We start from the raw sequence: 57,671 nt of genomic DNA on the forward strand, positions 1-57,671 counted from the left end.
TGCTGGCGTCGTATTGCTGGTTTTGCAGCTGGGCCATGCCCAGGTAGTTCCATACCACCGGCTCGGTGTTGGCCGGAACCTGCGGGGTGACCGCAAGTTCCAGGAAGCGCGCGGCACGTTTGAAGTCATCACTGCTGAAGAGTTTGAGCCCCAGCCATTTCAAAACATTGGGCGGCACCTGGCCGTCTGGCTTGGACTGCAGGTAGTTGTCGATCGCCTTGGCCAGACTGTCGGCGTTCTGTCGCGCGTATTCGCACAGGATGATGAGCTGGCTGGATTTTTCGAGGTAGCCTTTGCTGTCCAGTTCGATGGAGCGGCGTAGTGCGGGCACGGCCTTGTCGTAGATCTTCTGGTCAAAGTTGCCGCGCCCGACCCCGTAATAGGCCTGGGCACCTGCAGTAGTGGTGGGGAATTTTTTCAGCAGCGTCTCAAAGGCGGTGACGGTGGCCTTTGGATCCTTCTGCTCCATGGCGATGAACCCCAGCTGCAGCCACGAGAGCTCGCAGGCGTCTGACTTGGGGAAGTCCTTGGTCACGTGTTCAAAGTCAGCCTTGGCCTTGGGCAGATCACGCGCATCGCGGTTGGCCATGCCGCGGCGGGCAAAGGCCTTGGGAAGGTATTCGTGGGCAGGATACTCGTTGATGAAGCGGGTGAAGGTGCCCACCGCTTCCTGGTGCCGTCCGGCCTCTCCCTGAGCCCAGCCCATGTTAAAGAGTGTGCCCGGGCGCAGTTTCTCAGGCAGCTTGTCCAGATTGATCTCGTTGTAGCTCAGGGCCGCCTGCTGGTATTCAGCTTTGTTAAAGTAGAAGTCGGCACGGATAAGACGTGCGAGGGAGAGAAACTCATGGTTCGCCTGCTTCTGCGCGTAACGGGTGATGAAGGCCGTGGAAAATTCGCCGAGGTCCTTGTCATTCAGCAGGTAAAAGCAGTACAGCTTCCAGTAGCCCGCCTCAAAAGCTTCGTCGGTGTCTGCATGATACTGCTCGATCATCAGGTACACCTCCACGGCGCGGGCGTAGCTTTTGCGTGTGCGGTACGAGTGGCCCACCAGCAGCAGCATCTTGGCGCGGGAGGGGCCCGGAGGCAGAATTTCGGAGTTCTTGTTGTAGTATTCAATGACGCCGTCGTAGTCGCCCTTGGCATAGAGAGACTGGATGATGCCCACCAGCGAGATGCCGCGGTTCTGCTCGGTCGTCTCCGGCATGCGCAGCGCCTTTTCAAACATGGCGATGGATTCGTCCGGCTTCTTGAGCTCGGCATAGAGCACCGCAGCGCGGATGCTGGCCTCGGCGATGATGGCGCGGTCTCCACTGGTCTTGACGAGCTCGTCAAAAATGGGCAGAGCCTCGGTTTTCTTGTCCTGTCCCAGATAGAGGCTGCCAAGCGTGAGCAGTGCTGTCTCGCGGAAAGGGTTGTCGGTTTTCAACGCGATCACGCTGCTCAGCGCTGAGGCCTGCTTTTCCTTGTCTCCGGCCATGCCGTAGGCGCGGCTTTTGTGGTAGGCGGCGGCCAGCTTCACCTGCGCGCTTTTCGTTCTCGCCTCGCAGAAGGTGAAATACTTGGCCGAGTCGGCAAACTTGGAGTCGTTGAAGGCCATCGCCCCGAGGCGGTAGGCGGCAGATGGCGCACCATCACTCGAGGGGTAGCGGTTTACCACCTCTTCGTAGTAGCCGCCGGCCTGCTTGAGCTGGTTTTGCTTCATGTAGCACTCGCCTACACGGAAGAGGGCTTCTGGCACCAGCGTGGCAGTGGGAAACTGCTGCAGGTATTTGGCATACGACTGCGCTGCCATGCCCCACTCCTGGCGGTCATAGGCCAGCGAGGCAAATTCAAACATGTCATCCCCTGGCTCCTTGGCTTTGGCGGCAGGGGGCGCAGACTTGGGGTCATCCGTCACTGGCTGTGCCTTGGGGGGCGTCTTGCCCACGGGGATGGCCTTGGGCACACGGTCATCATCTTCCACCGGCAGTGCTCGAGGGGCCTGCTGGGCCATGGAGGAAAGAGTGGCCACGCAGAAAAACACTGGCAGCAGGCGGGGCGCATGACTGCGCGGGCTGGTTGGGAGCTTGGCGGCGGTCATCTCACTTGGTCGTGGCAGCAGGTTGGTCGGCGTCAGGTTTGCGCGTGGCGAAGGCAATGTTCCAGATGCCTGCCTTCTGGCAGGTGTCCAGTACGCGGATCACGTGCTGATAATCAACGATTTCGTCTCCGCGCAGGATCACGGCCTGGTCCTTGTAGAGAGCGACGATGTTCTTCAGCTTCACCAGCAGCTCGTCGGTGTTGAATTTCTGGCCGTTCACCAGGATCTCGCCGTCTTTTTTGATGTTGATGATGATCTCGCCGACATTGCGGGATTCCTTTTCTTTCCCTTCCTCGGCGGCGGGCACGCTCACATCCATGACCTGCTCCTCCTTGGCATACTGGAAGGTCACGGCAAAGAAGATCACGAGCAGGAACAGCACGTCCACCAGCGGGGCCAGCTGCATGGGAGTGGGCTCAATGGAATGCTGTTTTCTGAAATTCATGTCAGGAAGGTTGCGACGCGGGCAGGAGACGAAATCAAACCAATGAATGCCTCTTTACTGGCCGGCAGCGGCACGTGCTGCGCGCTTGTACTGCACCGCCAGCAAGGCCATCAGGTGGGTCGTCGCAGCCTCCATTTCGGAGATCAGCCGGTTCACCTTGCCACGGAAGATGGCGTAGAAGATCAGCGAGGGAATGCCGATGACGAGACCGGAGGCCGTGCAGAGCAGGGCCTCGGACACCCCCTGGGCCAGTCCCAGCTGGTTGGACCCACCGACACCCTTGCCGGAAATCTCGTGGAAGGTGGTGATCATGCCCAGCGTGGTGCCCAGCAGCCCCAGCATGGGGGCCACGGCGCCGACGTCTCCCAGGTAGGCGATGCGGGCCAGCAGCAGGCTGGACTGGCGGTTGCCCTCGGCCTCGGTCACCTCCTTCACCTCTTCAAAACTAGCGGTGGGATTACGCGTGGCAAAGTCCAGTGTCTTGGAGGTGATGCGGGCGATGCACTCGTTGCGGCGGTTGCACACAGCCAGCAGCCCCAGGTAGTCCTGTTTGCGGATCAGCGCATCGGCCGAGTTCATAAAGGCATCGCTCACCACCGTGCCCTGCCGAACCGTGAGGGCGAAGAGCACGATCATGAAAAACGCCACCATCGATAAGGTGATCAGCGGATAGGCCATGACGCCGGTGCGCTTCACAAAGCCTTTGAACGTCAATGCATCGCTATAAGGGTTCTCATCCACGGCGGGGGCCTGAGTCACGACGACACCGGGAGCAGCCGGTGCAGGCTGCTGGGCCTGGGCGTTGATGTTCATCACGAAGATGAGCGCCACCAGCACAGCCAGGGCGAGGAAGATTTTTCGGTGCATGAGGCGGCGACTGTAAACGTGTGCGCCAGCCTTGCAAGAGGCCGCTGGCTGGCTTTCCCGGGCCGTCAGGCCAGCAATTCCCGCACCACTTTGCACTCGTTTACGCCCGTCAGGCGGAAATCGAGGCCGGCGTAGCGGTACGTGAATTTTTCGTGATCAAAGCCCAGAAGACGCAGGATGGTGGCGTGCAGGTCGTGCACGTGCACCGGGTTTTCCGTGGCTTGGAAGCCAAATTCGTCCGTCGCACCGTGCGTGTAGCCGCCGCGCACTCCCCCGCCGGCCAGCCACATGGTAAAGCCGTAGTGGTTGTGGTCGCGGCCATGCTGCTTGCCGGCGTTCGCCCCGGGGGTGGGCAGTTCCACGGCGGGGGTGCGTCCAAATTCGCCCCCCCACATCATCAGGGTTTCGTCCCAGAGACCGCGCTGTTTCAGGTCGCTCATAAAGGCGGCCATGGCCCCGTCCGTCTGCTGGCCGAGCTTCCGGTGGTCGAGAATTTCGTCATGGTTGTCCCAGGGCTGGCCTGCGCCGGTCCAGAGCTGGATGAAGCGCACGCCGCGCTCCAGCAAACGTCTGGCGATGAGGCACTGGCGGCCAAAGTCGTGATCGCCGTACATCTTTCGGACAGATTCAGGCTCCTTCATGATGTCAAACGCGTCCGTGGCCTCCATCTGCATGCGGTACGCCAGCTCATAGCTTTGCACGCGGGCCTCCAGCAGCTGGTCACGGTCCTGGGCCACCAGATTACGCTGGTTCAGGGTCTGCAGCAGGTCCAGCTGGCGGCGTTGCTGCTTCAGGTCCAGGGAGCCGTTCTTGATGAACTCCACCAGCTTGTCCACCCGGGTGTCATCTGTGTTGATGTAGGCGCCCTGGTAGGCGCTGGGCAGGAAGGCGGACTGCCAGTTCTTCGTGCGGCGGGTGGGCATGCCGCCCGGGCACATGGAGATGTAGCCCGGCAGATTCTGGTTCTCACTGCCGAGCCCGTATGTCACCCAGGAGCCCAGGGTGGGGCGGTTCAGGCGGCCCTCGCCGCTGTTCATCAGCCCCAGGGAGGGCTCATGGTTTGGCACGTCGGCGTGCATGGAGCGGATGACGCACATGTCATCGGCAAAGGCTCCGGTCTTCTCAAAGATCTCGCTCACCTCTAGGCCGCACTGGCCGCGCTTGGTGAACTTGAAGGGGGACTTGAAGCCCGCCCCGGTCGGCCTCTCGGTTTTGAGCACGTTGGGCAGCGGTTTGCCGTCGTATTTGTCCAGCATCGGCTTCGGGTCAAAGGTGTCCACATGGGACGGCCCGCCGTTCATGAAAAAGTGCACTACCCTTTTCGCCTTTGGAGTGAAGTGCGGGCGCTTCAGCGCCATGGGGTCCATCGTGGCCGCTGCGGCCTGCTGGTCAAACAATGAGCTGGCGGCCACGGCACCAAAGCCCATGCCCACGCGCTGCAGCAGTTCACGGCGCGTCAGAAAGGCATGCTCCAGATTCGGGGCATGATGTGAAAAAGAGGGGTTCATTGGGGGTATGAAAGATACGTCCCGCAGAGGGGATGTTTTCGCAGGATCCTTTGCGCGAAGTTTATAGCACAGGAAAGCGCAAAAAAGGAGCAGAAGCTGCTGATGGAAGATCCGCTTATTCAGCGTATCAAAAATACCCCCCCAAATGTCTCTGAATCTACGCCATTTTGCTCTGGCCGCCTTTGTCGTCGGCCCGTTGTCCCTTTCCGCCGCTCCGGCATGGAAAGACGCTGAAGTCGTTTTAAAGGCCAAGTGCTACGAGTGCCACAACCCCAAGAAGAGCAAGGGAGAGGTGGATCTTCAGCAGTTTGCCGCTGATCCCCAGCTGGCCAAGCACTTTGATGTCTGGCTCAAGGTCAAGGACACCATCGAAAACGGCGACATGCCGCCGCCCAAGGCGCATCAGATGTCCGACCAGGAGAACAAGACCCTCCTCGGCTGGGTCAATGGCGAGCTCGATGCCCTGGCTGCCGCCCAGTCCGGCGATCCCGGCCCCGTGACCATGCGCAGGCTGACCAACGCCGAATACGACTACACCATCCGCGACCTCGCCGGGCACGACTACAGCCTGGCCAAGGAATTCCAGACCGACGGCGGTGGTGGCGAAGGTTTCAGCAATACCGGCGACGTTCTCTTCATGAGTCCGGCTGCACTGGACAAATACTTTGGCGCGGCACGCAAGGTGGCCGATTTCGCCACCATCATGCCGGGCACCGGCATCGTGTTCAATTCGCAGCGCATCGGCCTGCGTGGCCCGGAGCAGGTCAAAGCCCAGGCCCAGCAGGCCTTGTATGTATGGTATCAGCAGAAGGCGGCGCCGCATCTTCCCAAGGACTTTGATGACATGCGAGAGGCGGACTACATGATCGCCTGCTGGAAGCACAAGCACTTCAAGACCCCGCTCGAACAACTCGCCAAGGAAGGCGGGCTGCAGCTGCCCTTCCTGCAAAACTGGAACAATCTCGTCAACGCCACCGAGCCCAAATCACGTTTCCTTGATCTCACCCGCGTGGCCTGGCGCGAGCTTCCTGTGCCCGATGCCGCCAAGCCCGGCCAGGTGCCGCAGGCCGTGACGGACGGTGCCAAGGCCATCCAGGCCCAGCTCCTTTCCTGGAACAATCCCAAAAAGCCCGGCAGCGGTGTGCAGCGCCAGCAGCAGGATGCCGACGGCATCCGCGCCTACCAGATGAACATCGAGGTGAAGGGCAAGAAGCAGGCCTTCCTGTGCATCGGCGACGATGGCGACGGCAACAAAGGAGACATCGCCTTGATCACCAAGCTCGATGTCCGCACCACCAAGGGCCATCTGCAATACATGGACTGGCTCAACAAGCAGATGGGCGAAGACCAGAAAGCCCTCGCCGCCACGCCCCCTCCGGCCAATGCCGAAGCGCTGAAGCAGCGCATCGCCGAGCTGGAAAAAGTGAAAAGCGCCTTCGGCAAGCACCCGCAGGGCCGCCAGATCGAGCCCGGAGTGCTGGCCATCGCAGCGCCGCTGGCTTTCACCCTCCCGCTGCCTGAAAACGCCACCTGGCTGCATGCCGAGGCCCGCCTGGATCTGCAAAATCCCGACATTAACGACGGCACCATTCAGTGGGCGCTCACCTCGGACAAGCCCTACGACGTCACCAAGATCATGCCCGGTGTGCTCACCGTGTGGAAGACCCAGACCGATGCCGCGCGCAACACCATGCGAGATTTCGGCGTCATGAAGCAGGCCTTCCCGGACATGTATGAGCGCCGTCTGGAGGAAGTGGCTGGTAATCTCTATCGCTGGAAACCGGGCATCACGGTCTATTACTTCAGCGATGATCAGCTCGGCCAGCTCCTTGGGCCCAAAGACCGCGATCATCTCGCGGCCATGAAGAAGGACTTCGGCTACACCGCCAATCCCAAACTCAATCCGCAGCAGCAGAAAGAGTTCGACTCCGCCCTGCTCGGCCATCTGCGCTACTTTGCCGGTCGTGCCTGGCGTCGTCCCCTCACTGCTGAGGAAGGGCAAAAGCTGGATGCCCTCTACTTTGAAGGGCGCAAAAAAGAGCTCGATCGTGAATCGGCCGCACGCGAGGTCGTGGTGCGCGTGCTGGTTTCCCCTTTCTTCCTCTTCAAGGCGGAGACGCTGCCGCTGGCCAGCAATCCCACGGGCGATGTGAAGCTCAATGCCCACGAGCTGGCTTCGCGCCTCAGCTACTTCATCTGGGCCTCCCAGCCCGACTGGGAGCTGCGCAAGGCCGCTGATGACGGCAGCCTTCTCAAGCCCGAAGTCCTCGCTGCACAGACCAAGCGCATGCTGCGCGACCGCAAGGCCACGGCGCTGGCCAAGGAGTTCTCCGGTCAGTGGCTGAAGTTCAACGGCTTCGACGAAAAGAGCACCGTCGATGAAAAGAAGTATCCCGAATTCACCACCGAGATCCGTAACGACATGCAGCGGGAGACCATCGAGTTCTTCTCTCATCTCGTGCGCGATGACCGCAATGTGGGCGAGATCATCGGCGGCGACTACTCCTTCCTCAATGAGCGCCTCGCCAAATTCTACGGCGTGCCCGGCGTCACCGGCGGCGACTTCCGCGAGGTGAAGGTGGCTCAGCAGCATCGTGGCGGCCTGCTTGGCATGGGCGCCATCCTCACCAAGACCTCCCGCCCCAACCGCACCAGCCCCGTGGTGCGTGGAGACTACCTCTACCAGGTGGTGCTCGGCTTCAGTTCACCGCCACCGCCGCCGAACGTGCCCAAGCTGCCGGATAGCGCCGTGAAGCCCGCCTCTCTGCGCGAGGCCCTCATGGTCCACCGTACCGATGCCGCCTGCGCCGTCTGCCATGAGCGCATCGACCCCCTCGGCTTCGCTCTTGAAAGCTTCGACCCCATCGGTCGCTTCCGCACTGCCGATGAAACGGGTGGTAAGATCGACGACACCGGCGAGCTCAAAGACGGCACCAAGTTCCAGGGCCTGCCCGGCCTGCGCGACTACCTCAAAAAGAACGAGGCCAATTTCACCGCCCAGTTCTGCCGCAAGCTCCTCGGCTACGCCCTCGGCCGCCAGACCATGCCGAGCGACAAATCGCTGCTCGCCAAGATGCAGGCCACCCTCAAGCAGAACGGCGGCAAGTTCTCCGCCGCCGTCCTCGAAGTCGTCAACAGCCGCCAGTTCCTCAACCGCCGCAGTGAGGCCGTCGTCGCCTCCTCCAATCAATAAAAACACCTCGCCACTCGTCTTACTGTTATGAATCTCTCTCGTCGCAAATTCCTCCGTGGCTCTGGCATCGCCCTCGGCTTGCCGTGGCTTGAATCGATCAACTCCTTCGGAGCTGATGCGGTGAAAAACAACACTGCGCCGCGTCGCCTCGCCGTGTGCTTCACCGGCAATGGAGTCAATCCGCACCACTGGGGTGCCACGCAGGGCGCTGGCGGCATGGAGTTCATGAAGACCCTCTCGCCGCTGGAGCCGATCAAGAAGCACATCAGCGTGTTTAAGGGCCTTTGGAATCCCACCACCGTGGAAGGGGAAGGCGGACACTACCCCAAGATGAATGTGCTCTGCGGCCTTAAGGTGAAAAAGACCACCACGGATGTTGAAGTCGGCACCACCATGGACCAGCTCGTGGCCGCGCAGACGGGCAAGTTTACTCCTGTTCCTTGCGTTGTGCTGGGCACCGAGCGCCCCAGTTACAGCACCGACTCCGGTTTCACCTCCATCTACTCCGCCTACATCTCCTGGAGCACGCCGACGACCCCTGCGCCCAAGGAGATCTTCCCGCAGCAGGCCTTCGACCAGCTCTTTGATGACGGCAGCAAGCGCAAGCGCGACAAGAGCATCCTCGACCTCGTGATGCAGGACGCCGGCGCTTTGAAGCCCAAGCTCAGCCAGCGCGACAAGCAGAAGCTCGACGAATACCTCACCTCCGTGCGCGAGATCGAGCAGCGCGTCGAGCTCGCCGAAAAAATCAGCCAGGCCGAAACCCGCGGCGCAGGCTGGCAGCCCACTGTCAAGGTGCCCACCCTCGCACGTCCCGGCTCCGGCATCCCCACCAGCAGCGAGGACCACCTGCGCCTCATGTTCGACATCATGCTCCTGGCCTTCCAGATGGACCGCACCCGTGTGGCCACCTTCATGATGAACAACGACCTCTCCAACATGCGCTTCCCCAGCCTGGATGGCATCAGCGGCGGCATCCATGAGCTCTCCCACCACGCCAATGACGAGCACCGCCTGGACATGTACCAGCGCGTGAACCAACACCAGGTGAAGCTCTGGGGCGAGTTCCTCACCAAGATGCAGGCTACCAATGAAGGCGAGCGCACCCTGCTGGAAAACAGCATGGTCATGCTCACCAGCAGCCTCTTCGACGGCAATGCCCACGACTCCCGCCAGCTCCCGGTCGTCCTCGCCGGCAACGGCGGCGGCACCATTCAGGCGGGTCGCTTCCACGATCTCAGCGCCGACCCCAACCGCAAAATGTGCCGCCTCCACATCGCCCTCATGGACCGCATGGGCCTCCACGTCGGCCACTTCGGCGATGCTGAGAACGCGTTGGCGATTTGAGGAATCGAAAAGAGAAGGTGCCTGAAGCGCTAGAAAAGACGATCACTCCTTCGTGATCGTCTCGTCCAGATTCAGCAGTACACGCGCCACCAGCGTATGTGAGTCGATGTCTCCGAGCTTGGGCTCGTGGCGTTTCAGCATGCCGAGCAGTACGCTGGTTTCTTTCGCACTCGGCAGGCGGCCGGTGCAGAGGCGGAAGCCGTAGGCGATGCGGGCCGCATCATCGGCTCCACCTTCCTTCCACATGCGTGCGCCCAGGGCCTTCGCGGCCTCCATGCTCATGGTTTCATTCAGAGTCATGAGCGCCTGCAGCGGCGTGTTGCTTTTGGAGCGTCGGATGCAGGCGCTTTCGCCATTCGGCACATCAAAGGTGCTCAGGAAAGGATACGGCGTGCTGCGGCGTCGGAAGACATACACGCTGCGGCGGAACTGATTGGCGTCCTCATCCACCTTCCAGGGGAAGGGCGCGTAGCTGGCGGGCTTTTCAAACAGATACGCCGGCGCAGGCGGCATCACAGGGCGGCCACCCACGGCGGGATTCAGCAGCCCGCTCGCCGCTAGCTGAATGTCACGCACCACCTCGCCTTCCACGCGGAAGCGCGGGCCTCGGGCCAGCAGGCGGTTGTAGGGGTCGCGCTCCAGAAGCTGTGGCGTAACCTTGCTGCTCTGCTGATAGGTCGCACTGCTGGTGATCAGGCGCAGCAGATGCTTCGTGCTCCAGCCGTGCTCCATGAAATCCACCGCCAGCCAGTCCAGCAGCTCCGGGTGGCTCGGAGGCGAACCCTGCGTGCCCAGATCCTCGGCGGTCTCGATCAAGCCGGTGCCAAAGCAGGCCTGCCACACGCGGTTCACATAGGCGCGGGCCGCTGTGGGCGATTTCTTATCCACCAGCCACTTCGCAAAGGTCAGGCGCGAGCCATCCGCATTCTTCGGCAGCGGATTCAGCACCGCAGGCACGCCGGCGGTCACGCGATTGTCAGGCTTCAGGAAATCACCGCGCTTCAGCACGGAGGTCATGCGCGGCTCCGCACGGCGGTCCAGCACCAGCGTCGTGGTGCCCTCGGGGTGCTGCTTCCACAGCGCCTCGATCTCGTCATTCACCGGCTGCCAATCCGCCACCGTGGTGCGGAAGACGGAAAACTCCGACTTGGCTCCGTAGAGCGGATTCGCCGCTGCATTCGGCGCATCGGTCACGCTGATGCGGTAGCGCCCCAGGTTCATCGTCTGCAGGTCGTCGCTGTTCCAGCCGCCGTGCTTCATGCTCAGTGTCACCACCAGCTCGCTGTCAGGCTTCAGCTCCACCGGCTTCTCCAAAACAAACACCGCATTGCGCGGCACATTGCGCCGTCCCGGCCCTGCGTTGATTCCCCACGCCGTCTCTGCCTTGCCGTCAATCGCGTAGCCAATCGGCCCCGTCACGCGCTTGTCCTTCTCGCTTTCCTTGTCGCGCGCATACGGTGCCAGCGGTGTATTTTCCGCTTCACCAAAGTCGGCGGTGGCCTGGCTGAATTTCAACTTCGTCGGCTTCCCGTCGATCTTCATCTCAGCCACAAACTCCGTCAGCGCCGCCGTCCCTTTCTGAGAGCGCCCCGGCCCATACGCCGGCAGGTTCGGGTCATTCATCAGTTCCAGCCGGAAGGCGGCGATGGTTTTGACGGGAGCGTGGACACTCTTATCCGCAGCCTTGGTGTCTTCGCCCGAAGCCTTGGTGTCGTGGAATCCCTTCACCACAAATTTCACATCGCTCTTCGTCGGCGCATACCCCTGCGCCAGGATGCTGCCATCCGGCTGCCGCAGCGCCTTCTCCCCACCGGAGGGATCATCTTCAAAAGCCAGCGTGTGCCACTGCGGCTGCGCGGCCTTCACCGCATTCACCCACTTGTTCATCTGCTTCTTCCAGTCTGGGTGGTCATGCTTCAGCTTCGCCTCCAGCTCGCCGATCTGCGTCAGCAGCTGCGAGCGCTGCATCTGCTCGCTGCTGGTGTACACCACGCGCCAGGGCTCGTTGTCATTGTTCAGGAAGGCAAACATCCGGTAGTACTCCTCCTGCGAAATGGGGTCGTACTTGTGGTTGTGGCACTGCGTGCAGCCGATGGTCAGCCCCAGCACGCTTTTGCCGATGACGTCCATGCGGTCAAACATCGCCTCCATGCGGAACTGCTCCGGGTCCACGCCGCCCTCCTCGTTGATCATCGTGTTGCGCAGGAATCCGGTGGCCACGATCTGGTCTTGCGTGGCCTTGGGCAGCTCGTCACCTGCTAGCTGTTGGATGATGAACTGGTCGTACGGCAGGTCGCGATTGTAGGCGCTGATCACCCAGTCCCGGTAGAACCAGATGAAGCGCATCGGGTCCTTCTCATAGCCGTTGCTGTCTGCATAGTGCGCCGCGTCCAGCCAGTGTCGTGCCCAGCGCTCGCCATAGTGCGGGGAGTCCAGCAGGGTGGCGGTGGCGTTCTGGATGCTCGCGGCAGGATCCTTCGCATACGCCTTGGCAAAGGCATCCACCTCCTGCGGCGTGGGCGGCAGGCCGGTCAGGTCCAGGTGCAGGCGGCGCAGCAGCGTGGCAGGCTCAGCAGACGGGGACGGGGAGAGACCTTCTTTCTTGAGCCGCTCGCGGATGAAGGCGTCGATCGGATGCTCCGCATTCGTTGGCACCTTTGGTTTCACCGGTGGCTTGAAGGCCCAGTGATCGGTCTTCTGCTCCAGCTTCACACTCGCGCTGTCCGGCCACACTGCTCCGGCATCGATCCACTCCTTCAGTTTCGCGATCTCCGCCGCCCTCAGCGGCTCGCCCTTGCGCGGCATGCGCATCTTCGGGTTCGTGCCCAGCACCGCGTGCATCAGCCGGCTGTCGTCGGCTTTGCCTGGCAGGATCGCCTTGCCAAAATCCCCGCCTTTCAGCGCGCTTGGTTTGTGGTCCAGCCGAAAGGCTGCCTCCTGCTTGTGCCCGCCGTGGCATTGGTAGCAGTGCTCCGAAAAGATGGGCTGGATGTCCTGGACGAAATCCACCGCTGCCGTTGCGGGCGCGGCTAGCAGCAGAAAGAGAAGGGCGGGTTGGCTTTTCACGACGTGGAGAAATACGCGGTCCCACATGAGAAATCACCGCCTGCAGCATGGAGAATGCTGTCGGAATGAAAAGGGCCCAAGTGGCGCCGCTCTTTGCGTCGGCTCCCCTGCTTTACTTCTTCTCGGCAGCCGGGGTGTTTTTATCTGGCGCATTCACATCAGTCACCACTCGGCGGGGCCAGAAAATCAGCCCGAGAACGATCACGGCGATGAGATTTAGCACCACAGCCAGCACGATGCGTTTATCCAGCGGCTTCTTCGGAGCCGGCGCAGCGGCAGGTCCGGCAGTCGCAGCTGCCTTGGCGGGGGCTGCCGTTGTGGCAGGCTTGCCAGCACTAGGCTTGGGCTTGGCTGCAGGTGCTGCTGCGGGAGCCGGTGCGGGTTGAGCGACGGCGACGGGCACGGGAGCAGATGCTGGGGCAGGAGCAGGCGCTGCCGCCACCAGCGGCATGGTCTGCGCACCCGGCATCATCATGGGCGGCTGCTGCTGCATGTAGGCGTACCCGGCATGCATCGTCATCATCAGCATTTCCAGCGCCTGGCCTACGACCTGTGGTCGCTGCTGCGGCACCGGGTTCATCAGCCACGCCAGCCAGTCACGTAGCGGCTGGTCCAGGTCTGGCCGCAGGTGCATCAGTGCATGGGCAGCGTTAAAGGTCTGCAGCCCCATCATCACCTCGGCGGGCGTGTTGCCCTGAGCGGGTGCGCTGTTCGTGGCCAGGCAAAAAAGGCTCGCTGCGGCGGTGTAAAGATCGCTCTGCGTGGTGGGCTGGCCGCCGGCAAGCAGCTCGGGCGCGCGGAACCACAGCGTCTCCGCCGGGTGCACCTGCCGTGCCAGGGAGAGGCCCCAGTCCTGCAACTGCAGGAAAAGACCGCCTCCTGGATGATCGGCGATGATGATATTACTCGGCTTGGGGTCTCCATGCGGCATGCGCAGGTGCTCGCCCACCATCAGTGCATGCATCAGCTGCATTGCCAGCGCGCGCAGATCGGCGGGCGTGGGCCTGCGCTCGGCGGCAAAGCTGCGCGCATTCATCCCCGGCATGTACTCAGAAATGATGTTGAATGCACCCTCCGGCGTCGGCATGACCGTCAGCAACCCCGCGATCTGCTGGTGCCGCACTTGCATGAGCGCAGGGGCCAGCATCTGCAGCCGTGCACGGTCCACCGGGTTCTCCGTCTCGGCATCTGGCAGCAGGGCTTTGATCAGTACCTTGCGGCCTGTCGCCGCTTCCACTCCTCGGTAAACCGTGGCCGAGGGCCCGGAGGCAATCATCTTTTCGGGCTGAAAATGGTCGGGGTGCATTTTTGTAATGATTCTTTGCAGCAGCATGGGCGCACTTCCTAGCCTCTTGCAAGAGAAGATTGTCGCCCACTTGCAGGATGCCGCATCCGCTCCACCATCGTAACATGATGAAACTCGGACTTATCGGTTGTGGCAAAATGGGTGGCGCACTTCTCCGCGGTGTGGAGCAGGCGCTTGGAAAAGGCGGCCTGCAGGTGGCGCTCAGCGATGTCGTGCCCGAAGCCGTGGCCGCCCTGGGCCAGTGTCTCCGCTGCAAAGTCACCACCGGCACCCCGGCCGAAGCCGCCGCTGTTTCCGATGTCATCATCCTCGCTGTCAAACCCGGCGACATGAAGCCTCTCTGCGAAGCTCTCGGCCAGGTCCCCGGCTCCCGCCTTTATCTCAGCATCGCCGCTGGCATCTCGCTCACCCACCTCGAAACCTGGCTCGGTGAAAAGCAGCGCGTCATCCGCAGCATGCCCAATACTCCCGCACTCGTCGGCCGTGGTGCGGCCGCCTTTGCTCGTGGTGCCAAGGCCACCGCCAAAGACGCTGCGCTCGCCGCCAAAATCCTCGGTGCCGTCGGCACCGCCGACGAGGTCGCTGAAAAGCTGCTCGATGCCGTCACCGGTCTTTCCGGCAGCGGCCCCGCCTACATTTACACCGTCATCGAGGCCCTGGCTGATGGCGGCGTCCTCATGGGGCTGCCCCGCGCTGCCGCCCTGCGCCTCGCCGCACAGACCGTTGCAGGCGCTGCCGAGATGGTCCTCAGCACTGGCAAGCACCCTGCGTCATTGCGCGATGAAGTCACCAGCCCCGGCGGCACGACCATTGCCGGACTGGAAAAGCTGGAGCAGCACGGCTTGCGAAATGCAATGATCCAAGCCGTCCGCGCGGCTACCGAGAAGAGCAAAGCCCTCGGCGCTTAAATATAGATCAGTCTCACAGTCTGAACGGCGGCTGGTCTCCAGCCGCCTTCTCTGCATGGGCCGATCAAAACGCCGGCTTGAAATATCCCAGATAGCCCAGCACTGCGCCCACGATCACCGCCAGCAGCACCACCACCGGAGCGGCGATCACGCGGCGCTTCGCCAGCACCGGCAGGAATCCCAGCACCAGCCAGAGGGCGATCTTGATCCACACCCACTTGGGCATCGCACCCATGATTCCCAGCTTGGCCAGCATGCCAAAGCCCGAGATCAAGCTGATCACCAGGCCAATGCCGTGCCACATCATGGCTTTCTTTGCCCCCTCGCTGGAGAGCAGGCCACCAAAGCCAACAAAAACAAGGATCAGGCCGATGAGATGCAGGTAGTGATAAAACGCGAGAGACATGGCGGAGTCTGTGGCCCATGGAAACGCCCCGCACAAGTGCCGGGATGCTTAAAGTAGCCTTGGGGAGCCGCAACGAGCTCTCCTCACAAGTCCAGCCTCCCTCAGTCCGGGCTTGCCAGCGCCCATCGTACACCCACAGTGGCCTCCATGAACGCGACTCATGATCCGCTGTGGCTCAAGCTCCAGGACTTCGCCTTCGACCATCCCGGCGACGCTCTCACCTTCACCCGCCGCCTCGCACGGGAAAACCGCTGGTCGCCCGAGTTCGCACGGCGCGTAGTGGATGAGTATCGCCGCTTCCTGTTTCTGGCCCTCCGTGCTGGGCATGCGGTCACACCCTCCGATGAGGTTGATCAGGCCTGGCACCTGCACCTCGTTTACACCCGCTCTTATTGGGAGGATCTCTGCCAGGGCGTTCTTGGCCGTGCATTGCATCATGGACCCACGCGCGGGGGCAGGGTGGAGGACGATCGTTTCGAGCGCCAGTATGCTGACACCAAAGCCAGCTACACCCGCTGGTTTGGCCAGGAGCCTCCTGCCGACATCTGGCCCCCGGCGGAAATCCGTTTCGCCCCCCGGGCTCGTTTCGCACGGGTGGACGTGGCGGCTTTCTGGATGCTGCCCAAAGAGCGAATCAGCCGTGCGCTCGCTGCCTGCCTGATCACCGCGCTGTCACTGCTGAGCCTGGCGGCCTGCGATGCAAAAACGGGCGGCATCCAGTGGGGGAATGTGGTGCTGTTGGTTTTCCTGCTCTTCGTCATTGGCATGGTAGTCAGGGCTGCACGCCGGGGCGGCGGAGGCAAAGGCGATGGCAGCGGCTGCGGAGCCGGCTGTGGTGGTGGTGCCGCTGGTTGTTCGGGGACGGGGCATCACTCTGACGGCGGTTCTCACAGCGGTTGTTCATCCGATGGCGGGTCCTCTGGCTGCAGTTCCGGCTGCGGCGGCGGTGGTTGTGGAGGTGGCGGAGACTGACTTCTTGCCCGGGTGGGGCTTATTTTCCGCCGCTCCTGAAGTGGCCACAAAAAAAGGCGGTCCGCTCATCACGGACCGCCTCAGAAACGACGCTTTTTGGCAGATCAGCCCTCTTCGGATGCCTTGGCACCGGCCAGTTTGGCGGCGCGCTCAGCCAGTTCGATGTGGAACTGCTCCGGTGTCGGGGCTTCACCCTTGGTGCGGGTGCGGGCGAACCAGTCGGCAAAGATCTCGCCATCCTTGCGCTCGGCCTTGAAGGCTTCCAGGAAGGCGCGGACCTTGACGGGGACTTCTTCACCGAGGACGGTCTTGAACTCCAGCCCTGCGAGGCGGTCGCCACGCACACTGCCACCCACAAACATGGCGTACTTGTTCGGCGAGCGGCCCACAAAGCCGAAGTCGGCGTTGTAGGGGCGACCGCAGCCGTTGGGGCAGCCGGTCATGCGGAAGAGGATCGGCTCGTTTTCCAGGCCCAGCTCGCGCAGCGCCTCATCGATCTTGTCCATGAATCCGGGCAGCACGCGCTCAGATTCGCTCAGGGCCAGGCCGCAGGTGGGCAGAGCCACGCAGGCGTGTGCCACCTTGCGGGCGCGGGTCATGCCGTCGGCATGCACGACACCGTGCTTGGCCAGAATGGCATCCACCGCAGCCTTCTGCTCAGGGGCGACTTCGGCGATGATCAGGTTCGTGTTCGGCGTGACGATGTAGGGCAGGTCCAGCGTCTTGGCGATCTCCGCAAAGGCGCTGCGGTAGTGCGGGCCGTTTTCACGGTCCACGATGCGGCCCATGCTCACGTGCACGGCGCAGTACAGCTTGCCGTCACCCTGCTCGTGCCAGCCCAGATTGTCTTCCACGGTGTCAAAGCTCAGCGCCTTCGGCGGGAAGGTCTCGATGCCCGGCAGGCGGCGCACCACCTCGGCGCGGAAGCCATCCAGACCCATCGTCTGCACGGTGTACTTCAGGCGGGCGTTTTTGCGCTCGGTACGGTTGCCATGGTCGCGCTGAGTCGTCACGATGGCCTCGATGGCATCGACGACGTTCGCACGCTTCGCATACAGCAGCGGCTGGCCCAGGAAGGGGCGGGTCGTCAGCTGGCCGTGGCTCATGCCAAAGCCGCCGCCCACCGTGATCGTGTAGCCTTCCACTTCCCCATTCACCACGTGAGGCACGAGGCCCACGTCCTGGGAGAAGATGTCCGCGTCATTGCAGGGCTGGATGGCCACGCCGATCTTGAACTTACGCGGCAGATAGACCTTGCCATAGATGGGGTCGTCGCCCTCGGCGGCCTTCGTCACTTCACGGACGGCAGGGTTCACCTCGGGGTCTTGGATCCAGTTGGGCTCCAGCTTTTCGCCATCCAGCCAGATGTCGGCGTAGGCTTGGCTGCGCCACAGGAAGCGCTGGCTGATCTCCTCCGTAAGCTTCTGAGTATCAGCATGCACGGCGTCCTTGATCGGGGCGGCGGGGCCCATCGTGTTGCGCACCACGTCGCCGCAGGCGCCCATCGTGCTCAGACCGCTATGGCACACATTATGAATGACTTCCTTCAGCCCGCCCTTGAGCACGCCGTGCAGCTGGATGCCCTGGCGGTTGGTCAGGCGCATGTTGCCCATGGCCTTGGTGCACAGGTCGTCATGAATGAGCCACTGCTTGGCGGTGATACGGCCGCCGGGCATCTTGCTGCGAATCATGAAGCTCCAGGCCTTTTCCAGCTTGGCCTTGGTGCGTTCGGCGCGCACATCGCGGTCGTCCTGTTGGTAGGAGCCGTGGTGCTTGAGCAGGATGTTGGAGTCCTCCGGGATGTTCGGGGTGCTGGTATCAGCGAACTGCTCGGCCAGTTGGCCACGCAGGCCCGCAGAGGCGAGTTTGATGTCTTCGACGGAGGCTTTGCTCATAATAGATTGGTTTGGGGGGCTCCCAGTGTCGGCTAGGATGTCCCGAATGCAAGCGCCGGGGTCTGGGCTGGAATCTCTAAAAAAATGTTTCAAGCGCACGTGACAAATGCACTCGGAGGGGATTATTATGAGACCTTGATATGAACAGAGCCTGCATTTTGACGTGTCAAACGGCGGCAGCACTGCTGCTGACGGTGACCGGCTGTGTCAAAAAAAGTGAGTACGATGCCCTGCAGGTGGAAAATCAGGCCCTGCAAAACCGCGTGGACCAGACCAGCCAGCAGCTCGCCGAGTCCAAAGCGGATGTCGCGGCGCTGCAAAGCCAGGTGCAAAAGCTCACCGCTCTGGAGTCAGAACTGCAGAAAAGCCGTCAGGCACTGGTCCAAGCGCAGAAGGAGGTTGCCGATCTTGGAGAGCGTCTGAAAAAAGCTGGCGAAACACAGCCCGAGGTCCTGGCGATGCAGCAGACGCTGAAAAAATCCCAGCAGGACTACAAGATCCTTCTCAGCCACTATGACCAGTTCCTCTCCGAGCGCCGAGGCGCCATGGTGGGCCGTAAATACCCCACGCTAAGCCTTGAAGGCGGCCAGGTGCTCCAGCAGGCGCAGGTGGAGTCCATCATCGGTGACGATATTTTGATCAAGCACGCCGACGGTCAGGTCACGGTGCCCCTGGCCAAAGCCTCTCCCGAATTACGCTGGGATGTCTGCTATGATTTGCAGGAGCGCAAAGGTCTGAACCGCGAGGCCATCCCGAGAAGATCAGTGGAAAAGATCGCCACATTGGCCCCGGCGCCAGGGAGCCTGGTCAAGCCCATCTCATCATCTCCATCTGTATCTTCATCATCTTTGTCATCATCAATGCTTACGTCAAAGACTCCCGGCTCGTCTCCATCGATGCCCCCGGTGCCTGCGTCGCCAGCGCCTTCCTTCAATTCACTGCCGCCCGTCGTGGTTCCGCCACAGCCTCGTCGCAGTGGTTTGGCGGAGGAGCTGACCGCCCAGCTGGCCGCACAGCGCGCCGCTTTGAACGCCGAATACCAGGCTCTGGCGGCCAAGAATGTTGCAGCCCTGCGCAAGGTGCAGTGGAACACCGCCCAGCCAGAATCCAATGCGTTGCTCAGCACTATGTCAGGCAGCCGCGCCGTGCTCGGCATCAGCCGGTTGCAGATGTATCGCAATGCCATCTACGACACACTGCAGCAGCTGCGGGATCTCTCCCCTGCGGCCCGCTAAGTTGAAGGAGCCCGTAAAAAATAAGCTAGGCAAACGGCTTCTTTGATCGTTCCATGTCGCTTCCAATCATGAAATTCAGCTTTTTCTTCGCCCTCGCCCTGACCACCGTTACCGCCTCTGCGGTCGATTACAAATCCCAGGTCGCCATCATCTTCCGTACCAAATGCTACGCCTGCCACAGCGTCACCAAGAAGGTCAAAGGCAAGCTCGCGCTCGATGACGACAAGATTTCCGAGCAGATCGGGCCCGGCAAAAACATCATCCCCGGCAAAGGCGCGCAGAGCACCATGTACGTCAATTGCACCCTGCCCAATGACGATGGAGATGTGATGCCCCCCGAAGGCAAAAACCGCCTGACCGATGCCGAGCTGGCCACCCTCAAGGCTTGGATCGACGAAGGTGCCAGCCTCACCGGCGGCGGTGCCGCTCCTGCGCCTGCACCCGCCACAGCACCCGCGGGTGGCGTCATGAAGTGGACCAACACCGAGGGCAAGACCATCGAGGCCGAGTTCATGGGCCTGCAGGGAGACAGCGTCCTGCTCAAGATCCCCTCCACCGGCACCACGCACATCCTGCCCCTGGCCAAGCTCTCTGCTGAAAGCCAGGCACAGGCCAAGGCTGCTCAGAAATAACCCGCCATCTTATGCGATTCCCCCGGCATTTTGCAGCCATCAGCCTTCTGCTCTTTCACAGCACGGCATGGGCGGAAATGCGAGTCTGGACCAATTCCAGCGGCCAGCTCATCGAGGCCGAAATGCTCGGGGTGAATGTCGAGAAGCGTGCAGTCAAAGTCCGTCTCAAAAACGGCACGGAATTCGAGATCCCCATCGAAAACCTCAGCCCGCCTGACAAGGCCTATGCCAGGGAGCACTGGGCTGCCATGCAGAAAGAAGCACCCGCAGGCGCTCCTTCAGCGGCAGGTGGTTCCACGGCGGCCATTCCAGACGCCGTGCTCAAAAGCCTGCCTTCATCCATCCGCACCCGGGTGGACCCCGCCGCCCGTCAGGAGGCCCTGCGCCAGGGCGGTGGTACGCCGGAGATGGAGGCGGCCGTGGTCACTTCTTTGGATCTCTTTGCAACCACCCAGAACCCCGATGGCTCCTGGGGCCGCAACAACAAAGGCGCCATGACTGGCTTCGTGCTCCAGTGTTTCCTTGGCCATGGCGAGACCGCAGACTCCGCCAAGTATGGAGACGCCGTGATGAAGGGCCTCATGTATCTCATCAATCTCGGAGGTCAGAACCCCCACGGTATCTATTCTGCATCATGGAACACTCAGACTGGCGGCGCAGGCACTTACGAGCATGCCATCGCCACCACGGCAGTCGGAGAGGCCTACCTCATGGCCCGGCTCGGCACCAAGGCGCTCCCTGGTCTGCGGGAGAGTTTTGAAAAAGCCATCCATACCATCATTGAACAGCAGACCGAAAAAGGCTCCTGGACCTATGGCGGAGACACCATCGTGTACAACCCCAAAGGCAGCTATGACCTCTCTCTGGCCAACTGGCACTTCCAGGCGCTGAAAGTGGCGCAGGAAACCGGCTTGAAAATCGACGGCCTTGGCCCATGCGTTAAAAAAGCGGTGCGCTATATCGAGTCTATGCAGACCAAGGAAGGAGGCTTTGGCAGCACTGTCAGGGACGCTCACTACAATCAGTGGTCCCTCAGCGGCGGAGCCGCCGCAGGTTGTTTCCTGCTCGGTGGCAGCGATTCCAAAGAAGCCAGACGCGGCGTCAAATTCATCACCGGCTTCCTTCAGGCCGAGCCCCCGGATTGGAACAAAAACTGCAATCTCTACTCCTGGTACGGCTACAGCAATGCTCTCTTCCTGAATGGTGGCATAGAGTGGAGAAACTTTGCCTCAAAGGTCATGCCTCAAATCCTGGCCGCCCAGGATCCCACAGGTTCCTTCAAGCACGGCCGCCCCAGCTGGCCTGCGTCAGATGCTGCCGACGCCACCTACCGGCAGGCGCTCTGCACCTTGATGCTCGAGCGCTTCTACCGCTGATCTCAAGACAGCACAAACACCGTCTCCGCCACACGCTCGCCGTTGATCTGCATCTCCACCCGGTGCTTTCCGGCATAATGTTTTCGGGTGGTGAAGTCTTTCATCACTTGCGACTTGCTGAGCTCGATCTCCCCACGCGCAGGCAGATCAAGCTCCGTCCACTTGAAGACCTTCTCCGCACTGCCACCACTCGCTTTCACGTAGTGCACCACGTAGTCGATCGCCAGCCGCTGCACCCGGTTGCTGGTGGAAGTGACCTTTGCCGTGAGCGTGAGTCGCTGTCCCAGCTTAAGCACTGCGGGAGCAGCAGTCAGCTTTGCCGTGGCCTCCGCCTTTTTTCCAAAGCCAAAGAGCTTCAGCGCACGCGGATGCCCGCGCTTGATCAGCGTCCGGCACGCATGCTTGGCTATCCAGCGCAGATGATCGCGCTCCAGCTCCCACCCTTCGAGTCGTTGCAAAACGTACTCATGATGATCTTTCGTGATGTCATTGAGATGATTGGCCACCGAGCGCCGCACAAAGAGGGAATCATCATCCTTCAGCGCGTCCAGGATCGCCGCTGTGGGCGCAGGGTCTCGCACCAGCGACTGCAGGCGCATGCCCCAGGGCAGGCGCGGGCGCGAGCCCTCGCTGGCCAGTCGGCGCACTTTCTCATCAGGATCAGCCGTCCACGCATGCATCGTCTGCAGCGCACGTTTTTGATCCGCCACAATGAAGGGCCTTACCGCAAACTCTGCCGTGCCAAAGACCGTGAAAAACCGCAGCGCCTCCATCGAGAAATCAAATTCCTTCAGGCCAAACGTCGCCACAAAGTCCCCCAGAAAGATGGTCACAAACTCATGCCCGATGCGCGGCGCCAGCTCCTGCAGCACTTTGACCTTCTGCTGATAGCTGCCCGGCAGCGCAGCCTCCACCGCTACCGCGCATTCATGCACCCGCTGCATCAGGCTCCGTGCTTCCAGGCCCTTCAGCACATGATCAAGAAAAACCTCCTCACGAAATTTCGGCGCTAGCTGCACCAGCTCTTTCGCGATGGCACGATGCCTTGCGGCATCAAACCACTCTTTGAGCTGGGGTGCGGATTCAGGGGCTGGTTCGGCGGGCATTCGAGGAGACAGGTTAAGGCAGGGGCTTGATGCGGATTTCCTTGAAATAAAAGACGCTTCCCGGGTCATGCGCCTGCAGCGCTATCCCGCCGCCCTGCGGATTGATCACACGTCCGGCACGCTCAGGCGGGCGCGTCACATTCTCCGGCTCGGTGTAGTCCACCACCTGCTTGTCATTGAGATGAATGGTGATGTGCTTTCCATCCACCGTCACACGCACCTTGAACCACTGGCTCTCATCCACGGGAGACTGCGCCAGATCCACCACTGCGTACAGGCTCCCCGTCTTGCGCTTCTCCTTCACGGTGCTGTTGAGCTGGATCTCGTAGCCTTTCGCCAGATGCAGGGCTTTATCCCGCGTGCTCAGGTCTGTGTGGATGAAGATGCCTGAGTTGGAGTTCGGCTCGCTCCGGCAGGTGGCTTCGAGCACGAAGTTCTTGAAGCTCATGAAGCCGGTTTTGAGGTCGCCCGCATAAAAGAGATGAGCGCTCGGCTTGGTGGCCTGGGCGCGGATCGCTCCATCCACTACAGTGAAGGACTCCGGCATCACATTCGCCCGCCAGCCGGTCAGATCGCGGCCGTTGAAAAGCGTCATCCATTCTTCAGAGCGGCACGTGCATGGAGCTGCGAGCAGCAGCAGGACGGGCAGGAGATTCCAGCGGGGCATATGGGTCAGATTGGTTGGTTGCACGTTGGCTGCGTCTCGTCCAAATCGCAAGGATGCCCGCAACTTCCCGCCGCCTCCAGGCCTTCACCGAGTCCGTCATCCGTGCCATGACGCGCCTCTCCAATCAGCATGGCGCCATCAATCTTTCCCAGGGCTTTCCCGACTTCAATCCGCCGGAGGAAATCCTCGCCGCACTGGAGCGTGCCACCCGCGGCCCCTTCCATCAGTACGCCGTCACCTGGGGCGCACCGCGTTTCCGCCAGGCCCTCGCCAAAAAAATCACCCATTTTTCCGGCACGCCCGTGGACCCGGATCAGAACCTCGTCGTCACCTGCGGCAGTACCGAGGCCATGATGTGCGCCATGATGACCTGCTGCGAGCCGGGAGACAAAGTCATTGTCTTCTCCCCCTTCTACGAAAACTACGCCGCAGACGCCATCCTCTCTGGTGCCGAGCCTATCTACGTGCCCCTTCGCCCGCCGCACTTTGGCTTTGATCCCGACGAACTCGCCCGCGCCTTTGCCCAGGGGGCCAAGGCCATCATCGTTTGCAATCCCTCCAACCCCACCGGCAAAGTCTTCACCCGCGCCGAGCTGCAGACCATCCTCGACCTTGCTGAAAAGCACGACGCCTTCGTCATCACCGATGAGCCCTATGAGCACATCGTCTATGCACCGCACGAGCATGTTTACATGCACACCCTGCCCGGCGCAGCCGACCGCGTGATCGTGTGCAATTCACTCTCCAAAACCTACTCCATCACCGGCTGGCGTCTCGGTTACGTGCAGGCCGCGCCGCACATCATCGCCCAGGCGCGCAAGGTGCACGACTTTCTCACCGTCGGTGCCGCCGCACCGCTCCAAGAGGCCGCCGTCGCCGGGCTCGAACTCCCCGACAGCTACTACCACGGCCTGCGTGATCTCTACACCGCCAAGCGCGATGTCTTCCTCAACCACCTCCGCGCCACCGGCCTTCCCTTCACCGAGCCCCACGGTGCTTATTACGTGCTGATGGACATCTCATCCCTCGGCTTCCCCACCGACACCGAAGCTGCCGAATGGTTCGTCAAAGAAGTCGGCGTCGCCGGCGTCCCCGGCTCCAGCTTCTTCCGCGAGCCCGAGCACCGCTTCATCCGCTTCCATTACGCGAAACAGGTGGAGACGCTCAATGCAGCCGGGGAAAAACTGCTGCGTGTGAAGCAGGGACGGTAATTGGAGCACGCTTTTGGTGTGGCACAGAGCCAGGATGTGGGTCGCGGCTGCTTGCTGGCCGGATCCTTTCTATTTGCGGTTAAAACACTTTGAAAACTGCGCCGCTCCCACCGTTTCTTAACCTCTCCAATCTACTCCATGAGACTCCTCTCACTCACCACCCTCCTGGCCACGCTGGCTTTCACTGCCCGGGCTGAACTCAAACTCCCCGCCATCATCGGCGACAACATGGTGCTGCAGCAAAAGCAGACCAACCCGCTCTGGGGTTGGGACGCCCCTGGCACCGAAGTAACAGTGAAATTCGGCGACCAGACCAAGACCGCCAAGGCCGGAGCCGACGGTAAATGGACAGTCAAGCTCGACCCTGTGCCGGCCAACGCCAAGCCCGCTACGATCTCCATCAAAGGCAGCAGCAGCAAGGAGCTCAAAAATGTGCTCGTCGGTGAGGTGTGGATCTGCTCCGGGCAGTCCAACATGCAGTGGTCTGTCAGTTCCAGCTGGGACGCTGATCTTGAGATCGCCACCGCCAAGTATCCCAACATCCGCCTGATCACGGTGCCGAATGTCGGCACCCAGGAGCCGCAGCAGGATTTCAAAGGCGAGTGGAAGGAGTGCTCCCCCGCCACAGTGGGCGGCTTCAGCGCCGTGGGCTTTTTCTATGGCCGTGTGCTTCACAAGATGCTGGATGTGCCCGTGGGCCTGATTAACAACGCCTGGGGTGGCAGCGCCTGCGAGGCCTGGGTGAACCGCGCCGAGCTCGAGAAAGATGCCCGCTTCAAACTGCTGATGGAAAACACCAGGAAGAACGAGGCCACCCTCAGCGCCCCTGAGGCCAAAACCAAGCATGACGCCGCCATGGCTGAGTGGAAAAAGCAGGCGGAAGAAGCCAAAAAGGCGGGCAAGCCATTTACCGTTCGCGCACCCGCAGCTCCCGAGGCTTGGCTGCGTGGCAATGCCCGTCCCGGCAATATCTACAACGGTGCTTTGCTGCCCACCATCGGCTACGGCATCAAAGGTGCCATCTGGTACCAGGGAGAGAGCAATGCAGGCCGTGCCTATGAATACGCCAGCCTCTTCCCCTTCATGATCCAGAACTGGCGCACGGAATGGAAGCAGGGAGATTTCCCCTTCTACTGGGTCCAGCTCGCCGATTTCATGGCCGAAAAAACCGACGCCAACCAGGCCACCGGAAGCTCATGGGCTGAACTCCGCGAGAGCCAGACCAAGACCCAGAACGCCATCAAAAACGGCGGTCAGGCTGTCATCATTGATCTTGGCGATGCCAACGACATCCATCCCAAGAACAAGCGCGACGTGGCCGAGCGCCTCGCCCGCTGGGCGCTGGTGAAGGACTACGGTCTCAAGCTCCCCTATCGCAGCCCCGAGCTTAAGTCCGCCGAGTTCAAGGATGGCAAGGCCATCGTCACGCTCGACACCTTTGGCAGCAGCCTGCGCACCGTGGACATCAACGAAGTGAAGGGCTTTGTCGTTTGTGGCGAAGACAAGAAGTGGGCCTGGGCCGAGGCCAAGATCACCGGCAAGGACACGCTGGAAGTCAGCGCCAAGGAAGTGGCCAAGCCCGTGGCTGTGCGCTACGCCTGGGCCGACAATCCAGTTTGCAACCTCTACAGCATCGACGGCCTGCCGGTGACACCTTTCCGCAGCGACGACTTTGAGATGCTCACCAAGCCAGTGATCGCCAAACCGGCCGCCACCAAGCCAGCTGCCAAATAGCAGTCCTGCCAGTTCCGTTCTCTGAATCCCCCGGCATCACCGCCGGGGGATTTTTTATTTCCGTACGGCACCAATGAGGGCTGAAATGGGCCAGAAGATGGCGCTGACGAGACCGGACACGATCCGGGCCGGAATGAGCAGGAGACGCGCCACCGGGCGCAGCACGGCTTTGACCCCCGCGTTCTTCTCATATGCCAGATGCATCAGGATGATGCCGATGATCCCGGCAAACTTCACCGCCTTGGCGATGTGATAATGGCCGTCAGCTTCGCTGATCAGCTTCAGGCCGCCGAGATCATACACCTGCTTGATGCTCTGGTCCCAGAAGAGCTCCAGGCCGAGCAGGAGACCCACGAAGCCGACGAGCAGGAAGGCGGTGTGCTCCAGCCAGGGCTGGCGCTCCAGCAGCTTGATGCAGTAGCCCGCTACCAGACGCAGCGTGATGATGCCGAGCGTCACACCGATATAGACCAGCATCTTGCTGTCTCGGGCAAAGGCCACGGCGGCGACGACGTTGTCAAAGCTCAGGCTCAGGTCGAGAAAGGCGATCATGGCGATCGTCTTGGCAAAGCTGTGAGAGGCTCCTTTGGACTCGCCTTCCTCTCCTTCACTCTCGCCGCTCTGCTCGGCGAAATGGGAGCACATGAGCCACACGAGGTAGAGGGAGCCCAGCAGCATGAGCCAGTGGTTGCCCATGATCATGCTGGCGGTGAGCAGGGCCACGATGCGGAAGCCGTACGCGCCGATGTAGCCGATGTTCATGGCCTTCTTGCGCTGCTCCTCGTCGAGGTGGGAGGCCATGGCGGCGATGGCCAGCGCGTTGTCCACGGAGAGAAGCCCCTCGATCACGACGAGGGCCAGCACCACGGGGATGCCATCTTTAACGGTGGTCCAGAGGTCTGCGGCGGCGAGAAATTCGAATATCATCAGCCCGCAAAATGGAGGACATAGGCAGTCTTTCCAAGTACCAATTGGCGATGAAGAAAAAACACCCCGTTTCGTAAAGGCGAAACGGGGTGCTGTGAGGAGCGGGACTGTCCCAGAGGGCTGCTCTTACGAGTAGGAGGATTCCACGCGCTTGGCCACGTCTCTGTAGCCGTAGTCGGCGTTGTAGATTTCCTTGAGAGCTTCCAGGCTGCCGGCACGGTCGCCCATTTTCTCTGAGACGTTGGCCAGTTCGTAGAGCACTTCCTTCTTCGTGGCGTCCATGACGAGCAGCTCCTTGGAGGCCTCCATGAAGGAGGTCCGGGCCAGGTCGTTCATGTTCTTGCGCTCGAAGCAGCGGCCCAGCAGCAGGATGGCCTTGATGCGCATCTTCGGGTTGGACTTGGCCTGCTGCAGCTCGGGCAGTGCCTCGGTGTACATGCCTGCTTCAAAGTAGGCCTGCCCCAGCTCGTAGCGCAGGTTCTTGTCCGTCGGGTTGCGGTCCACACGGGCCTTGGCTTCGTTGATCACAGCCATGCCGCGCTGGCGGCGGATCTCAGCCACCTGGGCGCGCTTGTCGTCAATGTCCGGTGCATCAGGATTGGCTTCAATCTCGCGCTCAAATTCTGCGATCTGCAGGTCCTGCACCTTGTTGCGCAGGTCTTCCACCTTGCGCTGCAGCGCCACGTCACCGGGATTAAGGGATAGTGCGTAGTCGTAGAAGGTGAGTGCCGTCTCCAGATGGCCCAGACGCTCATAGAGGTCCGACATGCGCTTGACGATCAGGATGTTCGTCTGGTCGGCATTGTACTGCTCGATGGTTTTCGCCAGGAACTGCTCCATCTGATCCTGCGTCATGCCTTGGCGGCTGAGCATTTCCAGTTCAGCCGCTTCCGTGGCATCTTTCTTGGCGTCATTGAAATTGCCGCTGTTCCAGCCACCGCGGTTCATGGAGCTCATGGCGGCGGCGTCTTTTTCACCCTGCTTGGCCTCGATGTCACGCGGGTTGACCTTGAGGATGGCATTGTAGGTGTCGGCGGCTTTCTCTGGCTGATTGATGGCCAGGTAGTGCTTCGCCAGCTTGTGCATGTTCTTGGTGTTCTCGGGATGACCCATGCGGATGGTCTCCAGAGCAAAGGAGGCCAGATCCGGGTATTGGATCTTCATCGCGAGATCAAACAGCTGCTCATTGGCGGTGAGGCTGAAGGGATCCTTGCGGAAGGTGTTTTCCTCCAGGTCGGCGATCGCTTCGACCGGCTCTTTCTTGGAGCTCGGCTTGAGACCACCGAGGCCGAAGCTGAATTTCTTGCCATTGCCCACGCTTTCGCCTTCGGCGGTGCGCAGCAGCTTGCGGCCGTCAAGGAATCCGACATTGGCGGTCACGATGGGCAGCACTTGGTCCACCACGTACTCCCAGTTTTTCCGCTCGGCGGAGATGAGGGCTTTTTTCCAAAGGGTTTGGTACTTGGGGTCGAGTTCGGCTTCGGTAACGGTCATAATCTTTGAGGTGGGGGAAAGGATCTGGTCGGTTGGAGAAAGCGGAGCGGGTTATTTTTTCCCGCCACCAAACCATGCGGCGATGCCACGCAGCTCGGCTCCCGTTCCTTCGGTCAGGCCCTTCATGCTGAATCCGTGCTCAAAGAGCACCATCCAGACGAAGGTGGCCACCAGGAAAGCGAGGGTCCAGAGGACTTTGGAGAGAATGCGCATGCCGATTTTCTCTACTGTATGAAGAAAAGGGGGGAATCGTCCAGCACGGAGTTGCGCAGAAGAAAAATGGGCGCGGATTTACTCCTTTTCGAAGAGCAGTCGCAGGCTGTTCAGGCACACCACCACCGTGCTGCCCTCGTGCGTCAGCACCCCCAGGGTCAGCGGCACGATCCCAAAAAGGGAAGCCACCGCCATCACGATGACGCTGCCGAGCGAGATGAACAAATTCTGCTGGATGATCTGCCGCGCCCGGTGGCTGATCCGGCGGGCGGCGAGCAGCTTTTCAATCTTGTCCTTCATCAGCACCACGTCGCTCTGCTCCAGCGCGGCGTCGCTGCCTCGGGCGCCCATGGCCACGGAGACGTGGGCGGCGGCCAGGCTGGGGGCGTCGTTCACACCATCTCCCACCATGGCCACCTTGTGCCCGGCCTGGGTCAGCTCGCGGATGGCGGCCACCTTGTCCTCCGGGTGCAGGCCGGCCCGCACTTCGGAGATGCCCAGCTTTTCCCCCACTTCGGCGGCGGCGGCGCGGCGGTCGCCGGTCAGCATGATGGTGCGCACGCCGTCAGCGGCCAGCCGCTCCAGCACGCCGCGGCTGCCGGCCCGGATCTCATCCTTGAGCAGTACCCGCCCCACGATCTGCTCGTGCAGCACCCAGACCTCACTGAAACCCAGGGGTGCGTCTGGCACCGCCGCCAGCACTTCGCCCAGCGGACTGTCTTTGACGAGCTCCCGCCGCCCCACGTAGCTGAGGCCGTGCTCGGTGCGCCCCCGCAGTCCCTGGCCGGTGATGGATTGAAACTCGGCCAGTTTTTCCATCTCGATGCCCTGGGCCTTGGCATATTGGGTGATGGCGCGGGCGATAGGGTGGTTGGAATTGGCCTCCAGGCTCGCGGCGATGCGCAGCACCTCCTGCTCGCGTCCGGCAGGGAAGCTCTCGATCCGACTCACCTTCAACTCGCCCTCGGTCAAGGTACCGGTCTTGTCCATGGCGATGACGTCCACCTCCGCGAGCTTTTCGATGGCGGCACCGCCGCGGAAGAGCACACCGCGCCGTGCGCCCCAGGCGATGGCCGCCAGGATGGCGGAGGGGATGGAGAGCACCAGGGCACAGGGGCTCATGACCACCAGCAGTGTCATGGCACGATAGAAGGAGGACTTGGACGCCGCCGTGTTTTCAAAAGGCGGGATGCCCAGGGCCAGCCACCAGACGAAGAACATGGCTGCCACCACGCCCAGAGTGAGGATGGTATAGCTGGTGCCAAAGCGATCCGTGAAGCGCTGGCTCGGCGCACGCAGATGCTGCGCGGTCTGGATGAGGTTGATGATCTTGGCCAGCGCGCTCTGCGTGGCCGGACGGTCCACCCGCACATGCACCAGTCCCCATTGGTTCAAGGTGCCGCCATAGATCGTGGCCCCTGCCTCCTTGGGAATGGGCACCGCCTCACCGGTCAGGGTGGACTCATCCGCCGCCGTCGAGCCCGAGATCACCGTGCCGTCCACGGCAAAGAGTTCATCCGGCTTCACCACGATCACCTCGCCGATCTGCAGCCCGTGCACATCGCGGTCAGCGGTCGAGCCGTCCGGCTGCAGCACATGCGCAAACTTGGGTGCCGCCTTGGTCAGTGCATTGATCTCCCGATGTGTGCGGAACATCACAAAATGCTCCAGCGCGCCGGAGGTGGAGAAAAGGAAGAGCAGCAGCGCTCCCTCCTCCCAGGCGCCGATGGCCACCGCCCCCAGGGCCACGGCCAGCATGAGGAAATGCACGTCCAGGCGTCGCTCACGCAGGTTTTCCCAGGTGTCCTTGGCCGCATCCCATCCGCCGGAAATCAGAGAGATGGCGAAGAGGCCCTTCGGCAGCCAGTGCGAGGTGGAAAAGAAGCGCTCAGTGATGTAGCCCGCCGCCAGAGTCACGGCGCAAAGACCCGCCTGCATGGCCAGCGTGCGCCACTCGTCTTCGCTTTCCTGTTCCATCTCGTCCGGCTCCGGCCACGCAAAGTCACGCCAGTGCCAGAGCTTGGGTGCGGTGGGGCATGAGGGCTTGGCCAGCACAAAAGCGCCGTCTTTTTCCTCCACATCCAGCATGCCGTGGTTGGGTGTCACGTGGCCGTTTTGCTTGAGCCATCGGGCATCCACCGCGCGCAGGATCTCAGAAAGCTTTGCCTGAAGCAGCTCGCCATCCACCCGACCGAGGGTCGCCATCTCCACACGCTTGGCATCAGGATTCAGCCGGATGGATTCGACGGCGGGTTCTTCCAGCAGGAAATCCGCCAGCGCGGACATCCAGGAGGATGCATCAGGAGGGGCTGCGTTGGAGTTTGGCATGCGCGTTGGCATGAGCATTACGAACAAGCAAGGCGCGTGACAACTTGATCTTCTTCACACATCTTGATGCTCATGATTCGCAGTCTCATCGCTGGGTCCTTGCGCGTGTTTTCAGGTTCCGTGGCCCGCTGGCAGGGCTGCGCACCTGAGCTGGCGCAGCGCGTGTATTTTGCCAATCACACCAGCAATCTCGACGGCCCCGTCCTCTGGGCCTCGCTGCCGCCACCGGTCCGGGCGGTGACACGCCTGATCGGTGCTCGGGACTACTGGTCCGTGGGCCGCATGCGTCCCTTCCTGGCCTGCCATGTTTTCAATGCGGTGCTCATTGAGCGCAAGAAGCCCACGCCCGATGCCAATCCTCTCGTCGAAATGGTCAACGCTCTCGGAGATCGCCACTCGCTGATTCTCTTTCCCGAAGGCGGCCGCCACTCCGGCGATGAGCCGCAGCCCTTCAAGCCCGGCCTCTATCATCTGGCCAAAAAGCGTCCGGATGTGCAGCTCGTTCCCGTGTGGATGGAGAACCTCAACCGCATCCTGCCCAAGGGAGAAATCCTGCCCGTGCCCGTGCTTGGCAGCGTGACCTTTGGCGAGCCGATCCGCTTGCAGGATGACGAACCCAAAACCGACTTTCTCGTCCGCTCCCGTGAGGCCGTGCTGAAGCTCCGGCAATGATTTAGAAGCCAGCAGATTGAGAAGATGACAATTGGATTGCGCATAAATGAGAACCGGATGCGCCTCAATGCCTTCTGCTGCGCATGGCCATCAGTACCGCCAGGCTGATACCCGCTGCTGCCAGAGTCCACAGCACCCAAGGTTTCAGCGCCGTGTGCTGGCTCGGAATGACCGTTGGCGTTTTTTGTACAGCCACCACCGCCTCAGGGGCTTTCGGCGGCAGTACACCAGCGACAGGCCAGGGGCGCGGCGGCGGCATGGGATGGCCGGTCTCATAGGTCCATTCACGATAGGGCTTGGAGGCATCTGACTTCCACCATGACTGCAGGGTATCGATGGCAGAGCTGGTAAGAGTCAGGCTTCTGGGGAGTTGCACCGGCGAGGCATCTCCCAGTGCCTTGACCATCGCATACGCGGCCCCATTCAAATTGCTGCTAGGGGGGGCTCGGCTGCTCTCGATCATGTGCAAACTGATTGCCTCGTCAGGATTGCGTCTGTCGTCCAGGAACCGCCCGATCTGCTGGATGGCCTCCATGCTGCCGAGCAGACCCAGTTTGCGTAATGCTCCCTCTCGATAGTTCCAGTACCCCACTTCTTGGGACATCATCTCCAGGCGGTCTCCAATCGCCTTGGCATGTCCGGGGATTGCAGCGAGCTTGGGACGCACGTACTCGGCGATTCTTTTGTTCAGTTCGTCACACTTGGCGGAAGCCTCTTTTCGGTTCGGATACAGCCGACTCATGTCGCCATAACCAATGCTTCGTGCGGCTGCTTCGGTGAAAATATACCACAGAGCTTCCGCATCTTTTTGGGTGGCGGCGGTGTCCACACCTGCATAATCCCCACGAATCAGTGCACTGATGATGGGCCTCACTCGTCTGTCCAATTTGGCTTGCCTCTGGTCACTGACTGCGTCGATCTCACGTTCGCGTTGGAAAATGCGTTCGATTTTCTCGGCATTGGAAGGATCCGGTATGGCTCTGGCGTGGATCAATGACAAAGTCAGAAACCCGCAGATGGCGATGGTGGAAAGAGTGGATGTTTTCATCAGTTTCATCGATTGTTGGGGCCTAATTTCTTGTTGAATCTGCTCCATTCGAATTTGATGAGGGTTTTGGGGCCCTGTTCACGTTTGGGGCCTTCGAGGCTGGTCATGAGGCGGCTTTCATTATCGCTATTGGGCATATGGTTGTTGTCTGATGGCACGGTCGAATGCCCAACTTTGGCGACATAATGCATGATTTCATGGGCAATCGCCCACATATGTGGCGGCTGTTCAGAGCCAGCTGGTCTGGGGTAATCCCACACAAAGAGCACACCGTTGTTGACCGGTTTGGCCTTGCCGGCATGACCAAGCACCGGCCGCCAATTTTGCAAGTAGCTAAAGCCACGTTGTTTCGGGTCTTGTGGTGGGTAATAACTAAGGCTAACCATGCCATTTTTCTCGTTACCCATGTCGGTTCCGGGAGCGGCAAAGAAATAAACATTCACATCAGCAGCTTCATCAGGTGGCGAGGCAAGCTGCATGGCTGCCTCCTCGGTAGATCCTACTGGATTCAAATTACCGTCCAGGCCAAACAGCAGCTCCAGCCGCCCGTTTCCGGCCATCACATCACTCCCTAGCCCCAAGCCCGTGTCCCAGTCCACTCCCACAGTGGGCAGGACGGTGACATTGGTGACCACATTGGCTTGGGCAAAAATGGAGTCGAGGTAATCTTGTAGATCTTCTGCGTCCGGGGTGTCCACCGGCTCTGCCAGCACTGATCCTGTGGCAGACAGCAGTCTGATCGGATGCACCGTGACTTTGAGTTCCACCGTGTCATACACCACAATCTTCATCAGGGGTTTATTGGTGGCCATGTTGGCATCTCCGGTGTCGCCGTAGGCGATACCGGCGGTGATCACGCCATCCTCGTCCTCCAGATCGCTTCCAGCGTTGAAGGCAATGATGGAGACAGCGTTGAAAGGGTTGTCTGAGGTATATACAAGTCCGGAGGAGGTGGAAACACCCAGCCCGTCCACCGAGATGTTATTTCCGCTGACACTGTAAACGATACGGTGCGGACTACTGGTTGACCCATTAAAGTTTAGGCTTCGAGGCTGGCCTACGGGCAGCATCAGCCAGTGGTCTGTCACACCAGGCAACGCTTCCACCTTTGGCGGATCCCCTGGATTTGGTCCCGGCACCTCGGAGGTGCCAAGGATGCTGCTTTGGAGATCCATGACGACATCGCCGGTCACAGCAGGATATACGAATGCTTCGTGCACGGTGGCTTCATCTGCCATGCTAGGTGTTAGTGATAAAAAATCTGAGACTTCTCGGTGTGCCTTGGTGTTAAACTGATGAAGAATCACATTGCCATAGCTGCAAGAGTGAGGGTCGTTCTTGATCGTAGCATCGAATTTCAGATAGTTTTTTGACACGCACCATGGCTGCTCCTGGCCACGTATGGCGGTCCCCAGAGTGACATCGAGGTGATAGAGGCTGCCGTAGCCGACCTGAGCGCTCTCTGTTTGGAAAGTGTATGCAAAGGCATAAGCCCAGCCCTTGTTGACCAGAGAACTGAGATCACCCTCAGGGAAATAAAGCTTGCCGAGCTTTTGTGAAATTTTGGATGAAAACCCTGAATAGTCATCACGGCCGGAGTTTGGAACTGAATCCAGCCAGCTGACATAGGACTGGCTGGGAGGCTGATACCACTGATTGGTAATGGATTTAAAGTAGGCGTGCAGCGTCATGGGCAGTTCGACCCCTCCTTTTTCCGCGACTCCGGTCAGATCATTGGAAGCGGCGTCCAAGGGGTCGGAGTCATGTGCGAGTTCCTCACCATCGCCGATGCCATCTCCGTCTGAATCGGCTGCAAAAGGGTTCAGCCCCAGCGCCAGCTCTTCATCATTCGAAGATCCGTCTCCGTCAAAGTCTGCATTCCCGGCAGAAAGTCCGCCCGTGCTGGTGTCTGTGTAGCGCAGCCGCCAGAACTGGCGGGAGTCGGTGCAGGCGAAGTTCAGCCCGTCCACGGCATTGCTGCCGCTGTGCACCACGGGCACGTAGCTCCAATGGACTAGATCGTATGACTGCTGCACGAAGTAGGTGCGGCCCGCACGGCCCCACCAGCTGAGCACCTGCGCGCCGGTGGTGGCATCTGCCGTAACGCGCACGCCTTCGTATGGATCGGTGGCGATTTGCGCACTGCATGGCATGGTGCCGAGCGGCAGCAGGAGGGCCGCAGCAAAAAGAGCAGGCCTCATGGCTGGCTGGCTCCTTTCTGCCGCTGAGCGTTTTCCTGGATGGCGGCACGCTGCGCGGGCTGCAGCGGCCAGAAGTGGATGATGCTGTGCCGAGGCGGAGGTGGCGGGGCATTGCGCGCTGCCAGCTCCCGTGCAGCCTGATCTGTCGCACGCTGCGCCTGCTGCTGCATTAGCTCCGCCTTGTGGGCGTCGTAGTAGGCCAGCAGCAGTTCCATGACATCCAGCGCGGATTGATCTGCCGGGCCTATGGCGGTAGTGTCGGCCACCAGGGCAAAGGCGGTGCCGCCATCTGCTGGCAGCAGTTGCGCCGCTTGCGCTTCGGCTGGCGTCAGATTTTGCTCATCGGGTCCAGCGCTCAGAATGAGGACGTAATCGGTTTGTTCTGTTTTCACCTGGCCCAGGCCTGCGAGGGCGCGGAAATCGACATTGGTCACGGCATGCAGGCGCTGGGAGGTGCCGCAGGTCCAGTGCAGCACGGTGAAGCCATCGGCATGCACGGAGGCGGAGATGCTCAGCATCTGGGTTTCCTGCACCGGCACCTGGCTCAGGACCGCCTCCTGAGCCGCCGTCAGTGGCACAGCAAAAGCTGCTGCTGGTGGCTTCGCCTGAGGAGAGACCACCGGAGGCAGCACCTGAAGGAAGGTGACGGAGCTACCGTCCTTCTGCTGCACGGTGGATTCGGAGAGCACTTGATAGACTGGCGCGGCAGATACTGCATCTTGTGCGGTAATGCTTCCTGACGCGAGCAGGGGCATGAATAGGGCTAGGGCACGTTTCATGAGTGTTTTGCATTAATAATGCTTCGGATTTTAAAAAAGAAGTCATGCCCATTTCTGAGGCACTGCTAAGAACTAAATTGAAAAGACTCGGAGCGGGACGCTCCTCCAGTTGGTTGTATCTTCCGAAGGATTGTTCTAGCGTTGGGAGGGTGAAGATTAGCGCTTTTGCGCGGAGCCACATTGCCAATATATGTAGCAATCAAACTACATAATGTTATTAAACAATGATTGATGTTTAAGAAAAAATAAATTATGTTTAAGTATGCGGCTTATAGGCATTGAGGCAACCAAAAAAGATGGAAAAATGATCTAATTGTCAGTCCAAACTGCTGGATGAATCGCTTGGCGGTTGGAGGCCTCGAATCAAAGGAAGGGCGCTTTCACGCGCTCCTGGTAGGCTGGTTGTCGCTACAAGCTCTTCCAAGGCGTATCACTTCGTGACAGGTCGCAGCTTTTCCGCCAGGCGCGCGCGCAGTTCTTTCAGCACGGCGGCATGCTGCGGCTCATTCGCCAGATTCGTGTACTCCTGCGGATCACTCTCGTGATCGTAGAGCTCGATACCGTTTTTCCCTTCGTCCCATTCCGTGCAGCGCCAGCGCGCGGTGCGGATGCTGCGGCCCCAGAATTCAGCATCCTTGCCGCGACGTGCTTGCGTGAATGCCTCCTCATGAATCGCCGCTGTCGGATCGCGCAGCAGTGGGTTCAGGGACAATCCCTGCAGATGCTTGGGCGCGGGCACGCCGCAGAGATCGCAAAGCGTGGGATACACATCCAGCAGTTCGATGAGGCCCTGGCTCTGCTGCCCGGCGGCTTTCATGCCGGGTGTGTGCAGGATGAAGGGCACGCGCGCACATTCCTCAAACAGGCTGCGTTTGTGCCACAGGCCGTGCTCGCCGAGATGCCAGCCGTGGTCGCTGGTGAAGAGGATGATCGTGTTGTCATCCAGCCCCATTTGTTTGATCGCCTCCAGCACCCGCCCTGCCTGCGCGTCCACATAGCTCACGCACGCTAGGTAGGCCCGGATGGCGGCGCGGCGCTGCTCCGGCGTGCAGCTCAGTGCATAGCCTGGCACCGCCCCATTGCGCGCAGGGGCTGGGATGTCCGCCTCGTCATCGGCTGGGGCCTCGGGTAGCGAGATGCTTTCGAGAGGATACAGATCGAAATACTTCGCCGGCGCCACCAGTGGCAGATGCGGGCGGTGAAAGCCGACCGCGAGAAAGAAGGGCTTCGTTTTGTCGCGGCGCTCCAGCCATTCGATGGCCGTTTTGGCAAAGTTGCCATCCACCAGTTGGTCATCATCTCCCGGTATTTCCTGCCAGCCCAGGCCCTGCTTTTTGCCGGCCTTCACCTTAACAAGGCTCTCGCGTTTGGGCGGGTAGGGGAGTTCACTTTTGAAAGGTGTTCCAAAGTCCCAGGCTTGGGGGTCGTCCATGCTTTCCAGTCCGCTGGGCACGCCTAGATGGAAAATCTTCCCGCATCGCGCCGTGGCGTAGCCGTTGTTGCGGAAATGATGCGGCAGCGTCAGCACCTCCGGAAGGTTCGTGTACAGATTGTCTTCGTTGTTCGTCACCCGCGTCGTGTTCGGCCGCAGCCCGCTCATCATCGAGGAGCGCGAGGGATTGCAGTGCGGAAACTGGCAGTAGGCGCGGTGAAACACTACGCTCCGCTTCGCCAGCGCATCGAGGTTCGGCGTCTTGGCCTGAGGGTGGCCGTAGCAGCTCAGGGTCGCCGCCAGATCATCCGCCATGAGCAGGACGACATTGGGGCGCGTATCAGCAGCCCGGGCGGAAATCAAAGTGCAGCCCAGCAGCAGGAGAATGACACGGAGTTGGTTCATGGCCTGCTGAAACAGCGGCATGCAGTCGCATCTATCCGTCAGTTGCAATGGGGGAACGCGGGTGGCTACTTCAGCTCCTTGATCCGCACATTGCGATACCACACCCGCAGCGCCTCATCCTGAAAAGCGATCTGCCCCACATTCGGACGGTCTGCCATTTTGATGTCGTCGAGGCTGGTGTCGATCACCTGCTCGCCATTAAACACCACCTTCACGCTGCGGCCTTTGACCGTGATGGTGTAGCGGTTCCACTCTCCGGCAGGCTTCACCATGTTTTTGGAGGGGCCAATGCCGTGCACGATCCCACCGCAGTCATGATGTCCCGGCTTTTCCAGCCCATAGGTATCGAGGATCTGCACCTCGAATCCAGTCTTCACCGGCTCCTTCATGTCTCCCACGCGCATGAAGACGCCGCTGTTGCCCTTGGCATTGATCTTGAATTCCAGATCCAGCACAAAGTCGCCGTATTGCTTCTCCGTGGCGATGTAGGCGTCATAGCGCTGCCAGCCCTTCTCCCCCTCACGCGGGTGCAGGGAGAGGCTGCCATCCGGCTCCACCAGCCAGTTGCCGGTGGTTTTCCAGCCGGTGAGGTCCTTGCCATTGAAGAGAGGGACAAACCCAGGAGCATCCGCGGCGGGGTGGAGATCCTCGGCAAAGGCGGAGATGGCTAGGCCGAGGATCAGGAGAAGGGAGGCAAGTTTCATGGTGGTGAGCTTCAAACGGGCCGACAAATCCCCGTTTGACATCCGGGCATCCATTTGGAACATATCATCGTATCCTGATACGTTGATTTGTTCCTTTTTACCCAAACCTGAACCCACGCCCCACCCACCTCATGTCCGACTACAAAGTAAAAGACATCGCCCTCGCTGACTTCGGCCGCAAAGAACTCGACATCGCCGAGAGCGAAATGCCCGGCCTCATGGCCACTCGCGAGAAGTACGGCCCCAAGAAGCCCCTCGCTGGCGTCCGCATCACCGGCTCCCTGCACATGACCATCCAGACTGGCGTGCTTATCGAGACCCTGAAGGAACTGGGCGCTGACGTTCGCTGGGCTTCTTGCAACATCTTCTCCACTCAGGACCACGCTGCTTCCGCCATCGCCGCCTCCGGCACCCCTGTCTTTGCCTGGAAGGGCGAGACCCTCGAAGAGTACTGGTGGTGCACCTGGAAGGCCATCATCTTCCCCGGCGACAACGGCCCCCAGCTTATCGTGGACGACGGTGGCGACGTCACCCTCCTCATTCACAAGGGTTATGAGATGGAAAACGGCGACAAGTGGGTCGACACCCCCTCCGACAATCACGAAGTGAAGGTCATCAAGGACCTCCTCAAGGACATCGCCAAGAACCAGCCCGGCATCTTCCACAAGATCGTCAAGGACCTCAAGGGCGTCTCCGAAGAGACCACCACCGGCGTGCACCGCCTCTATGAAATGGCCAAGGCTGGCAAGCTGCTCTTCCCCGCCATCAACGTGAACGACAGCGTCACCAAGTCCAAGTTCGACAACCTCTACGGCTGCCGTGAGTCCCTGCTGGATGGCATCAAGCGCGCCACCGACGTCATGATCGCCGGCAAGGTCGGCGTCGTCTGCGGTTACGGCGACGTGGGCAAAGGCTGCGCCGCCGCTCTTCGCGGCATGGGCGCCCAGGTCATCGTCACCGAAATCGACCCCGTCTGCGCCCTGCAGGCCGCCATGGAAGGCTACCGCGTCATGCCGATCGAGGACACCCTCGGCACCGGAGACATCTACGTCACCACCACCGGCAACAAGGACATCATCCGCCTTGAGCACATGGAGAAGATGAAGGACCAGGCCATCGTCTGCAACATCGGCCACTTCGACAACGAGATCCAGGTGGACAAGCTCAACGCCCGCACGGACGTCAAGCGCCTCAACATCAAGCCCCAGGTGGACAAGTACACCTTCCCGGCTGGCAACAGCATCTTCATGCTGGCTGAAGGCCGCCTCGTGAACCTCGGCTGCGCCACAGGCCACCCGAGCTTCGTGATGAGCAACAGCTTCACCAACCAGTGCCTCGCCCAGATCGAGCTTTGGGAAACCAAGGACTCCCGTCCTGTCGGCGTCACCGTGCTGCCCAAGAAGCTGGACGAAGAAGTGGCCCGCCTCCACCTGGCGAAGATCGGCGTCAAGCTGACCAAGCTGACCCAGGAGCAGGCCGACTACATTGGCGTTCCTGTCGAAGGCCCTTACAAGACCGACCACTACCGCTACTAAACCTAGCGTCCTTTTTTCAACCCCCAAAACCTACGAGGGCGGCCAGCGATGGCCGCCCTTTTTTGTGTCCACTGTTTGTCTGTCATCTGGGTTAAAGGCCTAGGAAACAGTCATGGAAGGCGTTACGAACGTCTAATCTCTTATAAATAATGATTTAGCTGGGAAATTGGATTTAAAATTAACCTAAGTCCAAAGTATTTTACCTTCGGTATTTCATGTTTGATTAGCGAGATAGGATTAGATATATCTCCCATGATTTAATCGTTTATCATGCGTGGTCATGTGGGTGCAATGTCGATCAATCTATTCAACCTCTGACAGCTTCTGCGAAACCTCGCAGGCGCGGTGGAAGACTGTCATTTATGGAGGTGTAGAGAAGAAGGCATGACTACCGTGGTGTGCAAGACCGCTGCAGATGTCCAGCCGCCCTTGGTGGACAGCCATGGAGAGGGTTTTGCCAAAACTGACCGTGATGAAGAGGCTACGGCGATGCTCGCGGCGATCGTGGACTGGTCTGACGACGCCATCGTGAGCAAAAACCTGGAAGGAATCGTGACAAGCTGGAACGCGGGCGCGGAGAGATTGTTTGGCTACACGGCACGTGAGATGATTGGGCGCTCCATCACACAGATCATTCCGGAGGGGCTGATGAATGAGGAGCAGGAGATCCTGACACAGATTAGAAAAGGCGAACGGATAGAGCCTTTTGCTACGGTGCGCGTGGCCAAGAGCGGAAAGGCCGTGGATGTGTCGGTTTCAGTGTCACCCATACGCAACCGGGAGGGGCGGATCATCGGCGCATCCAAGGTGGCGCGGGATATCAGCCGCAATCGTGAGGCGGAGGCGGCTCTGAAGCAGAGCGAGGCCCGCTTTGCCAAGGTCTTCCACACCAATCCAGCGGCCATTTGCATCACGACGATTCGTGAGGGGCGCTTCATTGAGGTCAATGAGCGCTACTGCCAGATGTTTGGTTTCAGACGGGATGATTTGATTGGGCAGAGTGCGGTGGAGCTGAAGCTTTGGGATTCCCCGGAAGAGCGGACGCAGGTGATGATGAGACTGCTCAGCCAGGGGATTGTGCGTGACTATGAGGGGGCTTTCCGTAATCGCAGCCGCAGTCTTTTGGATGCGCTGATCTCCATGGAGATGGTGGATTTTCCAGGGGAAGACGAGCGGGTGGTGATCACGATGTTCGCGGACATCACGGAGCGGAAGAGGGCGGAAGCAGAGGTCCGCCGCCTGAATGCGGAGCTGGAGCTTCGTGTGGCCGAGCGCACGGCGCAGCTGGAGGCGGCCAATGCCGAGCTGAGCAGCAGCCGGGCTGAGCTGAAGAGCCTATTCGAATCTCTTCCGGGGCTCTATCTCGTACTGACGCCCGAATTCAAGATCGTGGCCGCCAGCGATGCGTATCTGAAAGCCACGCTGACAACACGCGAGAACATCATCGGACTCGGCATTTTTGAAGCCTTTCCTGATAATCCGGATGAGCCTGATGCCACAGGTGTGGCAAACCTGCGGGCCTCACTGGAGCGGGTGCTGCAAAGATGCGAACCCGACACGATGGCGATCCAGAAGTACGACGTGCGGCGTCCGGACGGGGTCTTTGAGGAGCGCTACTGGAGTCCGATCAACTCGCCCCTGGTGGGGAAAGGGCGCGCAATTCGTTACATCATCCACCGGGTGGAGGATGTGACGGAGTTTGTGCGCAGCAGAGCTGCGGCGGCAGACAAAGATGCAAACCTCAGCGCCCGGCTGCAGCAGATGGAGGCGGAGATTTTCCAGAGCTCGCAGCGGGTGCAGGCGGTGAACCTGCAGTTGCAGGCTGCAAACAAGGAGCTGGAGTCGTTTTCCTATTCCGTCTCGCACGATCTGCGTGCGCCACTGCGGGCCATGGACGGGTTTTCCCGTGCGATGCAGGAGGACTTTGGCGCGCAGCTTCCGCCGGACGGGCAGCGTTACCTCCAGGTCATCCGCACCAGCGCGCAGCGCATGGGCTGCTTGATCGATGACCTGCTGAGTTTCTCGCGCCTGAGCCGTGCGGCCATGAGCTGGCGCACGATCGACACGCGTGCACTGGTTCAGGCGGTGCTGGATGAAATAAGCGCCGCACGTGAGGGCAGGCAGATCGAGCTGCAGCTCAAAGACCTGCTGCCCTGCGAGGGAGATCCAGCGCTTCTCAAACAGGTCTGGGTAAACTTGCTTTCCAACGCCTTCAAATACACCCAGAAGCGTGAGCACACCGTGATCGAGATCGGCAGCACTATCGAGGAAGGCCGGCCCGTGTATCATGTGCGCGACAACGGCACCGGCTTTGACATGCGCTATGCGCACAAGCTGTTCGGTGTGTTTCAGCGGCTGCATCGTGCGGAGGACTATGACGGCACGGGGGTGGGACTCGCGATCGTGCAGCGTGTCGTTCATCGGCACAGCGGCAGGGTCTGGGCCGAGGCGGTGCCGGACCAGGGAGCAGCCTTTTATTTCACACTCGGAGAAAACAACCAAACATGAACCCCAACCAAATCGTCGAAATTCTGCTGGTCGAAGACAGCCCGGAGGACCTGGAGCTGACACAGCGCGCCCTGCGCAATGCCAACCTGGGCAACCATATTCATGTGGCACGCGACGGCGCTGAGGCGCTGGATTTCATCTTTTGTGAGGGCGAATATGCCAGCAGAAGAATCGAGGACACCCCCAAGCTCATCCTGCTGGACCTGAAGCTGCCGAAAGTGGACGGTCTTGAGGTGCTCGAACGCATCAAGGGAGACGAGCGCACCAGGCTCATACCTATTGTCGTGCTGACCTCATCCAAGGAGCAGGCGGATGTGATCAAGAGCTACCAGCTCGGGGTCAACAGCTACATCGTCAAACCGGTCAACTTCGAGGGCTTTACCAGCGCCGTGCAGGAGCTGGGCATGTACTGGCTGCTGATCAATCAACCACCCAAACTGGACAAGTAGCATGAGCGAGCCGCTGAACGTCCTGCTTCTGGAGGACGAACCGAATGACGCCGAGCTGGTGCTGCGCGCGCTGAGGCAGGCGGGCTTTGAAGCTGCCTTTCAGAGGGTGGATACCGCGCATGAATTTGAACAACGGCTGAAGTCTGAGCTGGATGTGATTCTCTCCGACTTCGACATGCCGTCGTTCAGCGCGCCTCAGGCGCTCGAGATTCTCAAGCGAAGCGGGATGGACATCCCCTTCATCATCATCTCCGGCACCATCGGAGAGGATGTGGCGGTGGAAATGATGCGGAAAGGGGCCACGGATTATCTTCTCAAGGACCGCCTGGGCCGCCTGGGCATCTCCGTCAGGCAGGCGCTGGAGCAGGGGAGGTGGCGCAAGGAGCGCAACAAAGCTGCCGAGGTCCTCATGGAGTCGAAGAGGTTCTTGCAGTCCACGCTCAATGCACTGACCTCGCATATCGCGATCCTTGATGAGCAGGGAACCATCATCGAGGTCAATGCCGCGTGGAGCCGGTTCGCCCGCGAGAATGATTTCAGAGGGCCGAGCCGTGGCGTGGGGGACAATTATCTGGCATTGTGTGATTCATCGGTTGGCAAGTATTCAGATGAGGCTGCCTCGGTGGCGGCAGGTATCCGCGCTGTAATGTCCGGTGAAAGGCGGGAGTTTCAGTTGGAGTACCCCTGCCACAGCCCGCTCGAAAAGCGCTGGTTTGTGGTGCGCGTGACCCAGTTCAGCGGCGTGGGCCCTGTCCGGGTGGTGGTGGCGCATGAAAACATCACCGAACGCAAGCTGGCTGAAGAGGCGCTGCGGGAGAGCGAGGAGCGCTTTCGCCAGATCGCTGAAAACATCCAGGAGGTGTTCTGGATCAGTGATATCGAAAAGGAAAAAGTGCTCTACATCAGCCCTGCCTACGAGCATATCTGGGGCCGCTCCTGCGATAGCCTGCTCAAAGCGCCCCGAAACTGGCTGGAGGCCATTCATCCCGATGACCGGGATCGTGTGCAGCATGCGGCGAGCACGCGTCAGAGGATCGGTGCTTATGACGAAGAGTACCGCATCCTCCGGCCTGACGGGACATTGCGCTGGGTGCGGGACCGCGCCTTTCCCGTGTGCAATGCCGCCGGAAAGGTGTACCGCATCGTGGGTGTGGCGCAGGACATCACCGAGCATAAAAACGCACGTGACCGGCTGCACGAGCAGGCTTCTCTTTTGGACAAGGCGCGGGACGCCATCCTCGTGCGCCATCTGGAGCATGGCATCACCTACTGGAACAAAAGCGCCGAGATGCTCTACGGCTGGACCATGGAGGAGGTTCGGGGCAGGCAGGCGGCTGACTTTCTTTACCGCGATCAGGCAGCCTATCAGCAGGCGGTGGGCGCTGTTCTTGCCCAAGGGGAATGGAGCGGGGAGATTCAGCAGATCACCAAGTCCGGAGACGCCATTCTGGTTGAAGGACGCTGGACCCTGGTGCGGGATGAGGCCGGCCGGCCGCAGGCGGTGCTGGCCATCAACAGCGACGTCACCGAAAAGAAGAAAATGGAGCAGCAGTTTCTGCGTGCCCAGCGCATGGAGAGCATCGGCACCCTGGCCGGAGGCATCGCCCATGATCTCAATAACGTCCTCGCTCCCATCCTGATGTCGATCGATCTGCTGCGTCTGACCAGCCGTGACGAGCGTGCAAAGGAGGTGCTTTCCACCATCGAGACCAGCGCCCGGCGCGGAGCCGACATGGTGCAGCAGATTCTGTCCTTTGCGCGCGGCGTGGAGGGCAGGCGCATGCTCATCAACATCCGCACCATCATCGAGGACGTGCAGCATCTGGTGCAGGACACCTTCCCCAAGGACATCCGCTTCCAGGCCGAATTTGACGCGGATCTGCCGCTCTTCTCAGGGGACCACACCCAGGTGCACCAGGTGCTGCTGAACCTCTGTGTGAACGCCCGCGACGCCATGCCCAAGGGCGGCACGCTCCGCGTGTCTGCCGCCAGCCTGGAAGTGGACTCCAACTACGCCAGCATGACCCAGGACTCCAAGCCCGGCCGCTATGTCATGATCAAGGTGACGGACACCGGCGTCGGCATTCCTCAGAACTTGCTGGAGCGGATTTTTGACCCCTTTTTCACCACCAAGGATCTGGGCAAAGGCACCGGTCTCGGACTCTCCACGGTGCTGGCCATCGTCAAAAGCCATGGCGGTTTTTTAAATGTCTACAGCGAACCCGGCAACGGCACCACCTTCACCGCGTGCTTTCCAGCTGCGGAGGGTCTTAACGAAGGTCTGGCCGAGACTCCCGATGAAAAGCACCCGCGCGGCAACGGAGAGCTGGTCCTCATCGTGGATGATGAAGCCGCCGTGCGCACCATCACGCAGCAGACGCTGGAGAGTTTTGGCTACCGTGTCCTCACGGCGTCTGATGGCACGGAGGCGGTGGCTCTTTACTCCATGCACCGCGGCGATGTGGCTGCGGTGGTGACGGACATGATGATGCCGGTCATGGGTGGCCAGGTGACGATCCAGGTGCTGAAGCGGCTGGACCCAGACGTCAAAATCATCGCGGCCAGCGGGCTCTCCAGCGAGAGCAGTTCTACGCGGGCCGAATCCCTCGGGGTGGATCTCTTCCTGCCAAAGCCCTTCACCGCGCAAACCATCCTCGCCGCGCTCAAGGAGGTGCTCCGGGGGCAGTCATGAAAGGCTCTGTCAGGCCGTGCCGGGCTTTCGGCCGTTTACAGCCCATGCCTGCGCATAAAAATGCGCGAGGCGCAGTTTTTGCGCGACAGGCACTGAGATGACAAAGGGATAGAGAGCCTGCTCTCCCAGGCTGAGCGAGATCTCATTCAGCACGGTGGAGAGGCACATCCAGCGCTGCAGCCAGGCTAGAAACTCCCCATCGGCTGCGGGATTCGAAGCCAGCATGGCTGGGAGCCTTCCAGACTCAGCCGGGAGCATGACAAGTGGCAGGGCGATGAACTGTACCTGAATGCCGAGGCATTCACAGGTCTCCAGTCCATCAATGATTTGCAGATAGTGCGACCATGTCTCCGCCCAGTCCTCCCAGGGATGGGAGGCCGCATAAGCGGTGATGTAGTTCTGCTCCCAGTCGGCGGGCGCACCGTTCGCGTAATAGCTGCTGAGCGCCGAAGCGTAATCATTCCATTCGTTGCCAAAACGATCTCGGAAAGCGAGGCGCATGAGATCCCCCCATTCCAGCCCGGACAAATACCGCTGCCAGAGGTAGTGGGCGCTTTCATGTCGGAAATGCCCCAGCAGGGTGCGGCTGTTTTCACCGAGCTGCTGGCGGTTGATCTGTCGGTAGGTGTCGTCCGCCTCCTCGAGGTTCAGTGTGATCACCCCATTCAGATGCCCCATGGTCACTGGTATGCTCGACTGCGTGCTGACGATGTCAAACACCAGCCCGTTTTGCGCATCGCTCTTCTTGGTCGGCAGATTCAGCCCCTGGCCCAGCAGCGTGTAGAGCAGTCTTCGCTTGGCCGTCTCCATGCGTGCCCAGAGCATGCGGTTGCGCTCCGAGCCCAGGTTGGGAATGGTACGGTTCATGCTGCAGGCCACGCAGAGCACGGCCGTGGAACTGGCAGGCAGCAGCCAGTTGCAGACGTTGTGCCTCACGCCGTTGTCGCAGCGTTTCATGGGGCCGCCCTGCTTGGTGCGCATCATCTTGCCGGATTGCGGATCATATCCGACATCGCCGTTGCACTTCAGGCAGCGTGAACTGCCGAAGAAAAGCACATTGCCGCAGTCACAGGTGAAACGTTGCATGAAGCACCCTCACCGTGAATCAGGTGCTTGTCATGCTCTGCTTACAGAGGCGCACGCTGTCCCTTCAACGCTGCGCGTGCATCCTTCGCCTTCGGATTCATGGCGGTGATGCTGTTGAGGAAGCTGATGCTGACGGTGTCCCCCTCAAACACACAGGTCACAGTGTCGCTGTGCGGAGTCTCGTAATAGCGCCACTGCATCACGAGCGTGTGGTCATCAGTCCATGCCGCACTGGCGGCGATCTTCGAAGGCACGGGCGTTTTCGGCTTGCCGCCGGAGATCAGACGTGGAGGTGTGCCGGGGAAGGCGGCCGCTCCGCGCTGCCAGGATTCGAGGCCGCAGGTGATGCTGTGACCGTCGGCCGTGAAGACGCAGGCATTCTCCTTGAAAGCGAAGGCGGCAGACTTGAGGCCGAGATCATTGGCTTCCAAGGCAAACTTTCCATCAGTGGCGGCGGGCGAGGTCTTGCGCCCTTGAGGAGGCGCAAGCTTGAGCGACTTGAGTCGGCTCAGATCAGCGGCCTTGGCAGCTTTGGCATCAATGGCGGGTAGAAGATGCTTCCACACGAGATCGAGCTGGCCCTGCATGTTTTTGTTCTCGCTCGTCATCACAATGACGGCGTCCTGCTCCGGCAGCACGATGGTAAACTGGCCAAACGCTCCATCGCCACGGAAGGCGGTGCCCTGGCAGCGCCAGAACTGGTAGCCGTAGCCTTGCAGCCAGTCGTTCTGTGCTTTGGGGCGGTCGGGTTTGTCGCCGCCGGGCTGCTGAATGTGGAACTGGGTGGCCTCCTCAATCCATGCGGCAGGCAGCAGCTGCTTGCCATTCCACTGCCCTTTCTGCAGCAGGAACTGGCCAAACTTCGCCAGCCCCTCGGTCTGAATGCTGAGGCCCCAGCCGCCGGTGTTGATGCCGCGCGGGCAGGTCTCCCAGCGCTTGCCGGTGATGCCCAGCGGCTCAAACAAACGCGGCGTCAGGTAGTCCAGCACCGTCTGCCCTGTGACCTTCTGCACAATCGCGGAGCACATGTAGGTGGCCGCGCTGTTGTACATGAACTGCGTTCCAGGCTTGTGCGCGATGTTCTGCGCCAGAAAGGTGCGCACCCAGTTCTCCTCCTTCACGCAGGCCTGCGTCGGCTCCTTCTCATTGCCGGTGGACATCGTCAGCAGATCCTGCACACGCATGGCCGCAAGGTTTTCGCTGATCTGTGCAGGCAGGTCGTCTGGGAAAAAAGACACCACCTTGTCATCCACTTTCAGCTTTCCTTCTGCCACGGCAAATCCCACTGCCGTGGAGGTGAAGCTCTTGCTCATCGAATACATCGTGTGCACGAAATCCGGGCCATAAGGCTTCCACCAGCCCTCGGCGATCACGTGGCCGTGCCTCAGCATCATGAAGCTGTGCAGCTCAAACTTCTCACGCGCGATGGCGTCGATGAAATCCAGGATGCCGCTCCCGGCCACCCCCTGGGCCTCAGGCGTGCTGCGGGCCAGGCAGGTGGTTGTGGCTGCGGCGTAGGAGGACGGAATCCAGAAGCTGAGGGAGGCAAGGCTGGCCTGCTGAAGAAAGGAGCGGCGTGTCGTGATCATGGAGCAAAAGCAAAAGAGCGTGTGGGAGCGGATGGCGTGGTGCTGGCGGTCTTGACGCCGCTCATGGGGTATTGAGTTACGGCCTCCCAGGCCAGCTTTTGCAGCAGCGTGTTCAGTTCCTCTGCCTGAGGTGCATCTTTCAAGGCGGCCGGGACAGGCAGCCCCACCGGACTGCGCTGATGAATCGCGGCAAAGTGGCAGTAGCTGACCAGCACGGACAAAGCTTCCTTGGGATGCCCCAGATCATCTTTGAAGAGATCCGCCTGCCGCGAGATGCCGGGTGCCTTGCCCGTGATGACATGCTCGCGCAGCGCAAAGACCGCATCTCCCACCGGCACAATGTGCACGGCCTCTGAGCCCACGGCGGCATTCAGCGCCGTCACCTGGGCCTCGAGCTTGGTGTTCCATTGTTCGCGCTGCATCTCACGCAGCTTGCGCAGGCTTTCCACGGTGGCGTCGTTGCGCATCGCGTTGTGAAATTCACCCGTTAGGTTGCCGTCGCGCGCGGGCCATGAGGCCTGCACCAGCACGCGCAGCTTGGGGTTCTTCTCCAGACCCAGCTTGGTAAAGTGGTCGATCCCTTCATCCGGCAGCAGCATGTGCGGTGAAAGCGTCAGCACATCCACGCCGCCCTCGCGCAGCATCTTCTTCGCCAGATTTTTCTCATCCGGTGCGTCCCAGTGCTGCTGCGTGCGCGACCCGCCGATCATCTGCCTGCCGGCATCCTGATAGCCAATGCCCGCGGCCTCGGTCATCTTGGGCAGCATCGTGGCGGTGAAGATCATGAAGCTGTGGGCGCACACAAACACGCGCGGCCCCGGCGGCAATCCGGCGGAGGTGGGTGTGCTGTATTCCCCCGGCTTGCTGGTATTGGGACCGTTGGATTTGGTTTTGGAGGCCAGCAGCTTTTTGAGCTCAGGATGCGCTTCGACGTACTTCAGTGCCTCGTCCACGGAGAGCACGCCGTTTTTGTCGGCATCAGCATCCGGGTAGAGCTTCAGCGCCATCGCCAGCCGCGCCTCCAGGCCGCCTTTCTTGCCCGCAGTCTCCACGGTTTGCGCGATCAGCCAGGTGGCGCCCAAAAGGCAGACGATGACAAACAGGGTGCGGAGGGTGGGTTTCATACATGCAGCAGGGTGTAGACGTAGCCTCGGCTCTTTTATACCACCGCTTGTTTGAAGACAAGATCCGGGGTGTCCGGCCCATGTTGCGCAGCAAAGCAATCAATTTTGATTCTGGAAAACTCTTTGCTTCAAAGCGGGCCTTGCCATTCTTCGGACTTTCACCCGCATGCATCCGGACATCTCTCCCATCGCCGCCTCACTTGGCATTGCACCTGAGCATCTTATCCTCCACGGCCGCCACATGGCCAAAGTCAGCCTCCAGGCACTGAAGGACAAGCCGCAGCGCGGCAGGCTCATCCTCGTCTCCGCCATCACTCCCACTCCGGCCGGCGAGGGCAAGACCACCGTCTCCATTGGTCTCTCTCAGGGGCTCAAAAAGATCGGGCAGAGCGTGGCGTTGGCGCTTCGCCAGCCCTCCATGGGACCGGTTTTTGGCCGCAAGGGCGGTGCCACCGGCGGCGGCAAAAGCAGCGTGCTGCCCGCGCATTCCATTAATCTGCACTTCACGGGAGACTTCCACGCCATCACCTGCGCGCACAACCTCCTCTCCGCCGTCATCGACAACCAGCTCTTCCTCGGCGAGGCGCGGGTAAAGGCGGAGCAGGTGCTCTGGAAGCGTGTCATGGACATGAACGACCGCGCTTTGCGCAGCGTGCGCACCTCCGTGGGCAAGCCCACCGAACGCGCCACCGGCTTCGATATCACTGCTGCCTCCGAGATCATGGCCATCATGTGCCTCGCGGAGTCTCTGCCCGATCTGCGTCATCGTCTGGAGCGCATCGTGGTGGGCTTCACGGCCGAGGGAGACCCAGTTTACGCCAAAGAATTCCGCGTCACTGGCGCCATGATGGCGCTGCTGCGCGAGGCCCTGCCGCCCAATCTGGTGCAGAGCGTGGAAGGCGTGCCCGCCTTCCTGCATGGCGGTCCGTTTGCCAACATCGCCCATGGTTGCAATTCCGTGCTGGCCACGCGCATGGCGCTGGCGCATGCGGACTTTGCCGTCACAGAGGCCGGATTCGCCTTCGATCTGGGCGGGGAGAAGTTCATGCACATCAAGTGCCGCCAGAGCGGCCTAGCCCCCTCGGCCATCGTCATCGTGGCCACGGTGCGTGCGCTCAAAATGCACGGCGGTGCCGCGCTGGATCAGCTCACGCATACAGATACCGCCGCGCTCAGCCGTGGCTTGGAAAACCTCGCCGCCCATCTCGACAGCGCCGCCAAGTTTCAGCGCCCGGTCATCGTGGCGGTCAATCAGTTCACCAATGACCACCCCGACGAGCTCGCGCTGGTGCATGAGTTCTGCCGCGCACGCGGCGTGCCCAGCGCCACCGCCAATGTCTTTGGCGAAGGCGGTGCCGGAGCCGTGGAGCTGGCGGAAAAAGTGCTGGCCGCACTGCCGGCGCAGGACGCGCCGCTGCCCTTCCTCTATCAGCAGGAGGAGAGCGTCGAGGCCAAGCTCCATGCCATCGCCACCAAGATCTACGGAGCCGACGGCGTGCTGCTCACCGATGAAGCCAAAGCCCGTCTGGCGCTGTTTGCCCGTAGCGGCTTTGACAAGCTGCCGCTCTGCATGGCCAAGACGCAGGACTCCCTCTCGGATGATGCCAAGAAACGCGGCCGCCCACGTGGCTTCACCATCACCGTGCGTGACTTTGAGATCGCCAATGGCGCAGGCTTCCTCGTGGCCCTCACCGGTACCATGATGCGCATGCCCGCCCTGCCCAAAGTGCCCGCCGCCGAGCGCATCCAGGTGACCGACGACGGATTCATGAGCGGCATTTAGGGATGTCTTGCCGCCGTGGGGCGCACGTTCTAGTTTGGGACTGCGCATGATTCTGGCCCGCTCCTTCATCTTTGGTTTTCCGCTGCTTCTCGCGGCGGTGGCTGGCTGGGCGGTGCGGGAGGTCAGGCGCAGCCGCATGGACCATGCGGATGGCGTGGTGGTCATGCTCTCCCAGGGCGCCCCAGTGCTCAATCCCTACCTCCCCGCCACCGAGGTGGAGCGCCAGATTATCGATCTCGTTCACGAGCCGCTCATCCGCTTGGGAGCAGACGGCACTTTGCAGCCCGGGCTGGCCGAGTTCTGGCGCTGGACGCAGGATGTCACCTGCTGGTTTGCCAATGAAGCCGCCGCCAGGCGCGCGCAGGAACTGCTTCAGGCGCAGATCGGTGAAAAGAACCGCTGGGCCGAGTGGAATCTCGGCTCCGTGCGGATGTTTGGAAACCGCCTCCTCCTCGGCTTTACCGAGCCCAACGCCACCGGAGTGCGGCAGGCCTTTGAGCTGATCGCGGGACCCGATTTGAAGCCGGTGGTGTTCTGGCGTGTCGAGCGCCGCAGCGCATTGCGCCAGGCGTGGAAGCGCTTCATGGCGGAGTCCGCACAAGCAAAGCTGGTTCAACGCTCCTGGTTTGATGGCGAGAATGCCTGCGAGTTTGTCGTCGCCGGCGATTCGCCCCGGCTGGTCGAAGACATGCATCGCTTCTTGGATGGCGGTCCGGACGAGCCGGCAGAAATCAATCCCCTCGGCGAAGTCGGCGCGCTCAGCGAGCCCGTGCTGGACCTCGACATCCGCCCCGGACGCCGCTGGCATGATGGCACACCAGCGACTGCTGAGGATGCCCGGGCCACGCTGGAATATCTGCGCGCCAGCGAGTGGCCGCTGCCCAATCGCGAGGCGCTCAGCAGCATCCAGAGCGCCGAGGTGCAGAATGACGGCGCACGCCTGCATGTGTCCTTCCGCCGCCGCCAGGGCGCGGCGCTCTGTGTGTTTGTGAATCTCCCCATGCTCCCCGCCGCCTGGCTGCGGGCGCATCCCGGCGTGCAGGAGGCCGATCTCATCCAGCACGCACCGCCTGGGGCCGGCACACACCGCATTGCCTCGCGGGATGCACGCTCGCTCATGCTCACGCCGGTGGAGCAGGAGAAATCCATGCCGCGCTTTTTGTTTCACTTCTCGGCCTCGCCGCTCATGACCCAGATCGGGGTGGACACCCGCGCGGTGGACCTCGTCTGGCCTGCCGCAGACCCCGCGCATCTGGATCAGCTCCGCTTCACTCCGCCGCGTCAGCGGCTCGTGGTGCTATGGAACACGAAGCACGAAGTCTTGCAGAATCTTCACTGCCGCGAGGCACTCGCCCTGGCCACGAATCGCGAGGAGCTCATGCGCACCCTGCCGGGCAGGCTGGGGCACGTCAGCGCCAGCCTCTTTGCCCCCGGCCTGTGGTTCAGCACCCAGGCGCAGAGCCAGCCCTTTGCGCTCGAAAAAGCACGGCACCTTCTCTCGGAGGCGGGCTGGCCGCAGGATGTTTCAGGCATCGCGCGTGGTCCGGAGCATGCGTTTCGCTTCACCCTCCTGGTGCCGGGGGGCGATGCGCTCCACACACGCACGGCGGAGCTTCTGGTCGCACAGTGGCGGAAAGCGGGCGCAGAGGTGAAGATCGAGCATGTCAGCGATGAGCGTGCGCTGGCTCAGCGCCTGCACGAGCGCCGCTTTGATGCCGTGCTGCTGGACCAGCGCTTTGAGGTTTCCTGGGACCAGCTGCCCTGGTGGCACTCGGCTCAGGCGAAACCCGGTGGCAGCAACTTTTGCGGCATCGCCGACCCCAAGATCGACCTCATCCTGGAGGCGCTGGCCGCGGAGTATGATCCCGCGCAGGTGGCCCGTCGCGTGCAGGAGCTGGAGGCCCGGCTGCTGCCCATGCACCCCATGCTGCCGCTCTTCACCACGCATGATGAGGCGGCCGCCATGCCCACGCTGCGGGAGCCGGACTCAGTCAAAGGGAGCGGTCTGCCCGTGGCCTCCTGGACGCTGCAGACACTCACAGGGCCGCCGCAGGCGCGCACGCCTTCACCCACTATTCTCAAACTCCAGCTGAGGCTGCCTGAATGACAAGCCTCCAGCCATTCTCACTGTCTCCCCGCCTGCTGCCGCTGCGCCTTGTGCTCGGCGGTCTCATTGCCGGCGTGCTTGTGCTGCTGGCTGATCACCACGGGATGTCCATCTCGCTTGATATGCGGGACTTTGGACGGCGCTTTTTTTCCAGCTTCATCGTCCTCCTCATCGGGCTGCTGCTGGCGCTGTGTCTGGGCGTCATGACCGGCATGTACGCACGCAGGATGGGGCCGCGTGTGCAGTGGCTGGCAGGCCTGCTCTCACGTGCTCTCGCCTGTTTGCCCGTGGTGGTGCTCGCCTGGGGGTTCATCGCCGGTTGGATCGGCCGCCTCGGCTGGCCGGTGGAGTCGCTCATGCCCGCCACGTTTCCAGAGGCGCACACCGCATGGCAGACGGTGCTTGCGCGTCAGACTTGGGACCTGCTGGCTCCGGCGTTGGTGCTGGCTCTGTCTCTGTGCGGGGAGATGACTCATGCCGTGATCGAGGACGGTGGTCTGGTGCCGGATCTCGGTTTTTCACTGCGCGCGCGTGGCGTGCCCGCAGGCTCCCGGCTCTGGCGGCATCATCTCAGCCAGCTCGTTCCGCTGCTGCGAGTGCGACTTCAGTCGCTCATCCTCTTTGCGCCCGTCTGCCTCATCATCATCGAGGACGTGCTGCACTTTGAGGGCTGGGGCGGCTGGATGGCCCAGAGCCTCCGCGCAGGTCATGCCGTCGGCATTGCCTATGGCTTTGCCAGCGCAGGTGTCTTGACGGGGCTGCTCTGCACGGGCGCGCAGCTTCTTCATGGTCGGCTCACATCCTCCGGCGGCTGGTTGGCCACGCTTTCCTGGCAGCCGTGGCTGCTTTGGGCCTTGGGCGTGCTGGCGTTGCTGCCCGCGTCCATTCTCATGTGGCTGCCGCTATGGCTGGCCGTGCTGATGGCAGGCGCTGCTGCGTGGTGCCAGACCTGGACCCACATCCTGAAGCAGCTGCCGCTGGATGCCTCGCGCGTGCTCGGCGCTACGGATCAAATGATCTGGCGCCATCACATCGCCGTGGTGCAGGGCCGCACGCTCCTGGCCTGGATCTGCACCGTCTTTGCCCAGACGCTCCTCGGTCTCGCCACCGCCTGCACGCTGCAGCCACGCCTCATGCACGAGCTCAATGAGCGCCTCGTCACACTCCTCCGTCCCCTCGCGGTCATCTCTGTGCAGGATGCCGCGCACACCCTCGCGGATCCCACGCTGCTCCTCCAGTCTGGCGGCGGCATCGCGCTTGCCGCCTTGTGTTTGATCCAGCTTGGCCGCATCGTACAACCCCGTCTCGATTAATTCAAAGCCATGTCCGCCGACGCCCCTGCTCCCACCGAAGCCCCGCTGCTGCGAATCCGCGATCTCCAGATCGAGTTCGCCCGCCATGGCGCCGAGCCGATGAAAGCCGTCAAAGGCATCGACCTCGAACTCAAGCGCGGCGAATCCATCGCGCTCGTCGGTGAAAGCGGCAGCGGCAAAAGCGCCACCGCACTCTCCTTTGCCCGCCTCCTGCCGGAGCCGCCCGCCGTCATCTCCGCGCGGCAGATGTCCTTCAACGGCCACGAAATTCTTGAAATGGGAGAGCGTGATCTGCGCAAAATTCGCGGCAAGGAGATCGCCTACATCTTTCAGGAGCCCACGACTTCGCTCAATCCTGTCCTCACCATCCGCACCCAGATCGGCGAAGCCCTCGCCCTCCATCGCCCCGACGTCCCCAAATCCGGGCGTGACAATGAAATTGTGAAGTGGCTCGACAAAGTCGGCATCGTCGATTCGCGCAAGCGCCTCAACGCCTACCCGTACGAGCTCAGCGGCGGCATGCAGCAGCGCGTCATGATCGCCATGGCGCTTTGCATGCAGCCAAAGCTCCTCATCGCCGACGAGCCCACCACCGCGCTCGATGTCACCATCCAAAAGCAGATCATGGATCTCCTCGCCGAGCTCCGCCGCGATCTCGACATGAGCATCATCCTCATCACGCACAATCTCGGCATCATCCGCAGCGTCGTGGACCGCGTGGCCGTCATGTTCCGTGGCAAGATCGTCGAAACCGGCCCCGTGGATGAAATCCTGCGCAATCCCCAGCACGCCTACACCAAGGCCCTCCTCGCCTGCGTCCCCCGCATGGGCGCCAAGCAGCCCCGCCTCAAAGCCATCGACTATGCGGAGTTGGAGGCCTGACAGGGGTCTTCAGATCAAAGCCGGCAGCACATTCAGTCCTTCTGCCGCTGCGATTTCACGCTGCAGGGCGTCAAAGCTGAGAAATACCGTGGCTTGCCATTTGAGCGCCGTTGCGATGTGGAGCAGATCAAAGGAGCGTGCACCTCTTTGCATCGTGTGCCGTTCGCTCAGGCGTTCCACTTCAGTGGCTAGATCTGCCAGGTTCACGCCCGCCTCGATGATGACGCCTGATTCCAGATCGTTCTCAAACTGCGCCAGCATCGCCAGACCTTCCGTCTCAAGATAGCCTTTTCGGGCATCTCGTGAGCGCAGGAACACCTGGAATCTCACAGCCTGCCGGAATTCATAAGCCAGCAATGAGGAAATCACAATCGGAGCACCGATCTCCTCCAGCGTGGCAATGGCCCTCTCAGAGTGGCTTTGCTGCCGGTACAGGGAGCAGAGAAAAGACGTGTCGGCGCAGTGCATCAGCCGTGTCCGTGTTCAAGCTCTGCTTCGCGCATCTCTTTGACCTCTGCGTCGCTGAACACACGGCTGCCCCAGGTCTGTCGCAGGCGGGCGCGGAAGTCGGGCAACGCCACTCCCTGCGCTTTCTCCACTGCCGGGATGATAACTCCCAGCTTCTTCCCGCCCTTCGACAGAAACACGAGTTCACCGGCAGCCAGCAGGCTTTCGATGCGCGTTGTTTCGTCAAGTGTCAGTGTGGACATGATGATGGAGCTTAGTCGTTTCTTAGCAGCTAGGCAAGCCTTGCTCGACTCATAATCCCCGTTGCGCTGCGCCCAAAAAACATGCTAGCCTCCCTCCATGAAAGCCTGGCTCATCCTCCTGGCGCTGGCCCCGCCGCTCTCCGCGCAGGTCGTGCTGCCGACCACGGGCAAAAAGTTTGAGACCCGCACCATCAATGGCAGCGGCGGCAATACCGGAGTCAGCGTCAATCCCTCCCCCAAGCCGCCGCCTACCAAGACCAGGCTCACCTCCTACTTCCTGCTGGGAGATCCCCGCCAGTGGAAGAGCACGGATGGCAAATCCCTGCTCGGTGCCATCATCGCCTATGAGGACTCCGTCATCGAGTTCGAGGCCGCCAACTCCGCCGCCGCCAAAGAGGCCGTGGACAAGGCCCCGCCCGCCAAGCTGCCTGCCAAACCCACCCTCATCCGCGAAGGGAAAATCCGCCTGCTGGTGAACCAAAAACCGGTCGAGGTGCCGCTCGCCCGCCTGAGCGAAGAAGACCGCAAATACGTGAGCGATTTGAACGCCCGGCTTCCGAAATGATCTCAAAACACCTGTGCTTGAACGTGATCCCTCCCTCCACCATGAAAACTGCACCCTCCCTCCTGATCCTGCTGCCAGTCCTTCTCCTGCCAGCCTGCAGTGCACTCACTGAGAAGTCCCCGCCCAAAACCGAGCGTGAAATGGAGGCCGAGGCCCGCCGCACCCACACCGTGCCCGACAACGTCCGCGACCCCCGCCCGGACATGCCCCCCACCGGCCCGCTCTCCATGCCCATGCGCTGAGCCCCGGTTTGGCCAATAAAACACTCGCACGCCCACCGCTGGTAGGGCGGCTGGTCCCCCAGCCGCCGTCCCCAGCGTACAGTTTCCACGACAGTAGGACATGGAAAATCGCAAAGCCTTGATCCAAAAGGTATTCTCTGCGGTCTTCTAGACCTGTTCTCGAAAAGAATGTCCGATTGAACCGGCGAGCGCAGCGGCCCCAGTGGCAAGGCGGGAGCGCCGCCTGCTATTTGAAAATAACAGGCAAGCGACCAACGCAGCCAATGGGACCGCTCCGCCGCCCGGGCAATGTGACAGGCTTTTTGAGAACAAGTCTAATCTCTCGCGGTGTAGATCAGCGCCTTCTGGGGCATCCTCCTCTTCCCCCATTCTGAAACGCCTCGGCGTTTGCAAAGCGGCCGCTTTCCCCCATCTTGGCCGCCCTTTATGCCCGAACTCGACAAGACCTACACGCCCGCGGAAGTCGAAGCCCGCTGGTATCAGCGCTGGCTGGATGACAAATGCTTTGAAGCCGACCCCGCTCGTGTGAGCGAGACCCGCCCGGCCTACTCCATCGTCATCCCTCCGCCGAATGTGACGGGCATCCTCACCCTCGGCCACGTGCTGAACAACACCATTCAGGACATCCTGGCCCGCCGCGCCCGCATGCTGGGCAAAGAAGTCCTCTGGCTCCCCGGCACCGACCACGCTGGCATCGCCACCCAGAACGTCGTTGAGAAAACCCTCAAGAAGCAGGGCGTCATCAAGCACCGCGACGACCTCGGCCGCGAGGCCCTCGTCGCCAAGATCTGGGAGTGGAAGGAAAAGCACGGCGGCATCATCATCGAGCAGCTCAAGAAACTCGGCGCCTCCTGCGACTGGTCCCGCGAACGCTTCACCTTTGACGACGACTACAACGCCTGCGTCATGCGCGTGTTTGTGGACCTCTA

Annotated in this window: 45 protein-coding genes (2 of these 45 running past the window's edge); 21 read left to right on the top strand and 24 right to left on the bottom strand. The window is 61.1% G+C overall.

The genetic code is table 11. The features are described 5' to 3' along the window. The 4 genes from HNQ65_RS12030 to HNQ65_RS12045 form a co-directional block, all read right to left on the bottom strand. Positions 1-2,080 carry the 5' portion of a tetratricopeptide repeat protein gene (locus tag HNQ65_RS12030; protein ID WP_184339771.1) on the bottom strand. Its footprint begins 431 nt before the window's first position, so the window shows 2,080 of its 2,511 coding nt (coding positions 1-2,080); the start codon lies at positions 2,078-2,080; the stop codon falls past the left edge of the window. A 1-nt stretch (position 2,081) separates the two neighbouring features. Then, positions 2,082-2,525, bottom strand: coding sequence for an ExbD/TolR family protein (locus HNQ65_RS12035; protein WP_184339772.1), 444 nt, complete (start codon positions 2,523-2,525; stop codon positions 2,082-2,084). A 54-nt stretch (positions 2,526-2,579) separates the two neighbouring features. After that, entirely contained in the window at positions 2,580-3,392 is an 813-nt protein-coding gene (locus HNQ65_RS12040; protein WP_184339773.1) for a MotA/TolQ/ExbB proton channel family protein, read from the bottom strand. Between the two features lie 65 nt (positions 3,393-3,457). Continuing rightward, positions 3,458-4,900, bottom strand: coding sequence for a DUF1501 domain-containing protein (locus tag HNQ65_RS12045; protein ID WP_184339774.1), 1,443 nt, complete (start codon positions 4,898-4,900; stop codon positions 3,458-3,460). A gap of 145 nt (positions 4,901-5,045) precedes the next feature. Between HNQ65_RS12045 and HNQ65_RS12050 the strand changes: the two genes are divergently transcribed. Together HNQ65_RS12050 and HNQ65_RS12055 are read left to right on the top strand one after the other, a co-directional pair. Beyond that, a complete protein-coding gene (locus HNQ65_RS12050) occupies positions 5,046-8,093 on the top strand; it encodes a DUF1592 domain-containing protein (RefSeq protein ID WP_184339775.1) in 3,048 nt (1,015 codons plus the stop codon). A 27-nt stretch (positions 8,094-8,120) separates the two neighbouring features. Continuing rightward, entirely contained in the window at positions 8,121-9,440 is a 1,320-nt protein-coding gene (locus HNQ65_RS12055) for a DUF1552 domain-containing protein (RefSeq protein WP_184339776.1), read from the top strand. Between the two features lie 42 nt (positions 9,441-9,482). On the opposite strand, the gene HNQ65_RS12060 is transcribed toward HNQ65_RS12055, so the two are convergent. Continuing rightward, a complete protein-coding gene (locus HNQ65_RS12060; RefSeq protein ID WP_343076560.1) occupies positions 9,483-12,506 on the bottom strand; it encodes a PSD1 and planctomycete cytochrome C domain-containing protein in 3,024 nt (1,007 codons plus the stop codon). Between the two features lie 112 nt (positions 12,507-12,618). Further along, the gene (locus HNQ65_RS12065) at positions 12,619-13,812 is read right to left on the bottom strand and encodes a serine/threonine protein kinase (RefSeq protein ID WP_221306140.1); all 1,194 of its coding nucleotides are present in this window, start codon (positions 13,810-13,812) and stop codon (positions 12,619-12,621) included. Between the two features lie 107 nt (positions 13,813-13,919). Here HNQ65_RS12065 and proC point away from each other — a divergent pair, with 107 nt between their 5' ends. After that, entirely contained in the window at positions 13,920-14,720 is an 801-nt protein-coding gene (gene proC, locus HNQ65_RS12070) for a pyrroline-5-carboxylate reductase (protein ID WP_246438154.1), read from the top strand. A 64-nt stretch (positions 14,721-14,784) separates the two neighbouring features. Here the strand turns inward: proC and HNQ65_RS12075 are convergent, their stop codons facing one another. Further along, positions 14,785-15,126: a hypothetical protein gene (locus HNQ65_RS12075; RefSeq protein WP_184339780.1), complete on the bottom strand. Its 342-nt coding sequence runs from the start codon at positions 15,124-15,126 to the stop codon at positions 14,785-14,787. A gap of 147 nt (positions 15,127-15,273) precedes the next feature. On the opposite strand from HNQ65_RS12075, the gene HNQ65_RS26570 reads away from it, so the two are divergent. After that, positions 15,274-16,098 carry a glycine-rich domain-containing protein gene (locus tag HNQ65_RS26570; protein WP_221306142.1) on the top strand — a complete coding sequence of 275 codons (825 nt, stop codon included), beginning with the start codon at positions 15,274-15,276 and terminating at the stop codon, positions 16,096-16,098. 104 nt (positions 16,099-16,202) lie between these two features. On the opposite strand, the gene HNQ65_RS12085 is transcribed toward HNQ65_RS26570, so the two are convergent. Next, complete coding sequence (locus HNQ65_RS12085) at positions 16,203-17,993, bottom strand: NADPH-dependent assimilatory sulfite reductase hemoprotein subunit (RefSeq protein ID WP_184339781.1); 1,791 nt, start codon at positions 17,991-17,993, stop codon at positions 16,203-16,205. Positions 17,994-18,133: 140 nt separating this feature from the next. On the opposite strand from HNQ65_RS12085, the gene HNQ65_RS12090 reads away from it, so the two are divergent. From HNQ65_RS12090 to HNQ65_RS12100, 3 genes are all read left to right on the top strand, one after another. Beyond that, on the top strand, positions 18,134-19,228 hold the full coding sequence (locus HNQ65_RS12090) for a hypothetical protein (protein WP_184339782.1): 1,095 nt from the start codon (positions 18,134-18,136) through the stop codon (positions 19,226-19,228). 68 nt (positions 19,229-19,296) lie between these two features. Next, the gene (locus tag HNQ65_RS12095; protein ID WP_184339783.1) at positions 19,297-19,860 is read left to right on the top strand and encodes a c-type cytochrome domain-containing protein; all 564 of its coding nucleotides are present in this window, start codon (positions 19,297-19,299) and stop codon (positions 19,858-19,860) included. Positions 19,861-19,871: 11 nt separating this feature from the next. After that, positions 19,872-21,236 carry a prenyltransferase/squalene oxidase repeat-containing protein gene (locus HNQ65_RS12100; protein ID WP_184339784.1) on the top strand — a complete coding sequence of 455 codons (1,365 nt, stop codon included), beginning with the start codon at positions 19,872-19,874 and terminating at the stop codon, positions 21,234-21,236. A 2-nt stretch (positions 21,237-21,238) separates the two neighbouring features. Here HNQ65_RS12100 and HNQ65_RS12105 read toward each other — a convergent pair whose 3' ends face one another. Next, positions 21,239-22,342: a DNA alkylation repair protein gene (locus HNQ65_RS12105; RefSeq protein ID WP_184339785.1), complete on the bottom strand. Its 1,104-nt coding sequence runs from the start codon at positions 22,340-22,342 to the stop codon at positions 21,239-21,241. Between the two features lie 13 nt (positions 22,343-22,355). Next, positions 22,356-23,009, bottom strand: coding sequence for a 3-keto-disaccharide hydrolase (locus tag HNQ65_RS12110; protein WP_184339786.1), 654 nt, complete (start codon positions 23,007-23,009; stop codon positions 22,356-22,358). Between the two features lie 53 nt (positions 23,010-23,062). On the opposite strand from HNQ65_RS12110, the gene HNQ65_RS12115 reads away from it, so the two are divergent. Together HNQ65_RS12115 and HNQ65_RS12120 are read left to right on the top strand one after the other, a co-directional pair. After that, positions 23,063-24,220: a pyridoxal phosphate-dependent aminotransferase gene (locus HNQ65_RS12115; protein WP_184339787.1), complete on the top strand. Its 1,158-nt coding sequence runs from the start codon at positions 23,063-23,065 to the stop codon at positions 24,218-24,220. 138 nt (positions 24,221-24,358) lie between these two features. After that, positions 24,359-25,954, top strand: a complete 1,596-nt coding sequence (locus HNQ65_RS12120) for a sialate O-acetylesterase (RefSeq protein WP_184339788.1) — start codon at positions 24,359-24,361, stop codon at positions 25,952-25,954. A gap of 54 nt (positions 25,955-26,008) precedes the next feature. On the opposite strand, the gene HNQ65_RS12125 is transcribed toward HNQ65_RS12120, so the two are convergent. From HNQ65_RS12125 to HNQ65_RS12140, 4 genes are all read right to left on the bottom strand, one after another. Beyond that, a complete protein-coding gene (locus HNQ65_RS12125) occupies positions 26,009-26,881 on the bottom strand; it encodes a TerC family protein (RefSeq protein WP_184339789.1) in 873 nt (290 codons plus the stop codon). A 126-nt stretch (positions 26,882-27,007) separates the two neighbouring features. Then, entirely contained in the window at positions 27,008-28,375 is a 1,368-nt protein-coding gene (locus HNQ65_RS12130) for a tetratricopeptide repeat protein (protein WP_184339790.1), read from the bottom strand. A gap of 51 nt (positions 28,376-28,426) precedes the next feature. Then, a complete protein-coding gene (locus HNQ65_RS12135) occupies positions 28,427-28,588 on the bottom strand; it encodes a hypothetical protein (RefSeq protein ID WP_184339791.1) in 162 nt (53 codons plus the stop codon). A 78-nt stretch (positions 28,589-28,666) separates the two neighbouring features. Beyond that, positions 28,667-30,916, bottom strand: coding sequence for a heavy metal translocating P-type ATPase (locus HNQ65_RS12140; protein WP_246438155.1), 2,250 nt, complete (start codon positions 30,914-30,916; stop codon positions 28,667-28,669). Positions 30,917-30,988: 72 nt separating this feature from the next. Here HNQ65_RS12140 and HNQ65_RS12145 point away from each other — a divergent pair, with 72 nt between their 5' ends. Beyond that, the gene (locus HNQ65_RS12145; RefSeq protein ID WP_221306144.1) at positions 30,989-31,588 is read left to right on the top strand and encodes a lysophospholipid acyltransferase family protein; all 600 of its coding nucleotides are present in this window, start codon (positions 30,989-30,991) and stop codon (positions 31,586-31,588) included. 64 nt (positions 31,589-31,652) lie between these two features. Here HNQ65_RS12145 and HNQ65_RS12150 read toward each other — a convergent pair whose 3' ends face one another. From HNQ65_RS12150 to HNQ65_RS12170, 5 genes are all read right to left on the bottom strand, one after another. After that, positions 31,653-32,684 (bottom strand): hypothetical protein, encoded by a 1,032-nt coding sequence (locus HNQ65_RS12150; RefSeq protein WP_184339792.1) that lies wholly within the window; start codon positions 32,682-32,684, stop codon positions 31,653-31,655. Next, on the bottom strand, positions 32,642-34,672 hold the full coding sequence (locus tag HNQ65_RS12155; RefSeq protein ID WP_184339793.1) for a hypothetical protein: 2,031 nt from the start codon (positions 34,670-34,672) through the stop codon (positions 32,642-32,644). Before HNQ65_RS12155 ends, HNQ65_RS12150 begins: the two co-directional genes overlap by 43 nt. 161 nt (positions 34,673-34,833) lie before the next feature. Next, positions 34,834-35,592, bottom strand: coding sequence for a hypothetical protein (locus tag HNQ65_RS12160; protein ID WP_221306145.1), 759 nt, complete (start codon positions 35,590-35,592; stop codon positions 34,834-34,836). Positions 35,593-36,046: 454 nt separating this feature from the next. Beyond that, entirely contained in the window at positions 36,047-37,453 is a 1,407-nt protein-coding gene (locus HNQ65_RS12165) for a sulfatase (RefSeq protein ID WP_184339795.1), read from the bottom strand. A 65-nt stretch (positions 37,454-37,518) separates the two neighbouring features. After that, positions 37,519-38,157 (bottom strand): 3-keto-disaccharide hydrolase, encoded by a 639-nt coding sequence (locus tag HNQ65_RS12170; protein WP_184339796.1) that lies wholly within the window; start codon positions 38,155-38,157, stop codon positions 37,519-37,521. Between the two features lie 131 nt (positions 38,158-38,288). Between HNQ65_RS12170 and ahcY the strand changes: the two genes are divergently transcribed. The 4 genes from ahcY (at position 38,289) to HNQ65_RS12190 (ending at position 45,341) form a co-directional block, all read left to right on the top strand. Further along, complete coding sequence (gene ahcY, locus HNQ65_RS12175; RefSeq protein WP_184339797.1) at positions 38,289-39,692, top strand: adenosylhomocysteinase; 1,404 nt, start codon at positions 38,289-38,291, stop codon at positions 39,690-39,692. A 384-nt stretch (positions 39,693-40,076) separates the two neighbouring features. Continuing rightward, positions 40,077-42,200, top strand: coding sequence for a PAS domain-containing sensor histidine kinase (locus HNQ65_RS12180; protein WP_184339798.1), 2,124 nt, complete (start codon positions 40,077-40,079; stop codon positions 42,198-42,200). Then, positions 42,197-42,649, top strand: a complete 453-nt coding sequence (locus HNQ65_RS12185; RefSeq protein ID WP_184339799.1) for a response regulator — start codon at positions 42,197-42,199, stop codon at positions 42,647-42,649. The genes HNQ65_RS12180 and HNQ65_RS12185 overlap by 4 nt, the downstream gene beginning before the upstream one ends. A 1-nt stretch (position 42,650) precedes the next feature. Then, a complete protein-coding gene (locus HNQ65_RS12190; RefSeq protein WP_184339800.1) occupies positions 42,651-45,341 on the top strand; it encodes a PAS domain S-box protein in 2,691 nt (896 codons plus the stop codon). 9 nt (positions 45,342-45,350) lie between these two features. Here the strand turns inward: HNQ65_RS12190 and HNQ65_RS12195 are convergent, their stop codons facing one another. From HNQ65_RS12195 to HNQ65_RS12205, 3 genes are read right to left on the bottom strand one after another with little or no spacing between them, the layout of a single operon-like run. After that, a complete protein-coding gene (locus tag HNQ65_RS12195) occupies positions 45,351-46,427 on the bottom strand; it encodes a zinc-binding metallopeptidase family protein (protein WP_184339801.1) in 1,077 nt (358 codons plus the stop codon). Between the two features lie 41 nt (positions 46,428-46,468). Continuing rightward, positions 46,469-48,016 carry a serine hydrolase domain-containing protein gene (locus HNQ65_RS12200; protein WP_184339802.1) on the bottom strand — a complete coding sequence of 516 codons (1,548 nt, stop codon included), beginning with the start codon at positions 48,014-48,016 and terminating at the stop codon, positions 46,469-46,471. Then, positions 48,013-49,140 carry a hypothetical protein gene (locus HNQ65_RS12205; RefSeq protein ID WP_184339803.1) on the bottom strand — a complete coding sequence of 376 codons (1,128 nt, stop codon included), beginning with the start codon at positions 49,138-49,140 and terminating at the stop codon, positions 48,013-48,015. The genes HNQ65_RS12200 and HNQ65_RS12205 overlap by 4 nt, the downstream gene beginning before the upstream one ends. Before the next feature lie 166 nt (positions 49,141-49,306). Here HNQ65_RS12205 and HNQ65_RS12210 point away from each other — a divergent pair, with 166 nt between their 5' ends. From HNQ65_RS12210 to HNQ65_RS12225, 4 genes are read left to right on the top strand one after another with little or no spacing between them, the layout of a single operon-like run. Then, a complete protein-coding gene (locus HNQ65_RS12210; protein ID WP_184339804.1) occupies positions 49,307-50,923 on the top strand; it encodes a formate--tetrahydrofolate ligase in 1,617 nt (538 codons plus the stop codon). A gap of 46 nt (positions 50,924-50,969) precedes the next feature. Beyond that, positions 50,970-53,030 (top strand): ABC transporter substrate-binding protein, encoded by a 2,061-nt coding sequence (locus tag HNQ65_RS12215; RefSeq protein WP_184339805.1) that lies wholly within the window; start codon positions 50,970-50,972, stop codon positions 53,028-53,030. After that, entirely contained in the window at positions 53,027-54,343 is a 1,317-nt protein-coding gene (locus HNQ65_RS12220) for a hypothetical protein (RefSeq protein WP_184339806.1), read from the top strand. Before HNQ65_RS12215 ends, HNQ65_RS12220 begins: the two co-directional genes overlap by 4 nt. 9 nt (positions 54,344-54,352) lie before the next feature. Further along, positions 54,353-55,225: an ABC transporter ATP-binding protein gene (locus HNQ65_RS12225; RefSeq protein ID WP_184339807.1), complete on the top strand. Its 873-nt coding sequence runs from the start codon at positions 54,353-54,355 to the stop codon at positions 55,223-55,225. Positions 55,226-55,234: 9 nt separating this feature from the next. On the opposite strand, the gene HNQ65_RS12230 is transcribed toward HNQ65_RS12225, so the two are convergent. After that, complete coding sequence (locus HNQ65_RS12230; RefSeq protein ID WP_184339808.1) at positions 55,235-55,693, bottom strand: type II toxin-antitoxin system VapC family toxin; 459 nt, start codon at positions 55,691-55,693, stop codon at positions 55,235-55,237. Then, positions 55,693-55,935 (bottom strand): hypothetical protein, encoded by a 243-nt coding sequence (locus HNQ65_RS12235; RefSeq protein ID WP_184339809.1) that lies wholly within the window; start codon positions 55,933-55,935, stop codon positions 55,693-55,695. The genes HNQ65_RS12230 and HNQ65_RS12235 overlap by 1 nt, the downstream gene beginning before the upstream one ends. Before the next feature lie 97 nt (positions 55,936-56,032). On the opposite strand from HNQ65_RS12235, the gene HNQ65_RS12240 reads away from it, so the two are divergent. The 3 genes from HNQ65_RS12240 to HNQ65_RS12250 form a co-directional block, all read left to right on the top strand. After that, positions 56,033-56,500, top strand: coding sequence for a hypothetical protein (locus HNQ65_RS12240; RefSeq protein WP_184339810.1), 468 nt, complete (start codon positions 56,033-56,035; stop codon positions 56,498-56,500). Between the two features lie 41 nt (positions 56,501-56,541). Then, positions 56,542-56,742: a hypothetical protein gene (locus HNQ65_RS12245; protein ID WP_184339811.1), complete on the top strand. Its 201-nt coding sequence runs from the start codon at positions 56,542-56,544 to the stop codon at positions 56,740-56,742. A gap of 426 nt (positions 56,743-57,168) precedes the next feature. Continuing rightward, positions 57,169-57,671: the 5' end (the start) of a valine--tRNA ligase gene (locus tag HNQ65_RS12250; RefSeq protein ID WP_184339812.1), read on the top strand. It continues 2,320 nt past the right edge of the window; only the first 503 of its 2,823 coding nucleotides appear in the window; it begins with the start codon at positions 57,169-57,171; the stop codon falls past the right edge of the window.

The organism is Prosthecobacter vanneervenii (assembly GCF_014203095.1).
GTDB lineage: Bacteria > Verrucomicrobiota > Verrucomicrobiia > Verrucomicrobiales > Verrucomicrobiaceae > Prosthecobacter > Prosthecobacter vanneervenii.

What these genes read in the sequence shown, in the direction of transcription:
- HNQ65_RS12035 (WP_184339772.1), bottom strand. Translation starts at nt 2,525, where the DNA reads ATGAATTTCAGAAAACAGCATTCCATTGAGCCCACTCCCATGCAGCTG.
- HNQ65_RS12040 (WP_184339773.1), bottom strand. Translation starts at nt 3,392, where the DNA reads ATGCACCGAAAAATCTTCCTCGCCCTGGCTGTGCTGGTGGCGCTCATC.
- HNQ65_RS12045 (WP_184339774.1), bottom strand. Translation starts at nt 4,900, where the DNA reads ATGAACCCCTCTTTTTCACATCATGCCCCGAATCTGGAGCATGCCTTT.
- HNQ65_RS12050 (WP_184339775.1), top strand. Translation starts at nt 5,046, where the DNA reads ATGTCTCTGAATCTACGCCATTTTGCTCTGGCCGCCTTTGTCGTCGGC.
- HNQ65_RS12055 (WP_184339776.1), top strand. Translation starts at nt 8,121, where the DNA reads ATGAATCTCTCTCGTCGCAAATTCCTCCGTGGCTCTGGCATCGCCCTC.
- HNQ65_RS12065 (WP_221306140.1), bottom strand. Translation starts at nt 13,812, where the DNA reads ATGCACCCCGACCATTTTCAGCCCGAAAAGATGATTGCCTCCGGGCCC.
- proC (WP_246438154.1), top strand. Translation starts at nt 13,920, where the DNA reads ATGAAACTCGGACTTATCGGTTGTGGCAAAATGGGTGGCGCACTTCTC.
- HNQ65_RS12075 (WP_184339780.1), bottom strand. Translation starts at nt 15,126, where the DNA reads ATGTCTCTCGCGTTTTATCACTACCTGCATCTCATCGGCCTGATCCTT.
- HNQ65_RS26570 (WP_221306142.1), top strand. Translation starts at nt 15,274, where the DNA reads ATGAACGCGACTCATGATCCGCTGTGGCTCAAGCTCCAGGACTTCGCC.
- HNQ65_RS12085 (WP_184339781.1), bottom strand. Translation starts at nt 17,993, where the DNA reads ATGAGCAAAGCCTCCGTCGAAGACATCAAACTCGCCTCTGCGGGCCTG.
- HNQ65_RS12090 (WP_184339782.1), top strand. Translation starts at nt 18,134, where the DNA reads ATGAACAGAGCCTGCATTTTGACGTGTCAAACGGCGGCAGCACTGCTG.
- HNQ65_RS12095 (WP_184339783.1), top strand. Translation starts at nt 19,297, where the DNA reads ATGAAATTCAGCTTTTTCTTCGCCCTCGCCCTGACCACCGTTACCGCC.
- HNQ65_RS12100 (WP_184339784.1), top strand. Translation starts at nt 19,872, where the DNA reads ATGCGATTCCCCCGGCATTTTGCAGCCATCAGCCTTCTGCTCTTTCAC.
- HNQ65_RS12105 (WP_184339785.1), bottom strand. Translation starts at nt 22,342, where the DNA reads ATGCCCGCCGAACCAGCCCCTGAATCCGCACCCCAGCTCAAAGAGTGG.
- HNQ65_RS12110 (WP_184339786.1), bottom strand. Translation starts at nt 23,009, where the DNA reads ATGCCCCGCTGGAATCTCCTGCCCGTCCTGCTGCTGCTCGCAGCTCCA.
- HNQ65_RS12115 (WP_184339787.1), top strand. Translation starts at nt 23,063, where the DNA reads ATGCCCGCAACTTCCCGCCGCCTCCAGGCCTTCACCGAGTCCGTCATC.
- HNQ65_RS12120 (WP_184339788.1), top strand. Translation starts at nt 24,359, where the DNA reads ATGAGACTCCTCTCACTCACCACCCTCCTGGCCACGCTGGCTTTCACT.
- HNQ65_RS12125 (WP_184339789.1), bottom strand. Translation starts at nt 26,881, where the DNA reads ATGATATTCGAATTTCTCGCCGCCGCAGACCTCTGGACCACCGTTAAA.
- HNQ65_RS12130 (WP_184339790.1), bottom strand. Translation starts at nt 28,375, where the DNA reads ATGACCGTTACCGAAGCCGAACTCGACCCCAAGTACCAAACCCTTTGG.
- HNQ65_RS12135 (WP_184339791.1), bottom strand. Translation starts at nt 28,588, where the DNA reads ATGCGCATTCTCTCCAAAGTCCTCTGGACCCTCGCTTTCCTGGTGGCC.
- HNQ65_RS12140 (WP_246438155.1), bottom strand. Translation starts at nt 30,916, where the DNA reads ATGCCAAACTCCAACGCAGCCCCTCCTGATGCATCCTCCTGGATGTCC.
- HNQ65_RS12145 (WP_221306144.1), top strand. Translation starts at nt 30,989, where the DNA reads ATGATTCGCAGTCTCATCGCTGGGTCCTTGCGCGTGTTTTCAGGTTCC.
- HNQ65_RS12150 (WP_184339792.1), bottom strand. Translation starts at nt 32,684, where the DNA reads ATGGAGCAGATTCAACAAGAAATTAGGCCCCAACAATCGATGAAACTG.
- HNQ65_RS12160 (WP_221306145.1), bottom strand. Translation starts at nt 35,592, where the DNA reads ATGCCCCTGCTCGCGTCAGGAAGCATTACCGCACAAGATGCAGTATCT.
- HNQ65_RS12165 (WP_184339795.1), bottom strand. Translation starts at nt 37,453, where the DNA reads ATGAACCAACTCCGTGTCATTCTCCTGCTGCTGGGCTGCACTTTGATT.
- HNQ65_RS12170 (WP_184339796.1), bottom strand. Translation starts at nt 38,157, where the DNA reads ATGAAACTTGCCTCCCTTCTCCTGATCCTCGGCCTAGCCATCTCCGCC.
- ahcY (WP_184339797.1), top strand. Translation starts at nt 38,289, where the DNA reads ATGTCCGACTACAAAGTAAAAGACATCGCCCTCGCTGACTTCGGCCGC.
- HNQ65_RS12180 (WP_184339798.1), top strand. Translation starts at nt 40,077, where the DNA reads ATGACTACCGTGGTGTGCAAGACCGCTGCAGATGTCCAGCCGCCCTTG.
- HNQ65_RS12185 (WP_184339799.1), top strand. Translation starts at nt 42,197, where the DNA reads ATGAACCCCAACCAAATCGTCGAAATTCTGCTGGTCGAAGACAGCCCG.
- HNQ65_RS12190 (WP_184339800.1), top strand. Translation starts at nt 42,651, where the DNA reads ATGAGCGAGCCGCTGAACGTCCTGCTTCTGGAGGACGAACCGAATGAC.
- HNQ65_RS12195 (WP_184339801.1), bottom strand. Translation starts at nt 46,427, where the DNA reads ATGCAACGTTTCACCTGTGACTGCGGCAATGTGCTTTTCTTCGGCAGT.
- HNQ65_RS12200 (WP_184339802.1), bottom strand. Translation starts at nt 48,016, where the DNA reads ATGATCACGACACGCCGCTCCTTTCTTCAGCAGGCCAGCCTTGCCTCC.
- HNQ65_RS12205 (WP_184339803.1), bottom strand. Translation starts at nt 49,140, where the DNA reads ATGAAACCCACCCTCCGCACCCTGTTTGTCATCGTCTGCCTTTTGGGC.
- HNQ65_RS12210 (WP_184339804.1), top strand. Translation starts at nt 49,307, where the DNA reads ATGCATCCGGACATCTCTCCCATCGCCGCCTCACTTGGCATTGCACCT.
- HNQ65_RS12215 (WP_184339805.1), top strand. Translation starts at nt 50,970, where the DNA reads ATGATTCTGGCCCGCTCCTTCATCTTTGGTTTTCCGCTGCTTCTCGCG.
- HNQ65_RS12220 (WP_184339806.1), top strand. Translation starts at nt 53,027, where the DNA reads ATGACAAGCCTCCAGCCATTCTCACTGTCTCCCCGCCTGCTGCCGCTG.
- HNQ65_RS12225 (WP_184339807.1), top strand. Translation starts at nt 54,353, where the DNA reads ATGTCCGCCGACGCCCCTGCTCCCACCGAAGCCCCGCTGCTGCGAATC.
- HNQ65_RS12230 (WP_184339808.1), bottom strand. Translation starts at nt 55,693, where the DNA reads ATGCACTGCGCCGACACGTCTTTTCTCTGCTCCCTGTACCGGCAGCAA.
- HNQ65_RS12235 (WP_184339809.1), bottom strand. Translation starts at nt 55,935, where the DNA reads ATGTCCACACTGACACTTGACGAAACAACGCGCATCGAAAGCCTGCTG.
- HNQ65_RS12240 (WP_184339810.1), top strand. Translation starts at nt 56,033, where the DNA reads ATGAAAGCCTGGCTCATCCTCCTGGCGCTGGCCCCGCCGCTCTCCGCG.
- HNQ65_RS12245 (WP_184339811.1), top strand. Translation starts at nt 56,542, where the DNA reads ATGAAAACTGCACCCTCCCTCCTGATCCTGCTGCCAGTCCTTCTCCTG.